This is a genomic window from Microbacterium oxydans (assembly GCF_900095745.1).
In the GTDB taxonomy this organism is placed as follows: domain Bacteria; phylum Actinomycetota; class Actinomycetes; order Actinomycetales; family Microbacteriaceae; genus Microbacterium; species Microbacterium oxydans_B.
In genome coordinates this window covers 618,413-676,083 of record NZ_FMIR01000019.1, presented here as the reverse complement: position 1 = coordinate 676,083, position 57,671 = coordinate 618,413, and the positions used below count along the sequence as shown (strand labels likewise).

Sequence of the window (57,671 nt, the reverse complement as noted above, 5' to 3'; positions counted from 1 at the left end):
GGAGGTTCCGTCCATCGACGGCACGCACCCGTCGGGCGGAGGCTCGTACGGCCTCTCGGTCTCGAGCACGAGCGCGAATCAGGATGCAGCGTGGGCGTTCATGGAGTGGTTCTACAGCACAGACGGAGGGATGGCACTGGCGCAGCAGCCGGATGCCGGTGGCATCATCCCGCCCACCGTCGACGGTCTCGAGACCGGAAGCTGGCAGGACGTCGACGTTCCCGCGAACATGAGCGTCTTCGCCCAGACCGCCAAGGATGCGACCCTGCTGGTCGCCCTCCCCGGCAGCGCCGGAAGCGTGATGACCGACGCCACCAAGCGCGCGGTCCAAGAGGTGGTGCTCAACGGCGTCAGCGTCGAAGAGGCGTTCGGGAAAGCCGCGGACGAGGTCCGTGCCGCTCTCGCCGAAGCGGGCTGATCGGCCAGCGGATCGGACGGTCGTGCGCGACCGTCCGATCCGTGAATCGACGCCGAAACAGACCCCCGCCGACCCGGAGCCGGAGATCGTGACCCACACCCTGCAGGCTGCTCGAACCCCCTCGTCCCCGGCGCGCCGCGCCAGGGGGCGACGGGGGGACGCCCTCGCCGCCACCCTGTTCATCGCCCCCGGACTCTTCGCCTTCGTCCTCTTCGTGATCGTCCCCGCGATCGGCGGACTCGCGTTGAGCTTCTTCGACTGGAACCTCTTCTCCGCCCCGACCTTCGTGGGCATGAAGAACGTGACAAGGCTCTTCGGGGATCCCTACATGTGGCACTCCGCTCTCGTGTCGGTGCTGTTCGTCGTGATGGGGGTCATCCCCACGGTGCTCGGGGGCTTCGTGCTGGGAGTGATCGCCAGCGCGCAGGTGCCTGCAGCGGGCGTCATCCGCACCCTGTACTTCGCCCCCATGGTCGCCTCGAGCGCGGTGGCCGCGGTGTTGTGGTCCTCGATCTACAACCAGCGATCCGGACTGATCAATCAACTCCTCGCCACGGTGGGGATCGAGGGACCGAACTGGCTGAGCGATCCCATGCTCGCCCGCCCCGCGCTCGTGGTCGTGCTGATCTGGAGCTCCCTGCCCATCGTGACCATCCTCTACATCGCGGCGATCCAGAAGATCCCGGAAGACCTCTTCGATGCGGCAGCCCTCGACGGCGCCGGGCGGTGGCGGAAGCTGTGGAGCATCACCTGGCCCAGTGTGACGCCCACGACGATGGTCGTCGCCATCCTCATGCTCCTCACCTTCCTCAGCGGCACGCTCGAGTACGCCTTGCTGATGACGGATGGCGGACCGCTGGGGGAGACGACCTCGCTCGCCCTCTATTCGTACAAGATCGCCTTCGAGCGGAGGGACATCGGCTATGCGAGCGCGCTGGCGATGTTCCAGCTCGTGCTCATCGTCGTCGTGTTCCTCATCGGTCGCGCCGTCATGAAGGGAACGAGGTCCGCCCGATGAAGACCAAGAAGTCGGCGGTCGCCGCGCGGCTGACCCTGATGCTCGTCTGCGGGCTGGTGATGGCGGCACCGCTGCTGTTCATGATCTCCCGCTCCTTCATGACGCCGGCCGAGGTGTCCGCGTTGCCCCCCACGTTCGTCCCGGCCGGGCTGAACTGGGAGAACTACATCCAAGCGTTCGCGTACCTCAGCCCGCGGACGATCCTGAACTCGTTCATCGTCGCGATCGGGATCGTCCTGCTGCAGCTGCTGCTCGCGCTACCCGTCGCCTTCGCGCTCGCACTGATCCCCTTCCGCTGGTCGGGGACGATCCTGGCGATCCTCATCGTGCCGATGTTCATCCCGGGCAACCTGACGCTCATCCCGACGTTCGTGGTGACATATCAACTGGGGATGCTGGAGAGCTACGCCGGCATCATCGTCCCCATCGCCGGACAGATCGCCTTCGCCGTCATCCTCTTCCGGCAGTTCTTCGCCTCGCTGCCGGCGGGGATCGTCGAGGCCGCCCGGATCGACGGAGCCAGCTGGCCCCGCGTGTTCTGGTGGGTCACCCTCCCGCTGGCCAAGCCGATCATCGCGACGTACTGCTCGCTGACTTTCCTCACGGCCTGGAACATGTACATCTGGCCGCAGGTGGTCGCGACCGATCCTGACCTCGCCGTCATCAACGTCGCGCTCGCGCCGATCGCCGGAGCGTCGGCCTACACCTACGTGTCGCCGGCGGTGGGTCTCGCCGGCGCGACGCTCGGGATGCTCCCGGCGCTGATCGTCTTCCTGGCGATGCAGAAGTGGTACGTCCGCGGGATCGCCGCAGGAAGCGGCCTGGAGTGAGCGCCGCCATCGGGCAGGAAGACGCCGGCTCCGCCGGCGATGAGATCGAAGCGGGAGAAGGAGATGCAGGAATGAAGCGCGCGGCAGACAAGCAGGTGGTGGTCGGATCCGACTTCGCCGGGTTCGCACTCAAGGAGGCCGTGAAGGCGCATCTCGAGGAGCGAGGGTGGACGGTCGAGGACCTCACCCCGGTGGAGTCCGAGGCGCCGATGTACCACCGCGCCGGATTCCTGGTGGGCAGCCGCATCGCGGAGCGGGAGTACGACAAGGCGCTGGCCTTCTGCGGTAGCGGCATGGGTATCCACATCGCGGCATCGAAGGTGCCGCACGTGCACGCCGCGGTGGCCGAGACCGTTCCTTCGGCGCGACGGGCCGCGACCGCGAACAACGCCAATCTGCTCGCGATGGGAGCCTTCTACACCGGTCCTCGCCTCGCGATGGCGATGGCGGATGCCTTCCTGGAGTCCTCGCTCGGCGACGACTACGAGGAGTGGGACGGCTTCTACGAGTACCACCTGATCGGCTATGACGAGGTCGAGGATTTCGACTACCAGGCGTACAAGGCGAACGGCTTCGAGGTCCCGCATCCCCGTTCGGCGCGTCTCGGCCCCGAGCCCCGCGGCCTGGCTTACTGATCAGCGAGGTTGCCCCATGTCCTCGACGGATCCCCCCGTGCACGTTGTCGCCGTCGACCTCGGCGCGACGAGCGGTCGCGTGATGCTCGGCCGCGTCGGGCCCGAGATCCTCGAGCTGCGCGAGGTCTGCCGCATGCCCAATCGGCCGGCCGCGCCGGACGGTGTGCTGCGCTGGAACGTGCTCGGGCTGTGGGCGGGCATCCTGGATGGACTGGGCGTGGCGGGACGGGTGGCGGACATCCGCTCCGTCGGCGTCGATTCCTGGGGCGTCGACTACGGGCTCCAACGGAACGGCAGACTGCTCTCCGCCCCCGCGCACTACCGGGATCCGCGGCACGAACGCGCGGTGGATGCGGTGCACAGCCGGATGCCGCATGCGGACCAATACGCACGGACCGGTACGCAGTTCATGGCCATCAACACCGTCTACCAGCTCGCCGCCGATCAGGAGATGCTCGCGCTCGCGGATGTGGTGCTTCCGATCCCGTCCCTGTTCTCCGGCTGGCTCGGCGGCGCACCCGCAGCGGAACGGACCATCGCCTCGACGACGGGCATGCTCGCCCTCGACGGCGAGTGGGATCCCGCTACGCTCGCCGCGATCCCCGTCTCTGCGCGGCTCCTGCCGCCGGTGGTGTCGGCCGGGACGGTCGTGGGACGCGTGACGAGTCGGGTCGCGGATGCCGCAGGGCTCAGCGCCCGCCCTGATGTGGTCGCCGTCGCCGCGCACGACACCGCCTCCGCCGTGCTCGCGACTCCGCTCGAGGGGTCGGCGGCATTCATCTCCTGCGGCAGCTGGGGCCTGGTGGGCGTGGAGAGCCCGACGCCGGTCATCTCCGAGGACGCCCGGCGGGCGGGGATCACCAATGAGGCCGCGGTCGGCGGGGGATACCTCGTCTACCGCAACACGATGGGGCTGTGGCTGCTGAGCGAGGCGCAGCGGAGCTGGCGGCGGGCCGGGGCCGAGCTCTCGGTGGAGGAACTCGTGGCTCTGGCTTCGGCCGCGCCCGAGGGGCTCCCGACCGTGGATCTGGACGACCCGCTCTTCAGCGCCGGCGGCGACGTCGAGGCACTGATCGGCGAGTGGTGTGGCCTCCGCGGGATCCGCTCTCCACGAGGCCCGGCCGAGGTGACGCGATGCCTGCTGGAGTCTCTGGCCAGCGCCTTCGCCGAGGCGGCGTGGACGACCGCCCGGCTGGCATCCCGCCGGATCGAGGCGATCCATATCGTCGGCGGGGGCGCGCGCAACGACCTGCTCTGCCGGCTCCTGGCAGACCGCTCCGGACTGCCCGTCCTCGCCGGACCGGCCGAGGCCACTGCGATCGGCAATGTGCTGGTCCAGGCGATGAGCGCGGGTGCCATCGACGACTCGGTGCCGGAGATGCGCGCGCTCGTGCGGCGCACGCACCCCCCGACCCTCCATCTCCCGTGAACCGTTGCCGTACACCCGACCGAAGGAACTCCGTGAGCACCAGATACGCCCCCGACCTCGTCAGCGATGAGCTGCTCGATCTCACCCGACGTCTCGGCGCTCCCGAGCGTGATCTGGTGATCCTGGCGGAGGGGAACACCAGCGAACTCGTCGGCGACGAGATCGTCGTGAAGGCGTCGGGGGCGTCCATGCGAGACGCCGACCACTCGTCATTCGCCGCCGTCGACCTGGCGGCACTCGCCGATCTCATCGATGACCCGTCCGGCGATCAGGAGCAGCTGACCCGTGCGCTGGAGGAGGACGGCGGGGGATCGACGGTTCGGGCGTCGATCGAGACGATGGTGCACGTCGCCGTGCGGATGGTGTCGTCGGTGCGGTTCGTCGCGCACACTCATCCGACGCCGGTCCTGGCGCTGCTGGCGAGCGTCCGTTCGGAGAGCGCCTTCGCGGAGCCGGTCTACTCGGACGAGCTGATGGTCCTGGGGCGCTCGCTTCATGTGCCGTACGCCGAACCCGGTCTTCCCCTCGGGCGACTGTTCGCACGCCGTCTGCGCGAGCACCTCGATGAATGGGGCGAGGTCCCCTCGCTGGTGCTGCTCGGCAACCACGGGATCGTCGCGATCTCGCAGTCGGTCGAGGGAGCGGATGCGATCTCGGCGATGGCGGTGAAGAGCGCGAGGGTCCGGTTGGGGGCCCTGCAGGCCGGGGGGATCCGTGGCCTGGGCGAAGACGCGACGCGACACTACTTCGCACGATCCGATTTCGCCGACAGGCGAGCGGCGCTGTCGGCGACCGCGGAGGCAGCTCAGCTGCAGGAGGGAACGGCCTCATGAGCGCCGCACTGATCGATCTGCAGGTCTGCGGACGGGCGGAGCCGCTCGCGATCCCGGACCCCCGGCCGGTACTCTCCTGGCGCATCGAATCCACCCGTCGCGCGGTCACTCAGCTCGCGTACCGGATCGTCGTCACCACAGCTCGGGGTGAGGATGCCGAGCTCTGGGACTCCGGGTGGGTGGAGAGCGCCCGGAGCCACGGGATCCCGTACGAGGGACGCACTCTGCCTTCGGGGTCGAGGTTCACGTGGCGGGTCGCCGTGCGACTGAGCGACGGCACCGCCGCAGAGTCGGAGAGCGCCTTCGAGACGGGTCCGTCATCGCTGCTGTGGGATCGTGCACGATGGGTCGGCAGGCATCGTCAGGTCATGACACCGCACGACAACCACCCGGCGCCGTACGTGCGCGGCGCCTTCACCGTGCGCGACGGTGTCGTGCGCGCCAGGGCCTATGTCACGGCCGGCGGTCTGTTCGACCTCTGGTGCAACGGAACCCGCATCTCCGCCGGCGATTTCGGGCCGGGGTGGACCGACTACCGGGTCCGCGTGCCCTTCCACGGCCACGACATCACCGCCGCGCTCTCACCGGGCACGAGCGTCCTCGGAGCGATGCTCGGCGAAGGCTGGTTCAGCGGGTATGTCGGTCCGTTCGGCAAGCGAGCGGTCTGGGGCGAGTACCCGCTGCTGCGGGCCGTGGTGATCATCGAGTACGCCGACGGTTCCGTGCAGCACGAGGTCACCGGCTCCGACTGGGAGTGCACGACGGGTCCGATCCGCATGGCGGAGCTGCTGCACGGCTACCGGCAGGACAACAGGATCTCCCTGGGAGATTGGTCGGCGGCATTCGGCGGGTGGGATCCGGTGCAGGTCGAGGCGGGGCCGGCAGGAGATCTCGTCCCCGCGCGCATCCCGGTGGCCCGCATCGTCCGAGAGGTCCCCGCCGTCGCGGTGCTGCGCAGTCCGACGGGGTCGCCGATCCTGGACTTCGGGCAGAACCTGGCGGGTCGCGTGCGACTGAGACTGCGCGGGGAGCGCGGCACCATCGTCCGGCTTCGTCACGCGGAGATCCTCGACGAGGACGGCGCGCTCTATCTCGACAACCTCCGCGGCGCGGCGGCGACGGACGAGATCGTGCTCGCGGGTGGGGGAGAAGAGCTGCTCGACCCGATCTTCACCTACCACGGCTTCCGATTCGTCGAAGTGGACGGTGCGTTGCAGGAGCTCTCGATCGAGGATGCCACGGCCGTCGCCGTGTCGAGCCTCGACGGGATCTCCCTCGAGCTGCGTACCGACGACGAGATGCTCGACCGTATTCAGCGCAACCTGGAATGGGGCATGTTGAGCAACTTCATCGAGGTCCCCACGGATTGCCCCAACCGCGACGAGCGCCTGGGATGGGCCGGTGACGCGCAGATGTTCGCCCCCGTGGCGATGTACAACGGCGACGTCGAGGCCTTCCTCACGAAGTGGCTCGACGACATCGCCGATGCGCAGAAGCCCAACGGTGCTTTCGCCGACATCGCTCCCGGCGCCCTGGTCGACTTCGCCGAAGAGGGTGCGGCGGGCTACGGCGATGCCGGCGTGTTCCTGCCGTGGGATCTGTACCGGCATTACGGCGATCCTGGAGTGCTGCAGCGTCACTACGCGGGGATGACCCGCTGGCTGCGGTACATCGGCACGGTCAACCCCGACCACGTCTGGCGGCATCGCCGCAACACCGACTACGGAGACTGGCTGGCCACCGTCCCGACCGACAAGGCGCTCACCGCGACGGCGTACTGGGGGTACGCAGCTCGAGTGACCGCCGACGTCGCGCGCGTGATCGGGCTGACCGAGGAAGCCGACGCGCACGCCGCGCTCGCGGACGCCGTGGCGGAGGCATTCCGCGCAGAGTTCGTGGACGCCGACGGGCGCATCAAGGACGCCACGCAGACGGCGCTCGCTCTCGCGCTCGCGTTCGACCTGCTGCGTCCGGAGGATCGAGCTCAGGCCCGCGCCGATCTCGTGGCAGACGTCGAGGCTCGTGGTCACATCACCACCGGCTTCCTGGGCATCCGATGGATCTATCCGGTGCTCATCGACAGTGGACGCCCTGATCTCGTGCTCAGCACGCTGCTCCGCCGGGAGTCACCGTCACTCGCGAACCAGGTCGTGCGAGGAATGACGACGATCGGTGAGCACTGGACCGCGTGGGATGAGGCCGGGCACCTGATCGATCCCGCCATGAACTCGTTCAACCACTTCGCGCTGAGCTCCGGGTTCGACGGCGTGTACAGGGTCGTCGGCGGCGTCACCTCTCTCGCCCCGGGTTTCTCCGAGCTGCGGATCGCTCCGTACGTCTCCGGACCGATTCGTGGCTCCCGCTTCGCCTTCGAGGCACCGCCCGGTCGGATCGGCTGCGAGTGGAGCCGCCAGGGCGACGAACTGCGCCTCGCGGTCGATATCCCGGCCAACGTGAAAGCCGTGATCGAGATCCCCGCCGCCTCTGTGACGGTGCGGGAGGGCGAGGACGGCGTGCTCTCCGCGGAGCACACCGACGAGGCCGTGCAGGTCGTCGTCGGAAGTGGACACTACGAGTTCGAGTTCGGAGGAGTGCGATGACGGTCGAGGTCTCGGAGCTGCGGGTCGGAGGGCGTGCCGAAGCGCTCGCCGTTCAGGGTGCTCCCGTGTTCAGCTGGCAGCTCGTCTCTCCCGAGCGCGGAATCGTGCAGACCGCCTACCGGATCCGGGTGTACCGCGACGACAGGTCGGACGACCTCGTCTGGGACTCGGGAATGCGCGAGGGCGCGATGTCGCAGGACTCGTCGATGCCGGAGCAGGCGCTGGCGCCGGGTCGCGCGTACGCATGGAGCGTGGAGGTGCGGCACAACGGCGCGTCCGATGAGGCAGCCTCCGGCGATTCGCGTTTCGAGACATCCCCGGAGAGCGGTCTGTGGACCGACGCTCGGTGGATCACCCTGCGTCGGGACGACCATCAGCACGACGATCATCGTCCCGTCCCCTATCTGCGCCGCCTCATCGCGCCGCGGGGGCGCGTGGTCCGTGCCCGGATGCACGCCACAGCCGGCGGGATCTACGAGCTCTGGGCCGGCGGCGAGCGCATCACGCCCGGCTCCCTCGCTCCGGGATGGACGGACTACGACACGCGCGTGGCGTTCCACACCTACGACCTGACGCGACTCTTCGACGAGGAGGAAGCGGTCTACGTCGGTGCGGTCGTCGCGGACGGCTGGTACGCCGGTGGGGTCGGACCGTTCCACCGGAGGAATTTCTGGGGCAAGCGGCCCGTCTGGCGTGCCGTGCTCGTCCTGGACTATGAGGGCGGAGACACGGAGGTCATCGTCACGGATGAGTCCTGGGAAGCATCCTTCGGCGCGATCCAGGCCGCGGATCTCATCCAGGGCGAGGTCGTCGATGCCCGCAGGGATCTCGGCGACTGGACGAGGAGCGCAGGGCACGGGTGGAGGACCGTCGACATCGACCGCGGGCCCACGGGGAAGCTCGTGCCCTCGCCCATCGACGCCCCTCGCCCCATCGCCGAGCTGCCCGCGTTGTCGCGGCACGAGAGCACCGCGGGAAGCTTCGTCTATGACTTCGGGCAGAACTTCGCAGGGCACGTCCGTCTTCGGACGCGGGGCGCCCCGGGGACGATCGTCCGGCTGCGCCATGCGGAGGTCCTGGATGACGCAGGAGGCGTGTACCTCGCGAACCTCCGGGGAGCGCGCGCGGCCGACACCTTCATCCTGAGCGGCGCGGACGACGAGTTCGCCCCGACTTTCACCTCGCACGGTTTCCGCTATGTCGAGATCACCGGTCTGCCCACGCCGCCGGAACTCGATGCGGTGACCGGGGTCGCCGTGTCATCGGCGACCGATGACACGGGAACACTCGTGACCGACAACGCGCTGGTGAACACGATCGTGCGGAACACGCGCTGGAGCATGCGCAGCAACTTCATGGACGTGCCGACGGACTGTCCCGCCCGCGATGAGAGGGTCGGCTGGACCGGGGACGGCCAGGTCTTCGCATCGACCGCATGCTGGCTCGCCGACGTACAGAACTTCTTCTCGAAATGGATGGACGACATCCTCGATGCCGTGCCGGATTCCGGCGCCGTTCCCGACATCGCACCCGCGAAGGGCCTGCTCGGGCGGCTCACGTACACGGGGGACGGATCGTCCGGCTACGCCGAGTCGGTCCTGATCATCCCGTGGGCGGTCTATGAGTACTACGGCGACGCGACCCTCATCGCGCGTGCCTACGATGCGGGCGCCCGCTGGGTCTCCTACGTGGAGCATCGCCTGAACGATCTCGTCTGGAGAACGAACCGCAACACGGACTACGGCGACTGGCTCGCTCCGGTCGAAACGCCGAAAGACCTCACAGCGACGGCGTACTTCAACCTGGCCGTGCAGCTCATGGCCAGATCGGCCCGCGTTCTCGACCGGCACGACGATGCCCGCAGGTACGAGGAACTCAGCGTGCGCGCGGCGGCGGCCTTCCGCGCGGCCTTCGTCGCGCCCGACGGCACGATGCCCGCCGGTAGCCAGGCGGCGTACGTGCTCGCGCTCGCCTTCGACCTCCTGCTGCCCGATCAGCGCGCGATCGCCGCCGAAGCACTGGCCGCCGACGTCGAGAGCCGCGGGCATCTGACGACCGGATTCCTGTCGATCGCCCACCTGCTGCCGACGCTGAGCGCGATCGGGCGTTCCGACCTCGCCTACCGGCTGATGCTGAACGAGGACTATCCGTCGTGGGGTCACGAGATCGCTCACGGCGCCACGACCATCTGGGAGCGGTGGGACGGGTGGAGTGAGTCCGGCTACCAGGATCCGCTGATGAACTCCTTCAACCACTACGCCTTCGGCTCGGTGACCGACTGGCTGTTCCGGGTGGTGGGTGGAATCGCGCCGGCCGCGCCCGGTTTCGCGCGGGTGCGCATCGCCCCCCAGCCGGGTGAAGGGGTGACGAACGCGTCAGCCGAGTTCCGATCCGTGCGGGGCCTCATCACCGTGCAATGGCGGCTGACGACCGATGCGTTCGAATGCGACATCCGGGTACCCGCCAACGTGACCGCCGAAGTCGTCCTGCCCGCGATCGCGATCGTGGAACACGGCGTCGTGCTGGAGGACGCGCCCGGGGTCTCCGACGTGGTCGCGGCGGAGGGGGGAACGGCATTCGTACTCGGCTCAGGGCAGTACTCGTTCCGAGGGGAGGTGCGGACCCGTGTCGATGCATGACGGAGGTGAGCTGCGATGGGTCACCGGCTGGACGGCGTCTCTCAGCGGAGCCGGAGGCACTTTCGCCGGCCCCGACGCGACGATCCGGCAGACGATGCGGATGGCCTGGGGTGGCGATGCCGTCCGCATCCGCATCTCGAACCCCTACTCCTACGCGCCGCTGCGGGTCGATGCCGTCTCGATCGGACTCCCCGGATCCACCCTCCCGGACATCGCGGGAGAGCCCGTCGCGCTGCGTTTCCGCGGCGCCGCCGGTGTGCTCGTGCACCCGGGCGACGCCGTGTGGAGCGATCCCGCAGCACTGGAGGTGCCGACGCGCGGCGAGGTCGTGATCTCGATCCTCGTGAGTGCCCCGACGGAGGTCTCCGCCCATCCGTGGGGGAACCGCTTCTCCTGGACGACGATGGGTGCGGTCGGTGATCTCACGGCCGAGTCGGCGGGCGCGGCCTTCCGGCCGTGGACGACGGGGTCGGCGTGGGTGGATGCGATCGATGTGCGCACCTCGGGCGCCGGGTCCATCGTCGCGATCGGTGACTCGATCACGGACGGCGCCGGGGCGGACTTCGGCACGGACACTCGCTGGACCGATCTGTTGTCGGAGCGGACACTAGCGCTCGACGCGGCCGATCCCCGACGGCTCGGCATCGTGAACGCGGGGATCGGGGGCAACACGGTGGCCGGCTTCGGCAACAGCGAGGTCGGGCCCAACGTCGTCTCCCGGTTGGAACGCGATGCCCTGAGTCTGTCCGGGATCCGGGCCGTGATCATCGCGGCGGGTTCGAACGATCTCTACCTCGGCGGAACGGCCGACGCCCTGATCGCGGAGTGGGAACGGATTGCGGAGCGCATCCACGTCCGCGGGATGCGCGCGCTGATCGCGACCATCGTCCCTCGAGGCGGCGGCTACGGCTGGGCCGCGCCGATGGAACGCGAACGCGAGCGCGCCAATGCCTGGATCCACCGGCAATCGGTCTACGACGGCGTGATCGATTTCGTTCCTGCGCTCGATGACCCGCAGGAGCCGGGGAGCCTGCGCCCCGACCTGGACGCGGACGGCACGCATCCGAACTCGAAGGGGTACCGCGCGATGGCGGATGGCGTCGATCTCGACGTCCTGATCTGACTCCGGCGCTGGTTCTCCCTGCGCCGTCGAGCGGCTCGACCGAGTCGCTCACTCTCACAACAAAGGAGTTGCAATGAGAAACGATGATCGAGCGACGGCGACGTCGCCAGGTATTGCTCGGCGGGCCGCACTGGGAGTCGTCGTCGGCGGTGCAGCCTCTGCGCTCGCACTTGGGACCGGGGGCGCCGCAGCCCATGCAGCGACCACTCTGACATCGATCGGGTCTTTCGCGGCGCTCGCGGCGCTTCCGATCACCGCACCCATGGAGCCGGTGGTGGTGCTCGGAAGGGCGGCGATCGGAGACGGTGGCGAGGGGGTGTTCGTCTGGGACGCGGCGGCTGCGGCGAGCAGTGCCGACGGAGGGACACGGCTTGCGTCGACGGCGTCCACGACAGGTGTGTGGCGGCGTCAGATGGACGGCGACGACCGGATGAGTGCGCGGTGGTTCGGGGTGAAGGCGGATGGCACCGCCGACGACACCGCGGCATTCCAGAGCGCGGTCAACGCCGCCGTACGCGCCGGTGCGGTGCTCATGGCGCCCGCCGGCACCATCCGCATCACGAGCACCGTGACGGTGCCGGCGGTCGGGACCTCCCGACGGCTCTTCATCCAGGGGGCCGGCCAGGTCCAGACACGGTTCCGTCTCTCCGCCTCGGGTCGATTCGACTTCGACCTCGGAGTCAGCTCGGAGTGGGACAACGGGCATCTCGTCCTGCGTGACTTCGCCGTCCTCTGCGATTCCGCAGAGACGATCACCGCGGTCACCGCGCGGTTCGCACGCGTCAGCGGGGCCACGGCGCAGACGTCGATCATCGAGAACGTCGAAGTCGTCGGTGTCAGCGACACCACGGGTCCGAAGGTCGCCTTCCATCTGGTGGATGCGAGTGCCCTGCGGTTCCGCGGCTCTCGCATCCAGGGGCGTCGCAGCGGGGGCGGGAGCGATACCGTCGGCGTGCTGCTGTCCGGTGGATCGATTCCCGTGGAGATCTATCTCTCGGAGATCAACGTGTACTTCATGAACACGGCATTCCTCGTCGACGGGACGGCGGACCGTCGTCTCGAGGGCGTGCATCTGGACAAGTGCGCGGCGGTGGCCTGCGCCTACGGGGTCACGGCGAATGCGGCCCCGACCGACCAGTCGCTGTGGATCAAGGTCTCGCAGTCCCACTTCAACTGCACGAAGGGCGCGATCTCGACGAGCAACTACGGGAACATCCTCTTCACGGGCAACCTGATCTACGGCCTTCCCGCCGGCGGTGCGTCCGTGGCGTTCCTCGCCGTGAGCGTGTCCAACGGCGGCGGCTCCGGGGTGGGGCACCTCAGCATGATCGCCGACAACATCATCGAGTACGCGGGGAGCACGACCGCGGCGAAGAACGGCATCCTGATCGCCGGAGGCGCGTCGGAGGATTCGATCCTCATCTCCAACAACATCCTCGCCTTCTTCGACACGGCGATCTGGTTGGCGCCGACCGCGAACCGGGTCGCGATCGCCGCGACCAACATGTTCAAGAGCAACACGACGCCCACCTTGAATCAGGGCTCCAACAACGTCGTCGCTCCCGCGCTGGTGACCTGGTGAACGGCGAGCGCGGCGTCATGGATGCCGACGGCGACAGGACTCCGGGCCGCGGCATCGACCGACGCACCGTGCTTCGGGGCTCCCTCGTCGCCGGTGTCATCGGCGCGATCGGCTTCCCCTCCGCCGCATCGGCCACGCCAGGCGGGGGTGCCACTGCGGCCTCGACGACGGTGAGAGCGGCAGGGTTGCCGGCGGGCGCATCCCGTGCTCTGCAGATCGGTGCCTTCTGGCCGCCGCCCGCGGCGCTCCTGAACGCCACGCAGTACGACTGGCTGCGTGATGCGTATGTGACCGTGCTGCAGAACGTCGTCGGCAACGATCTGAACTCCGCCGCCCTCAACCACCAGATGCTCACCCTGGCCGGAGCCAGGGGGATGAAGGTCGTCGTCGCCGACACCAACAGCGCCGGATTGAAGACGAATCCGGCGCTCGCCGCCACCATCGCGAGCGAGTACGGCGGCGATCCCGCGCTCTTCGGCTTCTACGTCAAGGACGAGCCGCTGCACACGGAGTTCGCCGCATACGCCGCTGCGTATCGGAGGTTCCTCATGGAGGCTCCGCAGTATGAGCCGCTGCTCAACCTCCTTCCGATGACGGTCTACAACGCCGACTACGAGAACTATCTCGAGGGCTGGATCGGCGCCGTCGGCGCCTCGTACGTCAAACGGCTCGCCTACGACCGGTACCCCTGGCCCACGACGGGTGGGATACACAGCGACTGGTTCGAGAACGTCGAGATCGTGCGGCACTCGGCGCTTCGGCACAACCTGCCGACCGGTGCCTACCTCCAGTCGGTCGGCATCCCCGGCGGACTGCGCAGGCCCACCGAGATCGAGATGCGCTACAACGCCCATGCGTACCTCGCGTACGGATTCGGTGCACTGTACTGGTTCACCTGGGCGACGCCCGAGAATCGCTCCGAGCCGTTCACGAACGCCATCATCGCTCCGAATGGCACGAAGACCGACCTGTACGCCCCCGTGCAGGCGATCGGTCGATCGCTGACGAACCTGGGCACCGTCACCGCCGCAGCGACCTCGCAGGCGGTCTACCACTCCGGGGTGATGGCGACGGGCACGCTTCCGGTCCCTGCGAACTCCTTCTGGCGTCCGGTGACCTCTACAGTGAACGTCATCGTCTCGCATTTCGTCGGCGACGGCGGCCGTCGGTACGTGCTGATCGTGGATCGAACCCTGGACGCCGGGTCGAAGACTCTGCAGTTCGCTACGGAGAAGAACCTCGCCGCAGTCAACGAGGTCTCCTCGACGACCGGTCTGGAGACGCCGGCGGCGTACAACGCCGGCACGGGTGTCGTCACGGCGAGCTTCCTGGCGGGCGAGGCCCGCCTGTTCGCCCTTCCGGCGGGATTCTCCCGGGACTGGAACCTTGCGGCCGGCCGGCCGGTCTCCGCCTCGACCTCCGTCGAAGCGTGGAGCTTCTCGAAGGCAGGCGTCGTCGACGGAAACACGGCGACGTGCTGGTCCAGCGAGGGAAACGTCCTGACGGATCACGAGGAGTGGGTCTCGGTCGACCTCGGTGGTGTGCACGTGGTGAACGCGATCCGGCTCACTCCTCGCATGGACACCCCCGGCGAGGGCTTCCCCCTCGACTTCGTCGTGGAGGTCTCGAAGAACGGGACGAGCTGGACAGGCGTGGTCAACAGAGTCGCGGTGCCCCAGCCCACGGCCGCCGTCGAGTACGGTTTCGGACGTCAGCCCGCCCGCTACGTGCGGGTGCGGGGCACGAAGCTGCGGCCGCTCGCTATCGAGGCGAACCACTACCGTCTGCAGCTCTCGGAGATCGAGGTCTACCACCGGGTCGCATCGTCGCCGAGTATCGGGCTGTTCTCGGATGACTTCTCGGGCGACCTGCGGAAATGGGTCAACGCGCGCAATTGCTCGGTGTCGGGCGGCAAGCTCACCGTCACCGCGGCTGAGGACATCCGCAACGCCAACGGCGGGCTCGACTGGAAGGACTACGCGGTCGAGGCGACGCTGAGGGTCGACCGGGCGCGGATCGGGCTCGTCTTCCGATGCAGCGATGCCGCCAACTTCTACATGTGGCAGCTGGGTGCAGACGGGGCGCTGCGTCCGCACGTCAAGATCGCCGGTGCGTGGACCCTGCTGAAGACCGTCACCGGCGTGGTGCCGAGCGGTGACTTCACCGTTCGCGTCGATGCGGTCGGCTCGACGTTCACCACGCGGATCAACGGCACGGTGGTCGATGTGACGACGCACGCGGCGCACGTGCGAGGGAACATCGGATTCCGAGCCGACACCGCGGTGGAGGGAGGGTCGATCGACACCGTCAGCGTCGTGGAGCTGTGAGGCACGTGACGGAGCTCTCGGACATGCGCCCTGCGGTGCGCCACCGCCGCCGACTCTGGCGCCCACGCGCAGGATCGAGGATGATGTCGATCATCGCCTCGACACCGTGAACGAAAGGGCGCACCGCCATGATGACGAACCTCACGATCGGGACTGTTCTCGGCGATGCCGATGCAAAGGCCGACCTCGACGCGCGGCGTTTCAACCGCCACACCTTCTGGGTCGGTCAGAGCGGGAGCGGCAAGACCTATGCGCTCGGTGTGCTCCTGGAGCAGCTGCTGCTGGAGACCGAGCTGCCGATGCTCATCCTCGACCCGAACGGCGACTTCACCCGGTTGCGCGAGACGAGGGCCACGGCGAACGAGGCGGATGCGTCCCGGATCGCCGAGGCCGACATCCGGGTGTTCCGTTCGGGCGCGGGTGCGGGCGACGGCGATCGGCTGCACGTGCGCTTCGTCGATCTGGTGCCCTCATCGAAGGCGGCCGTGCTGCGGATGGATCCCATCGCCGACGCCGAGGAGTACAACGCCCTGATCCATGTCGAACAGGAGGCCGAGAGCTTCGATGCGCGCGACATGCTCCCCGATCTGCGCGCCTCGAACGACCCGGCCCGGGTGGGACTCGCGAACCGGATGGAGAACCTGCAGGTCCTGGACTGGGAGCTGTGGTCGCGCGGTGCCGTATCGGTGGTGGACACGATCGACCAGCGCCCGCGCGCGACGGTCCTCGACCTCGGCGGCTTCGAGCACCGGCCGGAGCCCAAGGTCGCCGCGCTCGCCGTGCTCGAGCACCTGTGGTCCCGGCGCGAGGAGCGGCGGCCGATACTCATCGTGATCGACGAGGCGCACAACCTCTGCTCGCCGAATCCGGAGACGGCGGTCGAGCGAGCCCTCACGGAGCAGCTGGTGCAGATCGCCGCCGAGGGGCGCAAGTTCGGGCTCTGGTTGCTGCTCTCCACCCAGCGGCCGACGAAGATCCACCCCAACGTCCTCTCGCAGTGCGACAACCTCGCGCTGATGCGGGTCAATGCACCCCGAGACCTCGCCGAACTCGCCGACGTGTTCGGCTTCGCCTCGGAGGAGGCCATCCGGCGCTCCGCGCAGTTCGTGCAGGGGCAGGCACTGTTCGCCGGGGGTTTCATCGCCGAGCCCACGTTCGTGCAGATGGGCGAGCGGCTCACCGAAGAGGCCGGCGGCGACGTGAAGGTCCCGCTGCGAGCGGACGCCTGACCGGAATCACCGCCGGCGCGGAATCCCCCCGTGCGGCGCAGGCCCTCACGTCGTCGTTCGTCAGCCGACGCCACCCACCAGCATGGGGGAGCGGAGGCTGTTCGCGGCGGCGATCACGGCCGACATGGTGGCCGCCAGCACGGAGCGGCCTCGCCCGGCCGTCCAGCGGCTTCCCTCCGAGTCGCGGTGCTCCACCAGGGTCAGCGCGTCGCTGTCATTGCCGGAGCCGACGCTCGTCTGATGCAGGCTGACCACATCGACGCGGATGCCGTGGGCGTCGAGTGCGGCGGTGAGCGCCTCGACGGGGCCGACCTCGGTGTGGTCCGTGACGTGCTCGCGTCCGTCGATGCGCAGCGTGATGCCGGTGTGGGTGCGCCCGCCGTTCTCGGCGATGTCGTAGGAGACGAGGTCGACGGCCGTGGAGGCCTGCCGGATGTAGGTGGCCCCGAACACGTCCCACAGCTCGGCGGCCGTGATCTCGGCTCCCGTCGCATCCGCGTGGCGCTGCACGTGGCGGGCGAAGTCGATCTGCAGGCGCCGGGGCAGCTCGACGCCGTACTCGGTCTCCAACAGGTAGGCGATGCCGCCCTTGCCGGATTGCGAGTTCACACGGATCACCGCGTCGTAGTCGCGTCCGATGTCGGCGGGATCGATCGGCAGGTAGGGAACCCGCCACTCGACCTCGTGCTCCGGGCGCCCGTTCGCCGCCGCACGGGCGCGGTGCTCGGCGAAGCCCTTCTTGATCGCGTCCTGATGGGTTCCGCTGAACGCCGTGTGCACGAGGTCACCCACGTACGGATGCCGGGCGTGCACCTCGATCCGGTTGCAGTACTCGACCGTGCGGCGGATCTCGTCGATGTCCGAGAAGTCGATCATCGGGTCGATGCCCTGCGCGTGCAGGTTCAGCGCGAGGGTCGCGATGTCGACGTTGCCCGTGCGCTCACCGTTTCCGAAGATGCAGCCTTCGACCCGCTGCGCTCCGGCGAGCACGGCCAGCTCTGCGCAGGCGATGCCGGTGCCGCGATCATTGTGCGGGTGCACCGAGAGGATCACCGCGTCACGGCGAGCCAGGTTCTTGTGCATGTACTCGATCTGGTCGGCGTACACGTTGGGCGTCGCCACCTCGACCGTCGCCGGCAGGTTCAGGATCACGGACCGCTCGGGCGTCGCATCCCACAGGTCGGTCATGGCGTCGCAGATGTCCAGGACGTAGTCGGGCTCGGTGAGGTTGAACACCTCGGGCGAGAACTCGAACCGCACGTTCGGCAGATCGCCGGCGAACTCGCGCACGTCGCGACCGCCTGCGAGGATGAGCTGCTTCAGATCGGCTTCGCCGTAGCCGAGGACCATGTCGCGCCAGGCCGGAGCCGTCGCGGTGTACATGTGGATCACGACCGGATTGCGGATGCCGCGGATCGAGGCGACCGTGCGCTCGATGAGGTCACGGCGAGCCGGGGTGAAGACGACGATGGTCACGTCGTCCGGCGCGATGTCGCTCTCGGCGATGAGGCGGACGAAGTCGTGATCCGTCTGCGACGCCGAGGGGTACCCGACCTCGATCTCCTTGTAGCCCATCGAGACCATCAGATCGAAGAAGCGCCGTTTCCGCTCGGGGTCCATCGGCTCGGCGAGCGCCTGGTTGCCGTCGCGCAGATCGACCGGCACCCACAGGGGAGCAGCAGTCAGACGGTGCGTGGGCCAGTCGCGCTCGATCACGGGAACTTCCACTCGCGAGAACACATCGCGGTACCGGTGCGACGGCATCTGCGAGTGCCGTTGCCGGTTCCAGGACGGTGCGTGTGCGGGTACCGGGCCGGCGGGCGTGGAGATGCGGGAGGAGGGGGTCGTGGTCATGGCGGTGCTGCTTCCTTCGTCAGAGAGGCGACCGGCGCATGTTCGACTCCACGACGGGGAGCCGGTCCGGCTATGCCCCGCCGTGGCGGCGAAGAAGAAGGTGCTCTGACATGAACATGGCTAGACTGTAGCAGAACTCCTCAGACAAGTAGACGAGGCGTCGACGCGAGAGATCGGATGGCCGATGGCACAGGTGAAGCGCGCACCGCTGGCGGATCAGGCCGCCGAGCTGCTTCTGGAACGGATCCGCGCGGGAGAGTGGACGCTGGGGGAGAAGCTGCCCGGAGAGACGACGCTCGCACCGCAGCTCGGGGTGGGACGCTCCACCGTCCGTGAGGCGATCCGTCAGCTCGCCGGCCGCGGAGTGCTGGCGTCGCGGCAGGGAGCGGGGGTCTTCGTCACCGCTCTCGATGCGCCGGAGGACTGGGACTCGGTTCTGCGCAGAGCGGGAGTCGTCGCGGTGATCGAGGCGCGGATCGCCATCGAGACCGAGGCGGCGGCGCTCGCCGCGTCACGACGGACCCCCGCCGATCTGCGCGCCGTCCGGCGCGCTCTGGCCGATCGTGCTGCGCACCGCTCGGATATCGAGAGCCACGTCGACGCCGACACGGTCTTCCACCGGTCGATCGTCGCCGCAGCACACAACCCGGTCCTGCTCGATCTGTTCGACAGCTTCACCCCGCGATTGCGGGAGGCCATGATCGAGATGCTCCGCATCCGCCGCGTGTACGGCGGCGATGAGGACCACGAGGCGCACGCCGTGCTCGCCCAGGCGATCGCCGACCGCGACGCGAAAGGCGCGGCCGACCTCAGCCGCGCCCACCTCCTCGCGCTGCGTGACGCGCTGGCCTGACGGCGTCGGTCCGGCCGCTCACCGCAGGATGACCAGCTCTCGAGTGGTCCTGGTCATGGCGACGTAGCGGTCGACGGCGCCGGTCACGTCGTCACCGAACTGCTCCGGCCGCACGAGGGCGACCAGGTCGAACTCGAGCCCCTTGGCACCCTCGGGGGTCAGCGACCGCACCCTTTCCGTCGTTGCGAAGCCGGGGTCGCCGATGACGCACGCCACGCCGCCGGGATGCGCGTCGAGCCAGGCATCCAGCACCGCCGGCAGCGATGCGGCCTCGCCGAACCGGACCGGGACCCCGCTCTCGCGGACCGACGTCGGCACGTTCGCGTCCGGGATCGCCGCGAGCACCAGGGGTGCCGCCGTCTCCATCACCTCCGCCGGTGTCCGGTAGTTCACGCCGAGGTGGGTGATCCGCACATCGCGCAGACCGATGCGCATGAGCCTCTCCTCCCAGGTCTCGGTGAAGCCGTGCCGTGCCTGCGCGCGATCGCCGACGACCGTGAAGCTGCGCGAGGGGCAGCGTGCGACGAGCATCCGCCATTCGGCATCCGTCAGCTCCTGGGCTTCGTCGACGACGATGTGTCCGAAGGGGCCGGCCAGCTCGTCGGGTGTGAGTGCCGGCGGGGCGTCGACGCCGAGCAGCACGTTCCGTGCGTCCTGCCCGCGCAGGATCGACATCACCTTCATCTCGCTGTCGTCGTCTTCGATCAGGTGGTCGACGACGTGGGAGATCTGCTCCTGCGCCGAGGCGATCACGGCCTGACGGCGGTGCTCCTCGCGCACCGCCTCCGGGTCGCCGATGCGGCGCCGCGCCGCGTCGAGGAACGGGAGGTCCGCCGTGGTCCACGGCGCCGTCTCCTCCCGGTGCAGCAGCGCGATGTCGTCCGCGGACAGGGCCGGGGCGCACTGCCGGAGCAGAGCGGGCGAGTTCCACATCCGCCCCACCACGGAGGTCGGGGACAGCAGCGGCCAGGCGCGCACGAACGTCCCGGTGAGGTCGTCGTCCTGACGCAGCCAGCGCCGGATCACGTGCGGCGGCACCTCGTCGTCGTCGACCTGATCGACCAGGAGTTCCAGGATCTCCTCCCACACCTCGTCGCGCGCTTCGTTGTGCGACGCTGCGGGGTCAGCGGCGGCGAACACCTCGACCCACTCCTGGCGGCTCAGCCAGAGGTCGGCCCAGGGGGACTCCAGGCGCATGGCATGCTGCGGCGGTCGCTCGAACGACCGCGCCGCGGCATCGAGCATCAGGTCGGGGGAGAGGGAGGCCTTCAGTGAGGCCACGCGCGCATCCGTCTCGTCGACGGCGGTCGTCCCCTCCGGGACGAGGTCCCGCAGCGTGCACAGTCGCACCGTGTCCTCGCCGAGACTCGGCAGCACATCTTCCACGTATGCGAGATAGTGCGCGTTCGGCCCGACGAGCAGCATGCCTCCGGCGCTCTGGGTCAGGCGCGGTTCCGCGTACAGCAGCTGCGCGGCCCGGTGCAGAGCGACGACGGTCTTCCCTGTCCCGGGACCGCCGTCCACGACGAGCGCACCGGGCGAGGGAGTGCGGATGATCGCATCCTGGTCGGCCTGGATCGTCGCGAGCACGTCGCGCATCCGTGATGTGCGATGCGTGCCGAGGCTGGCGATGAATGCGGACTGATCGTCGAGAGACGCTGCGCCGTCGAACCCGGCGGGCGTGAGCGCCTCGTCCCAGTAGTCACTGATGCGTCCGTCCGTCCAGCGGTATCGCCGGCGCGAGACGATGCCGCGCGGATCCTCCATGGTCGCGGCGAAGTACGGTTCGGCCGCCGGGGTCCGCCAGTCGACGAGCAGACGGGTGCCGTCGGCCGCAGCCAGACCCGTGCGACCGATGTAGATCGGTTCGCCTTCTGCCGGCGTCATCCTGCCCAGGCAGATGTCGATGCCGAACCGCTGCAGGATCCGGAGCCTTCCGCTCAGGCGTCGGATCTCCAGGTCGCGGTTCACGGCGCTGTCGCCGAATCCCGCACGCTGGCGTCGTACCTCGGCGAGGCGTCTGGTGACTTCGCTGCGCTGCTCCTCCAGGGTGTCGGCGATCCGTCCGAGGTGATCGCGGTCGGCGTCGAGAAGGGCGGTGGTCGCTTTCGCGCCCAGATTCGCAGGCAGGTGGAAGGGGTCGAAAGACATGGGTCTCCTCACGCGCGAGGGCCGGATCGCACGAGCGAGGGTCGATTCTGCCGCATGGGTGGGGTCTTGCGGCAAGCCCCCTTCTCGGAGATATCCTGGAAATGGAAGGACGCGGGGATCACGCTGACGCACTCGACCGACTGCCCTCCCTGCGGAGCACACATGACGCATCGCATCGGCTATCTCGTCGGAAGTCTCGCGCAGGACTCGATCAACCGGATCCTCGCGAAAGCGCTCGTGGGGCTCGCGCCGCCCAGCCTGGAGCTCGTCGAGATCCCGATCCGGGACCTGCCGCTCTACAACCGCGACGACGAGCTCGATCCGGTCGCCGCGGTGACGGAGTTCAAGCGCGCCATCGAGGGTTCCGAGGGGCTGCTGCTGGTGTCGCCCGAGTACAACCGCTCCATCCCCGGTGCGCTGAAGAACGCGATCGACTGGGGCTCCCGCCCCTGGGGCCACAACTCCTTCGCCCGCAAGCCCACCGGCATCATCGGAGCATCCACGGGTGCCATCGGCACGGCCGTCATGCAGTCGTCGATGCGCAGCGTCCTGAGCTTCCTCAACGCCCCGCAGCTGAACGCCCCGGAGGCGTACATCACGTTCGATCCCGAGGCCTTCGGTCCGGATGGCGAGGTGAAGGATGCCCGCACGCGCGAGTTCCTCCAGCACTACATGAACGAGTACGCCGCCTTCGTCGAGCGGGTGCTGTCGCTCACGGCACCGGGTCACGTCGGGGATCAGGGCTAGTCGTGGCGTCTGACGACAGGGGGATGACGATGTGGAATGCCGACGAGTTGGCGACGATCGCGGCGCCGGAGATGTTCGATCTCTCGGCGCAGCTCGACGATGGGACGATGCCGAAGACCGTGGGAATCTGGGCGGTCGCCGTGGACGGGCGCCTGTTCGTGCGCTCCTACACGGGGCTCGAGGGCAAGTGGTATGCCCCGGCACTCGCCAGTCTGCGCGGCCGCGTGTCGGCCGGTGGCGTCACGAAGGACGTCCGCTTCGAGCGCGTCACCGATGAGGCGACGAACACGGCGATCGATGCCGAGTACCTCGCCAAGTACACGCCGAGCCCGTACGCCCCCGAGATGGGACAGGAGCCGGTGCGCTCGAACACCCTCGAGGTGATCCCGCTCGACTGAGTTGGTTGACTGAGCGCGTCGACTGGCCGGCGGTTCGGCGGGGGTATGCCCTCCCGAACGATCCGCCCCAGACGGTACCGCCGAGAGGGCTGACCGTCCTTCCCGGACGGTTGGGGAGGCGGCGAAGTTCTCGCTGCGCTCTCGGCTGATCTCCCCAGATCTCAGCCTGTAGCCCCCGCTACCTGAGCAGAGTACCGCTTAATCGGCTTGTCCGCCATTTGGGGGACAAAGAAATTTACGAATGTTGCGATTCCGGTCGCCTGTTGTCTTCCCGGCGGCGATGCCTAGGGTGGACTCATGGACAGAATGCTCGTGCTCCCCGCTCAGGTCGCCATCACCCACGGCCACCGGGTCGAGGTGACGGAGCAGGTCGATCCGCTCACCGATGAACCCGTCGTCCTCGCTCTCGTCGACCTCGACACGGGCATCCGCTACCGCCGCACGGAGGAGCCGGGCGGTGACTTCTCGCGATGGATCGGCCGGGTGCTGGAGTGCACGGTGACCATCGGCGGGATCGGGGCGCGCACCACGCTGCTGGTCGATCCCATCGGCCCCGGAGCGACCGGAGCCAAGATCGCGCTGCGCGGCGCCGACGCGGCCGCCGATGCGGCGAAGGCCGAAGCCGACCGATGGGGTGGCGCGGATCGTCCCCCGGTGGAGGAGCCCGAGCGCTTCTGGTGATGCGGGGCGGTCGCCCTCAACGGAAGTCCCGAGACCGATGCGTGACGCCGGTGCGCAGATCCTCGAAACCGTCGGCGAGCACGTTGACCACGCCCTCGGCCGACCGCTCCAAGATGCCGCGGATGATGAGCGCCGGTGATTCCCTGGCGACACGGCGGTAACGGTTCCAGACCCCGGCCGAGCAGACGATGTTCACCAGGCCGCTCTCGTCCTCGAGGTTCACGAAGGTGATCCCGGATGCCGTCGCCGGTCGCTGGCGATGGGTCACGAGACCGGCGACCTCGATACGGCGACCGACCTCGTGGCCCTGCAGATCGGCGGCGGTGAGCACCCCGCGGGTGCGCAGTGCCTCCCGGAAGTGCGCCATCGGATGGTCGTCGGTCGACACCCCGGTCGCCCAGAGGTCCGCCGAGAGCCGCTCGTAGCTGGTCTGATCCGCGAACAGGGGCGGCTGCACGGCGACGGTGGTCCCCGGAAGGAAGCGGGAGCGGTCGTCCGCCGCGGCGCCGGCGAGCCAGATGGCCTCTCGGCGCTCCAGCCCCAGGCAGTCGAAAGCGCCGGCGGTGGCGAGCGCCTCCAACTGCGTGGCGGTGGCATCCGTCCGGCGCACCAGATCGTGCAGATCGCGGTAGCGCCCGTGTGCCTCGCGTTCGGCGACGATTTTCTCCGCCATCGGCACACCGATCCCGCGGATGCCGCTGAGCCCCAGTCGCACCGCTGATCGGCCGTCCCTCCGATGTGACGCGGACTCGTCCGGGGCCCGCCTGTCGAACCGGAGCGGGGTCGGTTGCGGATCGTCGAGGCAGTCGTCCCGCCCCGTCGGCCCGTGCGACGCGCCCTCGTCGAGAGGCTCCAGCATCTCCATTGCCCCGGAGACGTGCAGGTCAGGACGACGGACCTCGACCCCGTGCCGTCGGGCATCCGCGGTGAGGGTCGACGCCGAGTAGAAGCCCATCGGCTGCGAACGCAGCAGGCCGGCGAGGAACGCGGCGGGGTAGTGCAGCTTCAGCCAGGAGCTGGCATAGACGAGCAGGGCGAATGACAGCGAGTGCGACTCCGCGAAGCCGAAGTTCGAGAACGCCTGGATCTGGGCGTAGATGCGATCGGCCGCTTCGTCGACGAGGCCGCGCCTGGCCATGCCGGCGTACAGCTTGTCCCTGACCTTCTCGATCTTCTCCAGGCCGCGCTTCGACCCCATCGCCCGGCGGAGCAGGTCGGCCTCGTCGGCCGTGCAGTCGCCGATGGCCGTCGCCATCTGGATGAGCTGCTCCTGGAAGATCGGGATGCCCAGCGTGCGTTTGAGGATGTCCTCCAGGTCGCTGTGCGGGTAGGGGATCGTGAAGTCCACCGGCTCCTCGCCCCGGGCCAGGCGCTCCCGGTTCTCCTCGTCGACACGATCCTTCGCGATCTTGCGCCGCACGAAGGGGTGCACGGCCCCACCCTGGATGGGACCGGGACGGATGAGCGCGATCTGGATGGCGAGGTCGTAGAAGCAGCGCGGCTGCAGCCGGGGGAGCAGACCGATCTGCGCGCGGGACTCCACCTGGAAGACGCCGATCGAATCCGCGCGGCAGAGCATGTCGTACACCCCCGCCTCCTCTTTGGCAATGCTCTCCAGCGTCCACTCCTCGCCGGTGTTCTCGCGGATCAGGTCGAAACAGTGCTGGAGGGCGGCGAGCATCCCGAGGCCCAGCAGGTCGAACTTCACCAGGCCCATGAAGGCGGAGTCGTCCTTGTCCCACTGGATGACGGTGCGGTTCTCCATGCGGGCATGCTCCACCGGCACGACCTCGCCGACCGGGCGTGCGGTGAGCACCATCCCGCCGGAGTGGATGCCGAGGTGGCGGGGTGCCTTCAGCAGCTCACCCGCGTAGGCGAGCACGTTCTCCGGGATGTCATGACCCTCGACGGGTTCGAGCCCCACACCCCAGCCGTCCACCTGGCGTGACCAGGCGTCCTGCTGCCCGGGGGAATGGCCGAGCGCTCTCGCCATGTCGCGCACCGCGTTCTTCGGACGGTACTGGATGACGTTCGCCACCTGGGCGGCCCGCTCCCTCCCGTACTCCCGGTACACCCACTGGATGATCTCCTCACGGCGGTCGGAGTCGAAGTCCACGTCGATGTCCGGCTCCTCCGTCCGCGTGGTCGCGAGGAAGCGCTCGAAGGGAAGGCGGTAGAGGATCGGATCGACCGCGGTGATCCCCAGCAGGTAGCAGACCGCGCTCGCCGCGGCCGACCCCCGGCCCTGGCAGAGGATGCCGCGTCTGCGCGCCTCCGCGACGATGCCGTGCACGATCAGGAAGTATCCGGGGAAGTCCTTCTCCTCGATCACGTCCAGCTCGCGTTCGATGCGGCGGTGGCCGGCGTCGTCCAGTCGGGGGTACTTCGACGGCACGGCCTCCCAGACCAGGTGACGCAGCCAGCTCATCGGCGTGTGCCCCTCCGGTACCTGCTGTTGGGGGAGTGCCGGTCGTGCGAGACGCAGCGGGAAGGCGGATGCCGCGGCCAGCTCGAGCCCGTACGAGATCGCGCCGGGGTAGCGCCGGAAGCGGGCCGACATCTCGGCTCCGCTGCGCAGATGCGCGCCGCCGTGCGCGGGCAGCCAGCCGTCGAGCTCATCCATGCTGCGCACCGCGCGGACCGCGGCCACCGCCTCGGCGAGCGGCGCCTGTGCGGGGGTGGCGTAGTGCACGTTGTTGGTCGCGACCACCGGCAGCCGCATCCGACGGGCGTGACCGGCGAGGGCGTCGTTGCGGCGGGTGTCCAGCGGATCCCCGTGGTCGAAGAGCTCGACGGCGACGTTGTCGGCTCCGAACAGGTCGGCGAGGGAGCGCAGCGGAGTGGCCGCGTCTCCGGCCTCGAGCCCACGGCGCACCGCACCCTTGCGGCATCCGGTCAGGATCGTCCAGTGCCCGCCCGCGCGCGCGGCGAGATCGTCGAGGTCATAGACGGGACGCCCTTTCTCTCCACCGCGCAGCTGTGCGGCGGAGATCGCGCCCGAGAGCCGGTGGTAGCCCTCCATCCCGCGAGCGAGGACCAGCAGATGCTCCCCGGCGGGATCGGCGGAGCCTCGTTGCGGTGCGGGCAGGTCGAGAGACAACTCGGCTCCGAACACGGTCTGCAGCGGACTCTCCATGAGGTCGGCGACCTCGGCGAAGCGGGCCGCGCCGTAGAAGCCGTCGTGGTCGGTGAGGGCGAGGGCGGTCAGACCGAGGCGGTCGGCCTCGGCGAGGAGATCCTCGGGGGAGGAGGCGCCGTCGAGGAACGAGTACGAGGAATGGGCGTGCAGCTCGGCATAGGGGACCGCATCCTCGGGGCGAGCGCTGGCGGTGGGCGGAGTGCGCTTGCGGCGTCGGCTCACCGGTCCTGGGTCCGTCCGCTGGCCGCGCGGCTCGGCGCCGGGAGGGGTCGGGGGCGACTCCTCGCCGCTGAGGGTGCGCTCCAGGTCTTTCCAGGAGAGGGGCGGGTTGTGCCAGCCCATCAGCGATACCTCCCCTCGGCCCACCAGCGCTCGCCGGTGTGGAAGACCAGCCAGGCGCGGTCGCGGTCGTCGACGATCTGCAGTCGGTGCCCGCGCTTGCCGCCGCCGGACGCCCAGCGGCGCTCGTGGATGGGCCAGGGGCCGGCCCACGCCTGCACGGCCGCCCCGTCGATGCGGGCGGGATCGCTCGAGAGCGCCCCGCGCTCGTCGATGGTGATCGTGGTCTCGTCCGCGGACAGCACTCCGATCGGACGCGGCGGGCGGAACACCTCTGCCGGGAGCGGATCGGGCAGGCTCCCCGGCCAGGGCGATTCCGGGTCGCGCGGGGGGACCGTACGCTCGCCCCAGGGCGTGAGCACCTGCCGATCGGCGAGCCAGCGGCCGCCGGAGACCGCGGCGGTGACGACACCCTGATGTCCCAGCATGGTCTGCACGCGGGAGACCGCATGGTGCAGGCGCTCATCGGTGCCGGATCCGAAGAGCCCCGGCTGGTGATGGGCGGCGTCGTCCACGGCGGCGGGGACGATGCGCACCGCCATGATGCCGCCGAACGCCCGTGCCTCATCGACCGGCTGCTTCGCCGACTGCGCGGCCAGGGCCTCCAGCTGCCAGCGCACCCGGTCGACGAGGTCGGAGGCATCGAAGCAGGTCGGATGCAGCCAGGACCGGGAGAAGACCACGCCGTTGTCGTCGGTCAGATCGATCCGCACCTCCGTGCACACGACCGCGGCGTCGCCGAGCGCGAGCATGACCGCATCCGCCGTCTGCCGCACCGCGAAGGCGACCTGGTCCGCTCCGGCCAACGGTGAGTCGAACTCGATGTCCCGAACGAGCTCGGGGTCGGGCGGACGCGGCGTCAGCGCACGGGAGTCGGCGCCGGCGGCGAGTGCGTGCAGGCGCGCGCCGTGTTCGCCGAAGCGGTCGCGCACGTCGAGCGGGGCGAGCGCGGTGAACTCGCCGAGGGTGCGCACCCCGAGTCGCACGAGGAGGCCGGCGATCTGCTCGTCGCGCAGCACCTGCACGGGGTAGGGGGCGAGGAACTCCCGGGATCCTCCGGGCGGCACGACCGTGCAGGGGGTGGGGCCCCGCGCGGCGATCTCGGCGGTGAACGGGCCGTCCGCGACGCCGATGCGCACCTCGGGGAAACCGGCCTCCGCGAGGACGGCGGTGAGCGCCTCGGCCGCTTCCGCCTCTCCGCCGTGATAGCGGGAGATGCCCCGGGCACGGACGATCGCGAGTCCCGGCCGCAGCAGGGTGACCCCGGGTGCCTGCCTCTCGATGAGGTGCAGTACGGGGAGGAAGGCGCGCTCGTCGCGGTCGGGGTCGTGGGGGAGCACGCGCAGCGAGGAGAGATGGCCCTGTGCGACGCGGCGGCGCTGACCGGTGCGCACGCCGTGCTCCCTGGCGGAGGCGGTGCAGGCGACGATCGTGTTCGCCTGCACCAGGGCGGTGGGCGGGTGCGGAGGCGGGCTGCCGAGCGCGGCCCGCAGGGGCCAGTCGGGGAACCACAGCACGAGCACGCGGAGCGGACTGTTCATCCGGCTTCCGCCCATCGCAGGAGTTCGGGGGGAGCATCCTCGCCCCGGCCGATGATCTCGGGCGAGAGTGCGGGCAGTGCGGTGAGCTCGGTCGCGACGGTCTCGACGGCGCCGTGTCCTCCCGGCAGCCGCACCTGCACGCTCGATGGTCGAGAGGTGTGCCGGGTCTGCGCGGTCACGGTCACTGTGCAGTCGGAGAGCAGCCCCCAGCCGGTGCCGAGGCCGTGCCAGTGCGGGTCATGCAGGCGTATGGTCCCCTCGCTCTGCGGCCATCGTCCGGTGCCGGGCGTCTCGGTGACCAGGAGCGTGCATCCGCGATCGCGCAGGCGTGCGCTCAGACGGGAGACATCGGCATCCCGAGCCTGAGTGGCGGGGTTCACGACGATCAGGGGCACGACCTCGGCCAGCGCGGAGGTCGCCGCGAGCCAGCGCTCTCCCGGGTCGGGGACGAGGATCAGACGGGCGAGATCGATGCCGAATGCGGCCGCCGCTTCGACGCCGAGTGTCGGCATGCCGACGACGGCGCACCAGTGCCCCTTCTGCGATGCGGCGCTGAGCAGTGCGAGCACCAGGCTCGGCGAGGGGGAGACGGTGTAGGAGGTGCCGGTCTGCAGTCCCTCCTCGGGGAGGAGTGCGGAGAAGGCGGGGTCGAGGGGGAGCAGCGTATGCTCGCTGCGCCGCCGTTGCATCCGGCTGATCTCGCGGCGCAGTCGCAGCACTTCTCCCGCGCGGGAGTCGCTCGCCGGCGAGAGGGAGGCCAGCGCATCGAGACCGATCACCCTGCATCCTTTCTCGAAGATATATTCTAATATACCAAGTCCTGTGGATGACGATAGTTCGTACATCGGACATCAGTGGAGTTCTCCACAGGGCGTCGGCACCGGGCCTGCGGATCTCCTAACCTGCGCGTATGGACCCGCGGCTCGCCCTCATCTCGCTCGTGCACGTGATGCTGGCGGGCATCGGCGGATGGCTGATCGTCATCGATGCACGCACGCACCGCCTCCCGAATCGCATCGTGCTGCCGACGCTCGCCGCGCTGATCGTGCTCGGCGCACTCGACGTCCTGGTCACGGGGCACAGCATCGCGTTCCTCCGCGCCCTCCTCGGCCTGGTGATCCTGGGCGGCTTCTATGCGGTGCTGCGGGGGATCAGTCGTGCCGGGATGGGCGGCGGCGATGTGAAGCTCGCCGCGGTCATCGGGTTCGTGCTGGGTTGGCACGGCTGGCAGTCGCTCGCGATCGGCGCCGCCTCGGCCTTCGTGCTCGGGGCGCTCTACGCGCTCGTGCTCATCCTCCTGCGCCGAGCCGACGGGGCCACCCGCATCGCCTTCGGCCCGTGGATGATCGCGGGTGCGCTCCTCGGCGTCGTCCTCGGCTGAATCCGCCGGGTCTCGCACGGATAGTCCGATGTCGGCGCTACCCTGAAGCACATGGCACTTGCACGGCTTCACGGCGGCCCGCTGGACGGGCAGATCATCCCCCTCGGCGACGCGGACGACAAGCTGATCGTCCCCTACAGCGAGACGCAGGTGGTGTACAACCGCCGCAGCGAACCGCACAACACCGGCCCGAACGATGGGCCGACCGAGGTCGACTACTGGTTCGAAGAGTCTCTCGAGGATCTCACTCTCAACGACGATGACTGAACCGTCCCGCACGGTCGAGGTCGAGCGCAAGTACGACGTCGATGGCGAGACCCCGCTGCCGGTCTGGGAAGCGATCCCCGGGGTCGACGCCGTCACCACCGGGGAGGCCAGGGCGCTCGACGCGCAGTACTTCGACACGGCAGACGGCGAACTCGCCCGCGCGGGAGTGGCGCTGCGTCGTCGCACCGGCGGCCCGGACGAGGGCTGGCACGTGAAGGGACCGCGGCAGGGCGACGGTCGGCTCGAACTCGGGTGGCCGCTCGGTGAGGATGACGAGCTCCCCGCGGCCGTGGCCGACACCGTGTCCGCCTGGACGACCGCGCCGCTCACCCCGCTCGCCCGCATCCGGAACGATCGCACCGCCTACCTGCTCACCGGCCCCGGCGGAGTGGTGGCCGAGTTCGTCGACGACCGGGTGCAGGCGACGGATCTCCGAGGCGACGTGCAGCGCGAATGGCGGGAGTGGGAGATGGAACTCGGTCCCGCGGCCCCGGCAGACGACGAGGCGCGCGCCGCCTTCTTCGATGCGGTGGAGCGCGCGGTTTTGGCCGCAGGAGGCCGGGAATCGGCATCCGGTTCCAAGCTCGCCCGTGCCCTCGGCTTCTAGTCAGACGGCCGAGTCGAACGCAACCCCTTTCCCCGGGACGACACCGCGTGCTTGAGTGACAGCATGAGTCGACCGCCTGTGCTCCGATCGCTGCAGACGATCGTCCCCGACACCGTTCTCGTGCAGGAGCAGGTGCGCGACGTCTTCGCCCAGCAGCCCGACCTCGGGCGCTTGGCGCAGCGGATCGTCACGACGTCGTTCAATGTCTCGGGCATCGACCGCCGCCATACCGTGATCGACGAGTTGTCGCTCGAATCCGACGTGGCCGATCCCGTCTTCTTCGACCGGCGTTCCGGAGAGCTGCTGGCTCCGGGCACGAAGGCGCGCAACGACATCTACACCCGGGAGGCTGCCCGACTCTTCGTCGACGTCGCGCGGCGGGCCCTCGAGGCCGACCCCGAGATCGGCCCGGAGGATGTGACTCACGTCATCACGGTGTCCTGCACCGGGTTCCACGCTCCCGGACCGGAGTACGAGATCGTGCGCGCTCTCGGGCTCTCCGATGCGGTGCAGCGCTTCCATCTCGGGTTCATGGGCTGCTACGCGTCGATGCCGGCGCTGCGGGCGGCGAGCCAGTTCTGCATCGCCGACGAGAACGCGGTCGTCCTGGTCGTCAGCGTCGAGCTGTGCACCCTGCATCTGCGTTCCTCGGAGAACCCGGACACGATCGTCGCCTCCTCCCTGTTCGCCGACGGTGCGGCGGCCGGCATCGTCACGGCCCGTGACCTTCCGTCGGCGTCGACCGCCCTGCGGCTGGACCGGTTCCACACGGCCATCGCGCCGGAGGGCGAGAAGGACATGGCCTGGACGATCGGCGACACCGGGTTCGAGATGATCCTCTCCACCGCCGTCCCGCAGATCATCGGGGAGACCATCATCGGCGCTCTCCGGCCGCTGTATTCCGCTTATGCGGAGATGGCCGAGGCTTTCGAGGCGGGGCGGGTGGGGGAGAAGGTCGAGCACTGGGCGATCCACCCCGGGGGGCGCAGCATCCTGGACCGGGTGCAGGAGCGGATGCATCTCAGCGATGCGCAGCTGCACCCCGCCCGCGAGGTCCTGCGCGAGAACGGCAACATGTCCAGCGCCACGGTGCTCTTCGTCCTCAAGCGCATCTTGGAGGAGGAGGGCGCGGCAGCGGGCGAGCGCGTCGCCGCGATGGCCTTCGGGCCGGGGCTGACCGCCGAGAGCGCGCTGCTCACCGTCGTCGCCCCCTCGGCCTCATGAGTCCAGCCCTGGCGGTCAGGGACGTCGAGACCCGTGAGCTGATGGACGACCCGCACGCCGATGCGCGAATGCTGGCGCGGACCTACGGGCGGTTCGGCTTTGTGAACGCGCTGGTCTCGCGTCCGGGCACGCTCTATCGCCGCGACATCCGGCCGCGCGCGGAGCGGGCAGGGCGACTGCGCATCCTCGATGTCGGCGCCGGCGGGGGAGACCTCTGCCGTCTGCTCGCCGGGCGGCTGCGTCACGACGGGTTCGATGCCGAGATCACCGCCCTCGATGCCGATGAGCGGGCGATCCGGTGGGCCTCGGCGCACGACCGCGGCGCCGGCATCCGCTATCGACGGGCGCTGACCACCGAGCTGGTCGAAGCGGGCGACACCTACGACGTCGTGCTGTCCAACCACGTGTTGCACCATCTGGACGAGGACGAGCTCCAAACGGTCCTCAGCGACTCGACGCGGCTCGTCGCGCCAGGCGGATTAGTGTCCCACCACGACATCGCCCGGAGCCGGACCGCCCACGTGCTGTTCGCCGCGGCGACCTTGCCGATCTCGCGCACCCTTCTCGCCGACTCGTTCATCCGCGAAGACGGTCTCATCAGCATCCGACGCTCGTACACGGTCGCCGAGCTGACGGCGATCGCTCCGACCGGGTGGACCGTCCGCGGGGGACTGCCCTCGCGACTGGAGCTGCGGTGGGAGGAGGGCAGTGCCCGATCATGACGTGCTGATCGTGGGAGCAGGGCCCGTCGGTCTGCTCCTGGCCTGCCTGCTGCTGCAGGACGGATTGCGGGTGGTGGTCTGCGAGCGGCGCACGGATGCCGACGATCGGACCAGGGCGATCGGCATCCATCGGCCGGGGCTGGACGCGCTCGATGCGGTCGGAATCGGGACGGACGTCCGGTCGGAAGCGCTGCGGCTCGAAGGCGGAGAGGTGCGCAGTCGCCGCAGGACCCTGGCCACGCTGACCTTCGCGCCGGATCGCCCCGTCCTGATCCTCCCGCAGCCGCGGACGAGTGCGCTGCTCCGGGCCCGACTGCAGGCACTCTCCCCGGATGCCCTGATCTCCGGATGCACGGTGCAGGCGCTTCGGAGCACCGCCGCTGCGGTTCAGGTCTCGGCGCAGACCGGGGCGGGACCGCGCACGTTCACCGCGTCGATCGTCGTGGTGGCAGACGGTGTGCGCAGCCGTCTGCGCGATGAGCTCGACCTCGGCTGGCACCGTCGTCCGGGACGCGCGTCGTACTCGATGCTCGACGTCGCAGACGCCTCACCGGGTGAGCATGCCGTCCTGCACTGCGAACCCGCCGGTCTCGTCGAGTCCTTCCCGCTTCCCGGTGGAGTGCGGCGCTGGGTTGTGCGCGAAGGGTCCGACGGGGTTCTGGGTACTGCCGAAAACCTCCGTGCCGTGATCGAGGCGCGCACCGGGATCGCCATCGAACTCCCGCCCGATGCGGAGCCGGCCTCCTTCGTCGCCGCACAGCACCGGGCGACACGGCTGACCAGGGGGCGGGTGGTGCTCCTCGGAGACGCCGCGCACGAGATCAGTCCTATCGGCGGGCAGGGGATGAACCTGGGCTGGGTGGATGCCGCTCGTCTCGCGTCCGAACTCGCGCGGTCGCTGCCGCATCGGATGCCCGAGCTGGCGAGGTTCGAGTGGCACGTGCTGCGGTCCGCCTCGCGCGCACAGCGGCGCTCGGCGTTCTACATGTCGATGGGTGCTCCGGCGCCGGCGCCCGTGGTCCGCGGCCGGGAGCTGCTGATGCGCGCGCTGGGCTCGCCGCCGCTGCGGGCATGGACGGCCGGGCTCCTCACGATGCGCGGCCTCTGATGCGCGGCCTCTGACACACCGCCTCTGACGCACGGCCTCTGACGCACGAAGGCCCGGTCCGCAGTGCGCGGGACCGGGCCTTCGAGAAAGCGGATCAGAAGTTGATCATGTGGCCGGCGAGGCCGTGGAAGCCCTCCTGCAGCGCCTCCGACAGCGTCGGGTGCGTGTGCACGTTGCGGGCCAGCTCCAGAGCCGTGAGGTCCCACTTCTGGGCCAGCGTCAGCTCCGGCAGCAGCTCGGAGACATCCGGGCCGATCATGTGGGCGCCGATGAGCTCGAGGTGCTCGGCGTCGGCGATCAGCTTGACGAAGCCGACCGGCTCGCCGAGGCCGTGCGCCTTGCCGTTGGCCATGAACGGGAAGGTCGAGACCTTGATCTCGCGCCCCTCGTCCTTGGCCTGCTGCTCGGTGAGACCGAACGACGCGACCTGCGGGGAGCAGAACGTCGCACGCGGCATCATCCGGTAATCGCCGAGCGTCTGGGTCTCCGCGCCACCGATGGTCTCGGCAGCGACGACGCCCTGAGCCTCGGCCACGTGGGCGAGCTGCAGCTTGGCGGTCACGTCGCCGATGGCGTAGATGCCCTCGACGTTGGTGCGCATGTGGTCGTCGATGTCGATCGCGCCGCGCTCGGTCAGCTTCACGCCGGTGGCCTCGAGGCCGAAGCCCTCGATGTTCGGGGCGAAACCGACCGACATGAGCACCTTGCCGGCCTCGATCGACGACTGCTGGCCGTCCTTGCCGGTGTAGGTGACCGTCACCGAGGAGCCGTTGTCGACGACCGACTCGACCTTGGTCGAGGTGAGGATGTCGACGCCGTAGTTCTTGTACTGCTTCGTGATCTCCTTCGACACGTCGGCGTCCTCGTTGGGGAGCGCGCGGTCGAGGAACTCGATGATCGTGACCTTCACACCGTAGTTCGTGAGGACGTAGGCGAACTCCATGCCGATCGCGCCGGCACCGACGATGACGATCGACTCGGGCAGCTCACGGGTCATGATCTGCTCTTCGTACGTCACGACGTTCTCGCTGAGCGTCACTCCGGGGAGGAGGCGGACCTTGGAGCCGGTGGCGATGATGACGTTGTCGAAGGTGACCTCTTCGACCTGACCATCGGCCTTGGCGACCGAGATCGCCTTCGGGCCGGTGAACGTGCCGCGACCGTTGTACTCGGTCACCTTGTTCTTCTTCATCAGGAAGTGGATGCCCTTGACGCGACCCTCGGCGACCTCACGGCTGCGATCGAACGCCTTGCCGAAGTCGATCGTGAACTCGCCGGAGATTCCGAAGAACTCGGCCTTGTGGTTCAGGGTGTGCGCGAGCTCCGCGTTCTTCAGGAGCGCCTTGGAGGGGATGCAGCCGACGTTGAGGCAGACACCACCCCAGTACTTCTCCTCGATGATGGCGGTGGACAGACCGAGCTGCGCGCTGCGAACCGCAGCGACGTATCCGCCAGGACCTGCACCAAGGATGACGACGTCGTAATGTGGCATGCCTTAAGCCTATCGCTCCGTGGGGGCGTCGGAACCGGTCGCGGAACCGCCGCGGCGACGGCTCAGGACGATCCATGTGACCACGCCGGCGACCACCAGGACGGCGACGATCGCGAGCACCCAGATCCACGGGGATCCGGCGTCGCCGTCACCGGAATCGGCCGGCGGCGTCGTGGTCGCCTCGGGTGCTGCGGTCTGCTCCGCCGTCGGTGCCGCGGTGGTGGGCGCAGCAGTGGGTGCCTCGGTCGGTGTCGCATCGTCGCCGACGGTCACGGTGAAGGAGTACTCGCCGGATGTGGGGTGGCCGTCGCTCGAGACGACCTTCCAGATGACGTGGTACTCGCCGGCCGGGCCCGAGCCCTGCAGCGGCTGGGTGACGATCGCGCCGTCGACCGTCGCTGCGCCGTCGGTGACCGAGGAGCCGTCGGGGCCGGTGACGACGACCTCGGTCGCGCCCTCGCCGTCGATGAGCTTGGCGCTGAAGGTGAGCGTCAGCTCCGACGGCACGGTCTCGACGGACTCGTCTGCGGCCGGAGACGACGACACGAGCGCGTCGTGCGCGGAGGCCGAGAGTGGAGAGAAGAGCACGAGGAACGCAGCGAGCAGGGTGGCGGCGAGGGCGATCGGGGTCGCCGGGCGCCGCAGGACATTGGTCTTCACGGTTCCACCCTATGAATACCCGGTATGTGATGGCTGAGTATGCAACCGGCCTCCCGCGAGCGCCTCGGCATCCGTTAGTCTGGAAAGCCAAGGAGGGCACTGTGACTGACAGCGACAGCCGACCGGCCGGAGAAGCCGCGATCCACCGTTCCGGTGAGCAGAGACACGACGTGACGCAGACGTTCGGGCACGATTCCGACCTGTCTTTCGTGCCGTTCGGAGTGGAACTCACCGACGTCGAGCAGAGTGCGATCAGCGCCCTGCCCGCAGGATCGGCGTTGCTGCTGGTCCGTTCCGGCGCTCTCGCCGGTGCCCGCTACCTCCTCGACACCGACGTGACCACGGTCGGCCGGCATCCGGAGGCCGACATCTTCTTCGACGACGTGACCGTGTCCCGTCGTCATGCAGAGATCACCCGCACCGGGTCGGCGTTCGAGATCATCGATCAGCGCTCGCTCAACGGAACGTACGTCAACGGGGAGCGCGTCGACCGCAGCCCGCTCGTCGACGGTTCGGAACTGCGTGTCGGCAAGTTCCGCCTGAATTTCTTCGCCTCCCCTCGCGATCGCGCGGCGGCGAACGACTGATGGCGGCTACTCCCGCCCGCGAACGTTCCGCGTCCGCGGGCTTGCTGAGCATCGGCCAAGTCCTCGCTCGGCTCACACCGGAGTTCCCCGACCTCACCTCCAGCAAACTGCGCTTCCTCGAGGTGCAGGGCATCGTCAGCCCCTCGCGCACCGAGTCCGGCTATCGCAAGTTCTCCACGGCGGACATCGAACGACTGCGTCTCGGCCTCACTCTGCAGCGCGACCACTATCTTCCGCTGAGCGTGATCCGCGAGCAGCTCGACGACGTCGATGCCGGCGGGGAGGCGACTCCGTTCGCTCCGCCGCCCTCGATCACGCCGGCGCCGCGCAGATACCGACGCGACGAGCTGCTGGCTGCAGCCGGCGCGGGCCCGCAGCTGCTCAACGACGCGATCAGCACCGGTGTCATCATCGCCCAGGAGAGTTACCAGGAGACGACGGTCACGCTGTTGCGCGGCCTCGTCGCCCTCGACCGCCACGGCATCGAGCCGCGGCACCTGCGCTCGCTGCGCCAGGGAGCAGATCGCGAGGTCGCGCTCATCGAATCGGCGATGTCCGCGCTGCTGCGTCGGACGGATGCTCCGTCCCGGGCCAAGGCCAGCGAGCTGGCGCCGGAACTGGCCGCGAAGATCGACGAGGTGCGCTCGCTCTTCGTCAAAGACGCGCTGTCGCGAGTGCTTTCGTAACGAACTGGTTGCGACACACCTTCGCGGTCCCGCGGATGTGATTGCCGGTGCCCAGGCACTGCTCTACCGTGGAAGATAACCGTTCCAGGGAGGATTTCAGATGAATGCGGATGAGCTCGCAGGAGACCCGCGGTTCGTACCCGAACTCCTCTTCACCGATGGTCTTCCGGCCATGGACGACGAGGTCGGCTACCGTGGCGCGGTCGCCGCTCGCGCCGCCGGCATCACCTACCGTCAGCTCGACTACTGGGCGCGCACCGAGCTGGTGGAACCCACCGTTCGCGGGGCGAACGGCTCCGGGTCGCAGCGTCTCTACGGCTTCCGCGACATCCTCGTCCTGAAGCTCGTGAAGAGCCTGCTCGACACGGGCATCTCGCTGCAGCAGATCCGCACGGCCGTCGAAGAGCTCCGACGCGCAGGCATCCGCGACCTCGCCGGTACGACGCTCATGAGCGACGGTGCATCGGTCTACCTGTGCACGTCGAACGACGAGGTCATCGACCTCGTGAGCCGCGGCCAGGGCGTCTTCGGCATCGCCGTCGGCAAGGTCCTCCGCGAGGTGGAGTCGACGCTGGTCGCGTTCGACGCGACCGCTCCGGATCCGGTCGACGAGCTTTCCGCCCGTCGGACCAAGCGCTCCGCCTGATCGCGCCTTCCCCCGTCATACAGAAAACGGCCGTCCTCGATGAGGATGGCCGTTTTGCTGTGCACGTGGTGAGGGTCAGCTCTGCGGACCGCTCTCGGGGACGGCGATCCGACCGGTGCGGATGATCCTGTCGAGCAGCGAATCGAAGTCGGCCGCCAGTTCCTGGGCGGAATCACCGGGCCAGATGTGCAGCGGCTTGGCCGCACCCTGTGCCTGCTGCAGGGAGGTGCGCTCCGGCAGCTGCGGCGAGAGCACGAGGGGGCCGAACATGTCGCGCAGCTCTTTGATGCGGAACTGGTGCTCGATGGACTGCGGGCGCACGCGATTCACGACGATGCCGAGCGGCTGCAGTCGGGGGGAGAGACCACGACGGATCTCCTCGATGGCGCGGAGGGCGCGATCGGCTGCGGCGACGGAGAAGAGGCCGGGCTCGGTGACGACCATGACGCGATCGCTCGCGGCCCAGGCGGTGCGGGTCAGGGCGTTCAGCGAGGGCGCGCAGTCGACGAGCACGAGGTCGTAGTCCGCCTCGACGGAGGCGAGCGCCTCCTCGAGCTTCCAGACGTCGCGCACGCTCGGGTGCGGTCCGTCGAAGTTGATGGCGGAAGGGCTCCCGATCAGCACGTCGATGGTGCCGGGGTGGACCTTCGCCCAGCCGCTGGAGGTGATCGCCTGACGGACGACCTTCTCCTTCGGGTTCGCCAGGACGTCGGCGATGTTGAGTCGTCCGGCCACCTGGATGTCCATCCCGGTGGAGACGTCGGACTGCGGATCGAGGTCGACGACGAGAGTCCGGACTCCTCGAGCGAAAGCCGCGGAGGCCAGCCCGAGTGTCACGGTCGTCTTGCCGACGCCCCCCTTGAGAGAGCTGACGCTGAGTACGTGCACGGACACCACGTTACCTTCCCCTAGGCTGAGGGAACACTCAGCCCCGCCCCATGCGCATCGAAAACGCTGCGCATCGAGCTTTCAGAGGTGTGCATGTTCCAGAAGATCCTTGTGGCGAACCGCGGCGAGATCGCGATCCGCGCATTCCGTGCGGCAGTCGAAGTGGGGGCGCGCACCGTCGCGGTGTTCCCTCATGAGGACCGCGGCTCCGTGCATCGGCTCAAGGCCGATGAGGCTTACGAGATCGGCGAGCGCGGCCATCCGGTGCGCGCATACCTGAACGTCGACGAGATCATCCGCGTCGCTCTCGAGTCGGGGGCGGATGCGATCTACCCCGGATACGGCTTCCTCTCGGAGAATCCGGAGCTGGCCGAGAAGGCCGCAGCCAACGGCATCGTCTTCATCGGTCCGCCCTCCAACGTGTTGGAGATGGCGGGGAACAAGGTCGAGGCGAAGCGTCACGCGATCGAGGCGGGCGTGCCCGTCCTCCGTTCCACCGAGGCCTCAGACGACGTCGACGCTCTCGTCGCCCAGGCGGAGGACGTCGGATTCCCGCTCTTCGCCAAGGCGGTCGCCGGCGGCGGCGGTCGCGGCATGCGCCGTGTCGAGACCTCCGGCGATCTCGCCCCCGCGCTGGCCGAGGCGATGCGCGAGGCGGCCAGCGCCTTCGGAGACGCCCGGATGTTCCTCGAACAGGCGGTCATGCGACCGCGGCACATCGAGGTGCAGATCCTCGCCGACAAGACCGGCGAGACCGTTCACCTGTTCGAGCGCGACTGCTCGGTGCAGCGGCGTCACCAGAAGGTCGTCGAGATCGCTCCGGCTCCGAACCTCGACGACAGCGTCCGCACCGCGCTGCACGGGTACGCGGTCGCGTTCGCACGGTCCATCGGCTACGAGAACGCCGGCACGGTCGAGTTCCTGCTCGAGACGGCGGGGGAGCGCACGGGCGAGGTCGTCTTCATCGAGATGAACCCGCGCATCCAGGTGGAGCACACGGTCACCGAGGAGGTCACCGATGTCGACCTCGTGCAGAGCCAGATGCGCATCGCTTCCGGTCAGACCCTCGCCGACCTCGGCCTGCAGCAGGAGAACCTGCATCTGCGGGGCGCGGCGCTGCAGTGCCGGATCACGACGGAGGACCCGACGCAGGGCTTCCGTCCCGACACCGGAAAGATCACGACCTACCGCTCGCCCGGCGGCGCCGGCATCCGTCTCGACGGCGGAACCGTGCACCAAGGGGCACAGATCAGCCCGCACTTCGACTCCATGCTGGCGAAGCTGACCTGCCGTGGTCGCGACTTCCCCGCAGCTGTCGCCCGCGCGCGTCGCGCACTGGCGGAGTTCCGCATCCGCGGCGTCTCCACCAACATCCCCTTCCTGCAGGCACTGCTGGAGGATGACGCGTTCATCGCGGGCGATGTGAGCACCTCGTTCATCGACGAGCGGCCCGAGCTGCTGCGCGGCCGGGTGTCGAAGGACCGCGGCACGAAGTACTTGAACTGGCTGGTCGACGTCACCGTCAACAAGCCGCACGGCGCCCACCCGGGAGTGATCGATCCCTCGTCGAAGCTGCCGACGGTCGATCTGACCACGGAACCGCCGGCCGGCTCTCGTCAGCGGCTTCTCGAACTCGGGCCGGAGGGCTTCGTGCGCAGTCTTCGCGAGCAGACCGCGTTGGCGATCACCGACACCACCTTCCGCGATGCGCACCAGTCCCTCCTGGCGACGCGGGTCCGCACGAAGGACCTCGTTGCGGCCGCTCCGTACCTGGCGCGGCTGACCCCTGGACTGCTGTCCGTCGAGGCCTGGGGCGGCGCGACCTACGACGTCGCCCTGCGGTTCCTCGGCGAGGACCCGTGGGAGCGCCTCGACAAGCTGCGTGCCGCGTTGCCGAACGTGGCGATCCAGATGCTCCTGCGTGGGCGCAACACGGTCGGCTACACGCCGTACCCGACGGCGGTCACCGAGGCATTCGTCGCGGAGGCGGCCGCCAGCGGCGTCGACATCTTCCGCATCTTCGACGCGCTCAACGATGTGGAGCAGATGCGCCCGGCCATCGAGGCCGTCCGCAAGACCGGCACGGCCGTCGCCGAGGTGGCGCTCTGCTACACCGGCGACCTGCTCGACCCCGCAGAAGACCTCTACACGCTCGACTACTACCTGCGCCTCGCCGACCAGATCGTCGAGGCGGGCGCGCACATCATCGCGATCAAGGACATGGCGGGTCTGCTGCGCCCCGCGGCCGCCGCGAAGCTCGTCGCGGCGCTGCGTGAGCGGTTCGACCTCCCGGTGCACCTGCACACGCACGACACTCCAGGCGGTCAGCTGGCCACGCTCCTCGCGGCCAGCGCCGTCGGCGTCGATGCGGTGGATGCCGCGTCGGCACCCCTGTCCGGCACCACGAGCCAGCCGTCCCTGTCGTCGCTCGTCGCAGCTCTCGCGCACACCGAGCGGGACAGCGGGATCTCGCTCGACGGCGTGTCCGACCTCGAGCCTTACTGGGAAGCGGTGCGTCGGGCGTACGCTCCGTTCGAGTCCGGGCTTCCGGGACCGACGGGACGCGTCTACCACCACGAGATCCCCGGCGGTCAGCTGTCGAATCTGCGTCAGCAGGCGAAGGCGCTGGGTCTCGCGGACGACTTCGAACTCATCGAGGACATGTACGCCGCCGCCGACCGGATCCTCGGGCGCGTGCCCAAGGTGACTCCCTCCTCGAAGGTCGTGGGCGACCTGGCCCTTCACCTCGCAGCCGTGAAGGCGGATCCCGCCGACTTCGAGGCCAACCCGGAGAAGTACGACGTGCCGGATTCGGTCGTCGGCTTCATGGCGGGCGAGCTCGGCGACCTGCCCGGCGGGTGGCCGGAGCCTTTCCGGACGAAGGTTCTCGCCGGACGCTCGGTGCGGGTCGGCCTCACGGACATCACGGTGGAGGACGAGGCGGCACTCGCCGGTACCAGCGCCGAGCGACGGACACGACTGAACACCCTGCTGTTCCCCGGGCCGAGCGCGGAGTTCGCGGAGCGCCGCGAGTTGTTCGGCGATCTCTCGGTGCTCGACACCAGCGACTACCTCTACGGCTTGGTGGCGGGGCAGGAGCACATGATCGAGATCGATCGCGGTGTGCAGCTCTACGTCGGCATCGAGGCCATCGGTGAGGCGGACGACAAGGGCATGCGGACCGTGATGACGACGCTCAACGGACAGCTCCGCCCCGTGTTCGTGCGAGATCGCTCCATCGTCGTCGACGCGCACGAGGTCGAGAAGGCGGACACCTCTGTTCCCGGGCAGGTCGCGGCGCCGTTCTCCGGCGTCGTGACCCTGAAGGCCGAGGTCGGCGCGGCCGTCCGGGCCGGGGAGCCGGTCGCGTCGATCGAGGCGATGAAGATGGAAGCGGCCATCACCGCGCCCGTCGACGGCGTCATCGAGCGCCATGCGATCGCCGAGACGCAGCAGGTGGATGCCGGAGATCTTTTGGTCGTGATCCGCCCCGCGCACTAACCTTGTGCGGGCGAGGCCTGCGCACCGTGTGCGCAACCCGAGGCCCGCACAGGCTGGGAGCGACATCGTGACACCGAAGAACATCACCGACCCCGAGGAGAGCCCGCTGGGGGTGCTCGATGAGGCCGCGTCGCTCGACACGGCCGGTATCGGCATCCTCGGCGGGACCGCACAGGTCAGTGTGACGCTGCCCAAGGACGAGGACGACGACCTCACCGACGACGGGGTCGTCGAGGGAGAGGTCGTCGGCGACCTCGTGATCGACCCGCCCGTTGCCGTGCAGTCCGAGGTGGAGCCGGCGTCCACGGCGAAGCCGTTGGCATCGGGAGCGCCCGCCGCGGAGGTGACCGCTGCTCGGACCGAGCGTCCGGACGCCGCGAAGAAGCCGAAGAAGCAGAAGGCAGCGGCGAAGACCCCGACTCTGACCCCGGTCCCGGCTCCGAAGAAGGTCGAAGATCTCGGGCGTCCCGCGAGGGCGGCCGACGAGACCGCGGTAGAGGAGCCTGGGGTCGACGAGGCTGAGCTCGAGCCCGAGCCCGAGCCCGAGGCCGAGGTCGTCGAGCCGTCGGTCGTCCATGCCGCCGCGATCGACGAGACCCCGGTGGCTTCGCCTCCGCTCGTCCATCCGCGCTCCGAGAACATCATCGATGCCGTGGTCGTCGATGAGCCCGACACCACCGCGCTCGTGGATACGCCGGACGACGACGGCGAGCAGTCCCAAGAGGCGGCGACGGCGGAGCGCTTCCTCGCGAGAGCGAAGGCCGACGTCGCACCGGCGCCTGCCGCATCCGCGCCCGCGGCATCCGCGCCCGCGGCATCCGTGCCCGCGGCATCCGTGCCCGCGCGAGCATCCGTCGAGAAGGAGAACAGGTCCGTGTCCACTCCCGATGAGAAGAAGTCCGTCGCATCCCAGCCGGTCCGGCCCGCTCCGCGAGTTGACGTCACGCTCACATCCAAACGCCTGGACGACCTGGGCGACGCCTCGAGGGAATCCGCCGACCTTCTGACCGCGGACCGGCTGCTCGACCCGCACCGGCTCGCGAAGCCCGAACCGGAAGGCGCATGGAGCCACTTCCTCTATGCCGTCTCGGGGCGTCGCATCAACATCGGAGACGGACGTCGTGCACGCGAGCGCAAGGCCCTGTCGGCGAGGATCGCCGCTCCGCTCGCCGGCGGAGCGCGGTTCGTTCCCGTGCTGTCGCGCAAGGGGGGAGTCGGCAAGACGACGATCACCGCGCTGCTCGGCATGGCTCTGGCCGACGCGCGCGAGGATCGTGTGATCGCTGTCGACGCCAACCCCGATCGGGGCACGCTCGCTGAGCGCATCGTGCGTCCGCACCACAGCAAGTCCGTGCGCGACCTCGTCCGCATCCACGACGACGTCAAGGGATACCACGACATCTCGGCCATCGTCGCCAGAGACGCGACACGACTCGACGTGCTCGCCTCCGACTCCGACCCGCGTATCGCCGAGGCCTTCAGCGACAGCGACTACCGCGATGTCGCCGGTGTCGCCGCACACTATTACTCTCTGGTCCTGACGGACACGGGAACCGGCATCGTCCACTCCGTGATGTCGGCGACCCTCGATCTCGCGGATCAGATCGTCATCGTCTCGGGGCTCAGCGTCGACGAGGCCCGGCTGGCCTCCGAGACGCTCACCTGGCTCGAGACCAACGGCTATGCGGAGCAGGCGCGCGACGCGATCGTGGTTCTCAACCAGTCGACGCCGGGAACCCCGCTGGTGCGGCTGAACGAACTGCAGGCGCACTTCGCCACCCGTGCCCGCAGCGTCGTCCGCGTCCCCTACGACCCGCAGATCGCCGGCGGAGGCACGATCGTGTTCGCGAACCTGCTCCCGGAGACCCGGATCGCGGCCCGTGAGTTGGCAGCACTCCTGGTCGAGGGCCTGCGGGCGAAGGCTGCCTGATGGCGGTACGTGAGATCCGCATCTTCGGCGACCCGGTTCTGCGCAGCGTCTGCGCGCCGATAGACGAGATCGACGACGGTGTGCGGGCCCTCGTGGCCGACCTCGTCGACACCGTCGAGCTCCCCGGACGTGCAGGCGTCGCCGCGCCGCAGATCGGTGTCGCGCTCCGCGCCTTCAGCTACAACATCGACGGCGACATCGGATACGTTCTCAACCCCGTCCTCACCGAGGTTCGTGGTGAGCCCCAGCCGACGGGGGAGGGATGCCTCTCGGTTCCCGGACTCTGGCATGATGCCCAGCGCTACCCGTGGGCCCGCGTCGAGGGCATCGACCTCGACGGCGAGCCGGTGGTGCTCGAGGGTGAGGGTCTACTCGCCCAGGCGCTGCAGCACGAGACCGATCACCTCGATGGCAAGCTGTTCCTGACCCGGCTCGACCCGGAGACCCGCAAGCTCGCCATGCGAGAGGTCCGCGAGAGCGCCTGGTTCTGAACGCACGAAGAAGGGCCCCGCGCGAGCGGGGCCCTTCTTCGTGCGTCGGAGTGTCAGCCGCCGATTGCCACGTTCGTCGTGGCGACGGGCTCGTCGTAGATCGCGATGATCTCGTCGGCGAAGTCGTTCATGATGACGTTGCGCTTGATCGAGAGCTTCGGCGTCAGGTGGCCGGAAGCCTCCGTCCACTCCGAGTCGAGGATCGTGAACTTCCGGATCGACTCTGCACGCGAGACGTGGGCGTTCGCGATGTCCACCGCTCGCTGCACCTCGGCGCGGACAGCGGCGTTCTTCGACGCGTCCTCGAGCGACATCTTCGCCTCGAGACCGTTGTTCGCGAGCCAGGTCGGGAGCATCTCGGGGTCGAGGGTGATGAGCGCCGAGATGAACGGACGCTGGTCGCCCACCACGACGACCTGACCGATGATCGGGTTGGCGCGGATCGGGTCCTCGAGCGCGGCGGGAGCGACGTTCTTGCCGCCGGCCGTGACGATGATCTCCTTCTTGCGTCCGGTGATCGTGAGGAAGCCCTCGGAGTCGAAGCTGCCGATGTCGCCGGTGTGGAACCAGCCGCCCTCGCTGAAGGCCTCCGCCGTCGCCTCGGGGTTGTTCCAGTACTCCTTGAACACGTTGATGCCGCGCACTTCGATCTCGCCGTCGTCGGCGAGGCGCACGCCCACACCCGGGAGCGCAGGGCCGACGGTGCCGATCTTCGACTTGTCCGCCAGGTTCACCGTCGCGGGTGCCGTCGTCTCGGTCAGACCGTATCCCTCGAGGATGACCACGCCGAGGCTGTGGAAGAAGTGGCCGAGGCGCGAGCCCAGGGGAGCGGAGCCCGAGACGGCGTACACGACGTTGCCGCCCATCGCCTCGCGGAGCTTGCTGTAGACGAGCTTGTTGAAGAGGGCGAACTTGAGCTTCATCCCGAACGGGATCTTCTTGCCGGCCTCGAGCAGCTTCGAGTGCTCGATGGCGACGTCGGCCGCGGCGCGGAAGATCTTGCCCTTGCCTCCGGCCTCGGCCTTCTGCTCAGCCGAGTTGTAGACCTTCTCGAACACACGGGGTACCGCGAGGAGGAAGGTCGGCTTGAACGAGCCGAGCGCGGGCAGGAGCTGGCGCGTATCCGGCTGGTGACCGGTGCGCACCCCGGCGTGGATGTCGAGGATCGAGATGAAGCGCGCGAACACGTGCGCCGTGGTGATGAAGAGCAGCGTGGAAGCGCCGGGGGTCTGTACGACGGCGTCGAGCGCCTTGGCCGAGTTGCGGGACAGCTCGACGAAGTTGCTGTGCGTGAGCACGCACCCCTTCGGCCGCCCGGTCGAGCCGGAGGTATAAATGAGTGTCGCGATGTCGGAACCGACGGCGAGGGTGCGGCGTCGTTCGATCTCTGCATCGGTCACCGAGGCGCCCTGAGCGGTCAGGGTGTCGATGGCCCCGAGGTGCAGCTGCCAGACCTCGCGGAGCAGCGGCAGGTCCCCGCGCACCTCATCGACGCGGGCGAAGTGCTCGGAGGTCTCCACGATCAGAGCGATCGCGCCGGAGTCTTCGAGGATCCACTGGATCTGCGACGGTGAGCTGGTCTCGTAGATCGGCACCATCACCGCGCCGGCGTAGAAGAGCGCGAAATCCACGAGCGTCCACTCGTACGTCGTGCGTGCGAGGAAGCCGACCTTCTCGCCGGGTTGGATGCCGGCCGCGGCGAAGCCCTTCGCCAGAGCGACGACGGCCGTCTGGAAGTCGGCTGCGGAGATGTCGCGCCAGCCGTCGCCGTCGGGCACGGAGAAGAGCGCACGATCCGGAGTGGCTTCGACGCGCTTCACCAGCAGGTCGGCGACGTTCGCGTCGGGATCGGCGGGGACGATCGCGGGGACTTCAAACTGGACCACGGCAGCTCCTTCGGTACCGGTCGGGCACGGGTGTCCTTCGAGTGTAGGGCATGGAATCGAGTCGCGCCCGAGGTGAGACTCAGTCGCTCCTGCGGCGGAGAAGTCGAGAACTTCCAGGCGCGGGGCACGGCGGCGCTAGACTTCACCTCGATGTTCTACTGGCTGATGAAGTACGTCGTTATCGGCCCCGTGGTCAAGGGTGTCTTCCGCCCCTGGATCGTGGGGCGGAACAACGTGCCCGCGAACGGTGCGGCGATCCTCGCGAGCAACCACCTCTCCTTCGCCGATTCCATCTTCCTGCCGCTGGTCATCGACCGTTCGATGTCATTCCTCGCGAAGAGCGACTACTTCACCGGTCGCGGCCTCAAAGGCTGGGCGACGAAGTTCTTCATGAAGGCCACCGGCCAGATCCCGATCGACCGATCCGGCGGCAAGGCCTCTGAGGCCTCCCTGAACACGGGGCTTCAGGTCCTCGGCGGTGGCGACCTGCTGGGTATCTACCCCGAGGGCACGCGCAGCCCCGACGGCAAGCTATATCGCGGTCGAACGGGGATCGCCCGGATGGCGCTCGAGGCGAAGGTCCCTGTGGTCCCCGTGATCATGGTCGACACCGACACGGCCATGCCGATCGGCAGGCGCCTGCCGCGCATCGTCCGCGTCGGCATCGTGATCGGGGAGCCGCTCGACTTCTCCCGGTACGCGGGCATGGAGAACGACCGCTACATCCTCCGATCGGTCACCGACGAGATCATGGTGGCCCTGCAGCGGCTCGGCGAGCAGACCTACGAGGACGTCTACGCGTCGACGGTCAAAGACCGCCTCCCGACCCGCGTCACATAGCCCTCGGCGCGCGTCTGGGCGGTACGCGCGACCACTAGGCTGGAACGCATGCTCCCGCACCACATCGAAGCCCTTGATGCATGGCGCTCGCTTCCCATCAAGCAGCAGCCGCAGTGGCCCGACGCGGACCGCGTCGCCGACGTCTCCCGTCAGATCGCGGGCCTCCCGCCGCTGGTGTTCGCGGGTGAGGTCGACAACCTCCGCGACCGGCTCGCGCGCGCGGCCTCCGGGCAGGCGTTCCTCCTGCAGGGCGGAGACTGCGCCGAGACCTTCGCGGGAGCGACTGCCGAGCAGATCCGCAACCGAATCAAGACGGTGCTGCAGATGGCTGTGGTGCTGACCTACGGCGCGTCGATGCCCATCGTCAAGATGGGCCGCATGGCCGGTCAGTTCGCGAAGCCGCGCTCCAGCGACAACGAGACGCGTGGCGAGGTCACCCTGCCCGCGTACCGCGGCGACATCGTCAATGGCTACGACTTCACCGAGGGTTCCCGCACGGCCGACCCTGCTCGCCTGCTGCAGGGGTACCACACGGCGGCGTCCACGCTGAACCTGATCCGCGCGTTCACGCAGGGTGGATTCGCCGACCTTCGCGAGGTGCACTCGTGGAACAAGGGCTTCGCGCAGAACCCGGCCAACCAGCGTTACGAGCGCATGGCGGCCGAGATCGACCGTGCGATCAAGTTCATGGAGGCCGCGGGCGCCGACTTCGACGAGCTCAAGCGGGTCGAGTTCTTCACCGGCCACGAGGGTCTGCTGATGGACTACGAGCGCCCGATGACGCGCATCGACTCGCGCACCGACACCCCGTACAACACCTCCGCGCACTTCCTCTGGATCGGCGAGCGCACGCGTGAGCTCGACGGCGCGCACGTCGACTACTTCTCCAAGATCCGCAACCCCATCGGAGTGAAGCTCGGGCCGTCGACGACGCCCGAGACCGCTCTGGCCCTGATCGACAAGCTCGACCCCGAGCGCGAGCCGGGTCGACTCACCTTCATCACGCGGATGGGCGCGGGCAAGATCCGCGACGCGCTGCCGCCGCTGCTCGAGGCGGTCCGTGACTCCGGCGCACAGCCGCTGTGGGTCACCGACCCGATGCACGGCAACGGCATCACCACTCCGACCGGATACAAGACCCGCCGCTTCGACGACGTCGTCGACGAGGTGCGCGGCTTCTTCGAGGCGCACCGTGCGGTCGGCACGTTCCCCGGCGGGATCCACGTCGAGCTCACCGGCGATGACGTCACCGAGTGCCTCGGCGGGTCGGAGCAGATCGACGAGGCCGCGCTGGCGACCCGTTACGAGAGCCTGTGCGACCCGCGCCTGAACCACATGCAGTCGCTGGAGCTGGCGTTCCTCGTGGCCGAGGAGCTCGAGAAGCGCTGACGCTGCAGACGAAGAGAGGGGGCCGGAATCGCATTCCGGCCCCCTCTTCGTGTATCCGGCCTCAGCCGGAGAAGCTCATCGTGAGGGTGATGGTCGTCCCCTTGCGCTGGGCGTCGGTCGGGCTGTACGACTCGACCTTCGTGTTCTCGTTGGCGAAGAGATCCCACACCGAATCCGGGAGTCCGGTGCCGCTCGTGTACGACCACTTGAAGCCGGCGTCGTTCAGCGCGCGCGTCGCCTCGTCACGGGTCTTTCCGGACACATCGGGCACGTCGAACAGCGGGGGACCCTCGGAGATGATGAGCTGCACGGTCTCGCCCGGGCGCCAGGCGCCTTCCGTCGGCCGGTCGGCGATCCCGATGACCCGGTCCTTCCCGATGCCGTCGCTGGTCTGGTAGAGGCTGTCCGGGTTGACCTTCAGCCCCTTGCCCGTGAGCGCGTCCGTGGCCTGGGCGACGCTGAGGTCGCTGACATCGGGGACCGCGCCGCGCGACACCTGGATCGTCGCCGTGTCGGTCTCATGTACCGTGCAGCCCTCGGCGCAGCCGAATGCGTCTCCGCCGTCGCGCGGTGTTATGCGGACGTTGATGACCTTGCCGTCGTCGAGGTCACCGAAGTATTCCTCGTCGTCCGTGAGTTCGAGGTTGGCTGCCTGCAGCGCGGCGCGGACGTCGTCGGACGCCACGCCGGCGACCGGGGCGATGTCGTGGGACGCCGGCCCCGACGACACGACGACCGTGACCGTGGTCCCCTTGTCAAGGCGCGCACCTTCTTCGGGGTCGGTCTCGATCACCGCCCCGGCCTCGACATCTACGGACGACTCGTCCTTCTGAGTAGGGACGAAGCCCGCGTCGACCAGGAGGGCGGCGGCTTCATCGTAGGTCTTGCCCGCGACGCCCGGCACGGCGATGAGTGAGCCGGGGCCGGACCCGAACCACCAGCCCACACCGCCGGCGAGCACCGCCAACAGCAGCACCAGGGTGAGCAGGAACGCTCCGCGGGCGCGCCGCTTCGAGGCTCGTCGGCGAAGGAGCGTCGCGTTGTCGATCTCGGCGGGAACCGGCGCGGTCGGATCCGGGATGACCATCGTCCCCGGCATCACCTTGGTGAGGTCGCCGGAGTCGGCATGGCTGTGTTGCGGAGCGGTCGCTCTCGCCGCAGTCGGGGTGACGCCGAGTTCACGCTCGATCGCCCGCAGGCGCTCGAGCATCTGCTGGGCGTCATCCGGGCGCTCGTCGGGAGACTTTTCGGTCGCCCACAGCACGAGCTCGTCGAGCTGTTCCGGCACGGAGGGGTTGCGCACGCTCGGACGCGGCACCGATTCGGTGGCGTGCTGGAACGCGATCTGCATGGGCTGCTCGCCCTTGTACGGCTGTTCGCCGACGAGCATCTCGTAGAGCATGATGCCCAGGGCATAGATGTCGCTGCGGGCGTCGGCGGTCCCGCGGGTCACCAGCTCGGGGGCGAGGTAGGCGATCGTCCCGAGCAGCTGCTGCCCGGTCGCCGTGTTCGCCGTGGTCGCTCTGGCCAGTCCGAAGTCGCCGATCTTGATGCGGCCGTCCTCCGCGAGGAGCACGTTCTCGGGCTTGACGTCTCGATGCACGATGCCGGCGCGGTGCGCTGCCGAGAGTCCGGCGAGGATCGCATCCATGATCGTGATCGTCTGCGGGATGGTGAGTCGCTTCTGCTCGCGCAGGAGCTCGCGCAGGGTGATGCCGGGCAGATACTCCATCACGAGGTAGGCGAGCTCGCCGTCCTGCCCCTGATCGAAGACGTTGACGACGTGCGGATCCGCCAGCCTGGCGGCTGCGCGGGCCTCCTGGATGAAGCGGCTCTGGAAGGCCGAGTCGTCGCTGAGGTGCGCGTGCATGACCTTGAGCGCGATGCGCCGCTCGAGGCGGAGGTCGGTGGCGACGTAGACCGTCGCCATCCCTCCGCGTGCGATCCGAGCGCGGACTCGGTAGCGACCGTCGACAAGCCGCCCGATGAGGGGGTCGGCCTGCTGATTGGTCGTCACGTCAGAATTCTATTGAGAACTGCCTGAAAGACAGGGGAGCGGCTCACCTCTCGGCCCTGCGGATTTTATGGAAGTGGTCAGCCGTGGAGGGCGAGCCAGCTGTAGGCCTGCGTCTCCCACTGCCCGTATTTGTCCGGATAGGCGGATATCTGCACGGCCTGAGCGGCGGATGTGAACGGCATGCTCTCCCATCCGGCGACGTCGAGCAAGCCGCGCGTCACATGTCCGTTGGGGTCGTTCCGGCCGCCGTAGAAGACGCGGGTGCTCCGGTCGGCGTCCATGATCTGCGCCGGCGTTCCCCACCCGGTGCTCGGACGCTGCTGGAAGATGCCGAGCGAATCGCGGTCGCCCCAGTCGAGGTTGCGGAGTCCCGATTCCACCATGCCGGTCGCGAGTGCGAGGGCGATCGCCCGATCGGGGACGCCGAGCTCTCGACCGACGCGGATGATGAGCGACGCGTTCGCCGCCTGCTCGCTGTCGAGGGTCGCGGACCGCTGTCCGCCCGTCGTGGCTGCTGCCGCCGCGGGAGGTGCGGCAGTCGGTGCCGCACGGACGGCGAGCTTCTGCCCGGGGTAGATGATCGAAGACGGGCCCAGTCCGTTCAGGGCGAACACCGTCTGCGTCGTGGTGCCGTACTTCTGGGCGATCCCGAACACGGTGTCGCCGGCGACGACGGTGTGCGATGCCGCGGGGGCAGGCGCGGGCGCCGCCGCCGGTGCTGGTGCCGGCGCTGACGTCGGTGCGGCGGCGGGCGCAGCCGATCCGGCCACCGACAGGCTCTGACCGGGGTAGATCACCGATGCGCGCGTGAGTCCGTTCGCGGCCAGGACCGCATCGACGGTGGTTCCGTACTTCTGCGCGATGGCGTACACGGTGTCGCCCGCAACCACCTTGTGCGAGGCAGCGGGAGCAGGAGCAGGAGCAGCAGCAGGAGCAGGAGCGGGCGCCGTGGCTGCCGTCCGCAGCGTCAGAGTCTGGCCGGGGTAGATCACCGAGCGCCAGGAGAGACGATTCCAGGTGAGCACGTCGACGGTACGGAGTCCGAACCTCGAGGCGATGGACGAGACGGTGTCGCCCGGGCGCACGACATAGTTCGCCGGTGCGGCCTGGGCGGGCACCACGCGCACGGGCGTGCTGCGCTGGCGCTCGACCGGAGCGAGATCGGTGGTCGTCGCGGCGGCTTCGGCTGGCGCGGCGGTGAGAGTGGCGGCGAGAGCGCCGAGCACGGCGGCGGGCACTCCGAACTGCAGGTTTCGCGTGCGACGCGTGGCGGTCTTGGTTCTCAAGGCTTGCCCCCTTTTCGAGCACTTCACGCTGACACGGATGTAAACGGAAGTCAACAGAAGTGACGCAAGTGAAGGATGTGACTGGAGAGGCGACATGCGATGCCCGTGCAGAGATGAGATAGTGGGCAACGTGTCTGAGAACGTTGCTGGAACCCCTGCCGCCGCTGATGTCGAGTGGCTGACCATGCCCGATCTCGTCGAGGTGCTCGACGAGTCCCTCGGTCGTGTCCGCCGTCTGATCGACGACCACTATCTGGTCGGGTCGCGCCGCAGTGGGGCCTTCGCGGTGCCGGCGGTGTTCATCGTCGACGGGCATCCGCTCAGCTCGCTGCGGGGAACGATCATCGTGCTGCAGGACGCCGGCTTCTCCGACGATGAGCTCATCGATTGGCTCCTCACGGAGGAGGAGTCCCTCGGCCGATCGCCGATGGATGCGCTGCTGGCCGGGCACAAGAGCGCGGTCCGGCGACTCGCGCGTACCCTCGCCTGAGACGAATCCCGCGTCAGGCGGAGCGGACGGTGGCGGCTCGCGCCAGCTCGCGCAGCTCGCCGACGGCGGCGTTGTCGAGCCGTGCACCCGACAGGGCGCGATCTGCTTCGCGTGCATAGTCGGCGATCATCGCCTCCACCTGGTCCAGCGCACCGGAGTCGGTGATAGTGGCCTGCAGGAATGACACCTGCTGCGCCGTCAGCTCCGGGTCGCCGAGCATCTCGTCGAGAAGATTCCGCGCCGACGGGTCCAGGGCCTGTCGGGTGAGGGCGATGAGAACGGTGCGCTTTCCCTCTCGAAGATCATCCCCGGCCGGTTTGCCCGTGACGGACGCGTCTCCGAAGACCCCGAGCACGTCGTCGCGGAGCTGGAAGGCCATGCCGATCGGGTGGCCGAAGCGACGCAGTGCCGCCGTCTGATCCGACTGGGCGCCGGCGAGGGTTGCGCCCAGGATCAGCGGCTGCTCGATGCTGTACCTGGCGGACTTGAGTGACGCCACGCGCAACGCTCGCTCGGCATGGAGCCGCCCGTCGTTGACGCTCCAGGCCGACTCCTCGGCGATGTCGAGGAACTGGCCCGTGGTCACGTCGCGGCGCATCCTGGCGTATTCGGAGCGCACGTCGCGTGCGTGTGGGAGCCCCTCGAGGGCGGACTCGAGCAGGTCGTCGCTCCAGGCGACGAGGAGATCGCCGAGGAGGATGGCCGAGGCGCGTCCGAAGGCCTCGGCGTCTCCAGACCAGCCGGCAGAGCGATGCGACGTCTCGAGGGCGCGATGGGCGGCCGGGCGCCCTCGGCGCGTGTCCGAGTTGTCGATCAGATCGTCGTGGACGAGTGCGGCCGACTGGAAGATCTCCAGCGCGGTGCAGATGTCCCAGAGGGCATCCGTCTCGGTCGTGGTGCGATCGCTGAACCGGGTGACGGCGCGCCAACCGGCGTGACAAAACCGGGCACGCAATCGCTTCCCGCCTTCGAGCGTGCCGGCAGCGGCATCGAGGAAGGAGGCGGCATCCGGGCCGTACTCCGTGGATTCCTCGCGCATACGGGTGAGGAATCGGTCGAGACGTGCGGCGACCGCACCGGGAACGGGGGAGGAAGACGGCACGACTCCCAGCATACGTAAAGCAAGGGGACGTCGAACTGCTAGCCCCCGACGCCCGGGCGCGCGTAGAATGGAACGCACGATACCCGAGGGGGACGAAATGCCACTCTCCGAACAGGAGCAGCGTCTGCTCGACGAGATGGAACGCCATCTCCTTCACAACGATGCCGACGTGGTCACCGCGCCGTCCGGCGACCGTGCACTGAGCTACCGAAATCTGGTCTACGGGGCTCTTCTCCTGCTCGCCGGAGTCGGCGGCCTCGTGGCCGGCGTCATCCTCGGCGGCGTGTGGGGCATCGTGGTCGGTGTGATCGGATTCGCGGCGATGCTCGCCGGGGTCATGGTCGCCGTCACACCCGTGCGTCGAGCGACTCCAGCCGAGCCGCGAGAGCGTTCCGCCCCGAAGCGTCAGGATTCCGCCTCGTTCATGGACCGTATGAACGATCGCTGGGATCGGCGCCAGGACGGTCACTGACCCCCACAGATTTTCACGACAGAAGCCCGGATGCTGAGCATCCGGGCTTCTGTCGTTAACGCGCGCGCCGCTCTGCTCCTCCACTGAGCCTCCACCTTCCTCCACCGCGGAATTCCGCGGTTCTTCGGCGCGCGCTTCGGGCCGATGGTGCGATATCTGCGGATTGGTCGTAGGTGTGTGGAGGAAAGTGGAGTAAAGTGGGGCGCACCTCGAGTTGGCCGGACGGAGAGGGGGTGGTGGCCGATGCTGCTGGGTACGCACTCACCCAAGCTGGACGACAAGGGACGGGTCATCCTTCCTGCGAAGTTCCGCGAAGACCTCGGCGGCGGCATCGTCGTCACCCGAGGCCAGGAACGCTGCCTCTACGTGTTCAGCACGGCCGAGTTCGAGGCGATGCACGAGCGGATCCGTCAGGCCCCGCTCGCCAACAAGCAGGCGCGTGACTTCATGCGACTGTTCCTCTCCGGTGCGAGCGCGGAGATGCCCGACAGCCAGAACCGCATCACCATCCCCGCGCACCTGCGTCAGTACGCAGGTCTGCAGAAAGAGCTCATCGTCACCGGAGTCGGCGCACACGCCGAGATCTGGGATGCCGAGAGCTGGAACACCTACCTCGCCGCCGGCGAGGAGACCTACTCGGACCTCGAGCAGGAGGTGATTCCGGGACTCTTCTGACCACGGCTGTGATGCCCCGCCGCTCCCGCCCCGACACACTTCCCCGGTGCCGGGTCGAGAAGCGGAGGGGGATCAGAGCCGAAGGTCACCCCGAGAAAGATCATGAACCTCCGAGACATTCACACCCCCGTACTGCTCGACCGCTGCGTCGAGCTGCTCGCTCCCGCCCTCCAGGCGGACGGCGCGGTGCTCGTCGATGCCACGCTCGGCATGGGCGGCCACTCGGAGGCGCTTCTCGAGCGCTTCCCGAACATCCGCCTCGTCGGACTCGACCGCGACACCGACGCCCTGCGTATCGCGGGGGAGCGGCTCGCGCGCTTCAAAGACCGCGTGACGCTCGTGCATACGGTGTACGACGAGATCGGCCTGCATGCCCAGGGGGCCGCGGGCATCCTCTTCGACCTCGGCGTCTCCTCGCTGCAGCTGGATGAGGCCGAGCGAGGATTCGCGTACTCGAAGGATGCTCCGCTCGACATGCGTATGGATCAGACCAAGGGCGTCACGGCGGCCGACGTGATCGCGACGTACAACGAGGGCAACCTGCGTCGCATCTTCGAGCGGTACGGCGAGGAGAAGCTCGCCGGCCGTTATGCGCGCTTCATCATCGATGCCCGGCAGAAGCAGCCGATCACCCGCTCCGGCCAGCTGGTCGAGATCCTGATCGCCGCGACTCCGGCAGCCGCTCAGCGCGCCGGGCACCCGGCCAAGCGGGTGTTCCAGGCCCTGCGCATCGAGGTGAACACCGAGCTCAACGTGCTCGCCGATGCCATCCCGTCCGCGATGGATGCGCTCGGCGTCGGCGGACGCATCGTCGTGATGTCGTACCAGTCGCTCGAGGACCGCCTGGTCAAGCAGGCGTTCGCCGCTGCCGCAGCCTCGACTGCTCCGGCAGGGCTCCCCGTCGAGCTTCCCGAGCATGCTCCGAAGTTCCGCATCCTCACCAAGGGGGCAGAACTCGCCTCCGACGAAGAACGCGCGCGCAACCCGCGGGCGATACCGGTGCGGCTCCGCGCCGCCGAGAAGCTGCGGGAGAGCGCATGAGCCTGAACGCCGTCGTCCGCAAACCGGTCCAGCCGGTCGCACCCGCCCGCGAGCCGCAGCGGAGACTTCAGCCCGTCAGCTCGCCTGCCGTCCGCCGCAAGCCCAAGCTCGCCTACGCACTCGTCGCATTGGGGGGTGCGCTGGCGATCGGCGCGGCCCAGGTCGCGCTGTCGCTCGCGATCACGCAGGACTCGTTCACACTCGCCGGTCTCTCGTCCCAGCAGCGTGAGCTGAGTCTGCAGACGCACGCTCTCCAGGAGGAGCTCACCGGTCTGAGCTCGCCGCAGGTACTCGCCAACAGTGCTGCGGGGCTCGGCATGGTGGTGGCGGGATCGCCGTCGTACCTGCGCCTCAGCGATGGCGCGGTGTTCGGCACCGGGGCCGGAGCGGACTGGACGTCGACCGTCAACCCGGGCGGAGCGGGTGCCGTGAGCAACTCGCTGATCGTCAAGCCCTCGCCACCGGAGACGAAGACGGCGACGGATGCCGGCGCGTCGGGCGAGGTCATTCAAGATCTGCCGCCGGCGATCACCGACGGACTCCCGAGCCCCACCACACGCTGAACGCCCACGATCGACGGAGAGACGCATGACGACACGAGCCACCCGCGGACCGCGGCGACGCACCGTCGTCGCCCTCGCGGTCATCCTGTCCGTGCTGGCCGCCTTCGTGGTGCGTCTGGTCGACATCCAGGTCGTGAGCGCTGACGAGCACGTCGCTCAGTCGCTCACCAAGATCGGCGCGGGCGACAAGATCCCCGGTCAGCGCGGATCGGTCGTCGACGCCGGTGGAACGGTCCTCGCCTCGAGCGTGCTCGTGTACGACGCGCAACTCAGCCCGCTCGTCATCAACCAGTTCGAGGAGAAGGACCCGAAGGTTCCCTGGGCGGAAGCGTCCGAGAAGATCGCGGCGATCACCGGGCAGACCGGCGACGAGGTCCGCGCGCTCGTCGCCGATGCACTCGCGAAGGATTCGCAGAGTCAGTACGCACCGCTGAAGAAGTCCCTCACCACCGAGCAGTACATCGAGCTGCGCGACCTGAAGCTCGCCTACCTCCACATGGAGGGACGGGAGACCCGGGTCTACCCGAACGGCGCGGTCGCCGGCAACATCCTCGGCTTCCTCGACGGTTCGGGAACGGCGCAGGCCGGTGTCGAGCAGCTGGGCGAAGGGTGCCTGGCGCCGATCGACGGCGAGGAGTCCTATCGCCGCGGCGCGAACGGCGTCGTGATCCCGGGAAGCGAGCGCACGGTGGATGCCGTCGACGGCGGCTCGGTGCAGTTGACCATCAACAGTGATCTGCAGTGGTACCTGCAGCAGATGGTGGGCGAAGAGGCGCGCAAGCAGGGAGCGAAGGGTGGCACCGTCACCGTCGTCGAGGCGAAGACGGGGAAGATCCGAGCGGCGGCGGAGTGGCCGTCCCTGGACCCCAACGACCTCGACTCCTCGACGCCCGAGACGCGATACAGCCAGATCTTCCACCGGGACTTCGAGCCGGGATCGACGTTCAAAGCCATCACCGCCGCCGCCGTCATCGAGGGCGCGGGACTGACGCCCCTGAGCACGGTCACCGCGTCGTCGCGGGAGACGTTCCCCAACGGCGCCGTGATCAACGATGCGTTCAACCACCCGGCGTACAACTACACCCTCGCCGGTGGACTCATCGACTCCTCGAACGTGGCGCTGTCGAAGTTCGGCACCAAGGTGAGTCCCGAGGTGCGCTACGACTACCTGGAGCGGTTCGGGGTCGGCGACAAGACGATCGACTTCCCCTCCGAGGTCGGGGGAACACTGCACCCGGTCAGCGAATGGGACAGCCAGTCGCTCTACACGACGACCTTCGGCCAGTACTACACGGTCACCGCCGCACAGCTCGCCGGCGCCTATCAGGCGATCGCCAACGGCGGCGAGAAGATC

At 68.8% G+C, this 57,671-nt stretch carries 48 protein-coding genes (2 of these 48 running past the window's edge); 36 read left to right on the top strand and 12 right to left on the bottom strand.

Going from position 1 to position 57,671, the window contains the following annotated elements; all coding sequences use genetic code 11:
• From BQ2383_RS18770 to BQ2383_RS18715, 12 genes are all read left to right on the top strand, one after another.
• Positions 1-418, top strand: the final stretch of a protein-coding gene (locus tag BQ2383_RS18770) for an ABC transporter substrate-binding protein (RefSeq protein WP_091037436.1). Its footprint begins 908 nt before the window's first position; only the last 418 of its 1,326 coding nucleotides appear in the window; the start codon falls outside the window, past its left edge; its stop codon occupies positions 416-418.
• An 88-nt stretch (positions 419-506) separates the two neighbouring features.
• On the top strand, positions 507-1,436 hold the full coding sequence (locus BQ2383_RS18765; protein WP_140403387.1) for a carbohydrate ABC transporter permease: 930 nt from the start codon (positions 507-509) through the stop codon (positions 1,434-1,436).
• Positions 1,433-2,266 (top strand): carbohydrate ABC transporter permease, encoded by an 834-nt coding sequence (locus BQ2383_RS18760; RefSeq protein ID WP_091037430.1) that lies wholly within the window; start codon positions 1,433-1,435, stop codon positions 2,264-2,266. The genes BQ2383_RS18765 and BQ2383_RS18760 overlap by 4 nt, the downstream gene beginning before the upstream one ends.
• Positions 2,263-2,901 (top strand): RpiB/LacA/LacB family sugar-phosphate isomerase, encoded by a 639-nt coding sequence (locus BQ2383_RS18755; protein ID WP_244176054.1) that lies wholly within the window; start codon positions 2,263-2,265, stop codon positions 2,899-2,901. The genes BQ2383_RS18760 and BQ2383_RS18755 overlap by 4 nt, the downstream gene beginning before the upstream one ends.
• 37 nt (positions 2,902-2,938) lie before the next feature.
• On the top strand, positions 2,939-4,330 hold the full coding sequence (locus tag BQ2383_RS18750) for a rhamnulokinase (RefSeq protein WP_244176053.1): 1,392 nt from the start codon (positions 2,939-2,941) through the stop codon (positions 4,328-4,330).
• 32 nt (positions 4,331-4,362) lie between these two features.
• Positions 4,363-5,163, top strand: a complete 801-nt coding sequence (locus BQ2383_RS18745) for a class II aldolase/adducin family protein (RefSeq protein WP_091037426.1) — start codon at positions 4,363-4,365, stop codon at positions 5,161-5,163.
• Positions 5,160-7,763, top strand: coding sequence for an alpha-L-rhamnosidase (locus tag BQ2383_RS18740; RefSeq protein WP_091037423.1), 2,604 nt, complete (start codon positions 5,160-5,162; stop codon positions 7,761-7,763). Before BQ2383_RS18745 ends, BQ2383_RS18740 begins: the two co-directional genes overlap by 4 nt.
• Positions 7,760-10,402 (top strand): family 78 glycoside hydrolase catalytic domain, encoded by a 2,643-nt coding sequence (locus BQ2383_RS18735; RefSeq protein ID WP_091037420.1) that lies wholly within the window; start codon positions 7,760-7,762, stop codon positions 10,400-10,402. The genes BQ2383_RS18740 and BQ2383_RS18735 overlap by 4 nt, the downstream gene beginning before the upstream one ends.
• Complete coding sequence (locus tag BQ2383_RS18730; protein WP_244176064.1) at positions 10,395-11,525, top strand: GDSL-type esterase/lipase family protein; 1,131 nt, start codon at positions 10,395-10,397, stop codon at positions 11,523-11,525. Before BQ2383_RS18735 ends, BQ2383_RS18730 begins: the two co-directional genes overlap by 8 nt.
• A 73-nt stretch (positions 11,526-11,598) precedes the next feature.
• Positions 11,599-13,107: a glycosyl hydrolase family 28-related protein gene (locus BQ2383_RS18725; protein WP_140403386.1), complete on the top strand. Its 1,509-nt coding sequence runs from the start codon at positions 11,599-11,601 to the stop codon at positions 13,105-13,107.
• The gene (locus BQ2383_RS18720; RefSeq protein WP_091037414.1) at positions 13,104-15,434 is read left to right on the top strand and encodes a discoidin domain-containing protein; all 2,331 of its coding nucleotides are present in this window, start codon (positions 13,104-13,106) and stop codon (positions 15,432-15,434) included. Before BQ2383_RS18725 ends, BQ2383_RS18720 begins: the two co-directional genes overlap by 4 nt.
• Positions 15,435-15,562: 128 nt before the next feature.
• Entirely contained in the window at positions 15,563-16,663 is a 1,101-nt protein-coding gene (locus BQ2383_RS18715) for an ATP-binding protein (protein ID WP_244176052.1), read from the top strand.
• A gap of 60 nt (positions 16,664-16,723) precedes the next feature.
• On the opposite strand, the gene BQ2383_RS18710 is transcribed toward BQ2383_RS18715, so the two are convergent.
• The gene (locus BQ2383_RS18710) at positions 16,724-18,517 is read right to left on the bottom strand and encodes a 2-isopropylmalate synthase (protein WP_091037411.1); all 1,794 of its coding nucleotides are present in this window, start codon (positions 18,515-18,517) and stop codon (positions 16,724-16,726) included.
• A gap of 184 nt (positions 18,518-18,701) precedes the next feature.
• Here BQ2383_RS18710 and BQ2383_RS18705 point away from each other — a divergent pair, with 184 nt between their 5' ends.
• The gene (locus BQ2383_RS18705; RefSeq protein WP_091037407.1) at positions 18,702-19,370 is read left to right on the top strand and encodes a FadR/GntR family transcriptional regulator; all 669 of its coding nucleotides are present in this window, start codon (positions 18,702-18,704) and stop codon (positions 19,368-19,370) included.
• 18 nt (positions 19,371-19,388) lie between these two features.
• Here the strand turns inward: BQ2383_RS18705 and helR are convergent, their stop codons facing one another.
• Positions 19,389-21,521 (bottom strand): RNA polymerase recycling motor ATPase HelR, encoded by a 2,133-nt coding sequence (gene helR / locus BQ2383_RS18700; RefSeq protein WP_091037404.1) that lies wholly within the window; start codon positions 21,519-21,521, stop codon positions 19,389-19,391.
• 162 nt (positions 21,522-21,683) lie between these two features.
• On the opposite strand from helR, the gene BQ2383_RS18695 reads away from it, so the two are divergent.
• From BQ2383_RS18695 to BQ2383_RS18685, 3 genes are all read left to right on the top strand, one after another.
• Positions 21,684-22,268: an NADPH-dependent FMN reductase gene (locus BQ2383_RS18695; RefSeq protein WP_091037401.1), complete on the top strand. Its 585-nt coding sequence runs from the start codon at positions 21,684-21,686 to the stop codon at positions 22,266-22,268.
• Positions 22,269-22,291: 23 nt separating this feature from the next.
• Entirely contained in the window at positions 22,292-22,666 is a 375-nt protein-coding gene (locus BQ2383_RS18690) for a DUF2255 family protein (protein WP_091037397.1), read from the top strand.
• Between the two features lie 297 nt (positions 22,667-22,963).
• Entirely contained in the window at positions 22,964-23,347 is a 384-nt protein-coding gene (locus BQ2383_RS18685; protein ID WP_091037394.1) for a hypothetical protein, read from the top strand.
• 16 nt (positions 23,348-23,363) lie between these two features.
• Here BQ2383_RS18685 and BQ2383_RS18680 read toward each other — a convergent pair whose 3' ends face one another.
• From BQ2383_RS18680 to BQ2383_RS18670, 3 genes are read right to left on the bottom strand one after another with little or no spacing between them, the layout of a single operon-like run.
• A complete protein-coding gene (locus BQ2383_RS18680; protein WP_091037391.1) occupies positions 23,364-26,828 on the bottom strand; it encodes an error-prone DNA polymerase in 3,465 nt (1,154 codons plus the stop codon).
• The gene (locus BQ2383_RS18675; protein WP_091037692.1) at positions 26,828-28,366 is read right to left on the bottom strand and encodes a DNA polymerase Y family protein; all 1,539 of its coding nucleotides are present in this window, start codon (positions 28,364-28,366) and stop codon (positions 26,828-26,830) included. The genes BQ2383_RS18680 and BQ2383_RS18675 overlap by 1 nt, the downstream gene beginning before the upstream one ends.
• Complete coding sequence (locus BQ2383_RS18670; RefSeq protein ID WP_091037386.1) at positions 28,363-29,145, bottom strand: hypothetical protein; 783 nt, start codon at positions 29,143-29,145, stop codon at positions 28,363-28,365. The genes BQ2383_RS18675 and BQ2383_RS18670 overlap by 4 nt, the downstream gene beginning before the upstream one ends.
• Before the next feature lie 131 nt (positions 29,146-29,276).
• On the opposite strand from BQ2383_RS18670, the gene BQ2383_RS18665 reads away from it, so the two are divergent.
• From BQ2383_RS18665 to BQ2383_RS18640, 6 genes are all read left to right on the top strand, one after another.
• The gene (locus BQ2383_RS18665; RefSeq protein WP_091037384.1) at positions 29,277-29,747 is read left to right on the top strand and encodes a prepilin peptidase; all 471 of its coding nucleotides are present in this window, start codon (positions 29,277-29,279) and stop codon (positions 29,745-29,747) included.
• A 51-nt stretch (positions 29,748-29,798) separates the two neighbouring features.
• The gene (locus tag BQ2383_RS18660; protein ID WP_029261531.1) at positions 29,799-30,014 is read left to right on the top strand and encodes a hypothetical protein; all 216 of its coding nucleotides are present in this window, start codon (positions 29,799-29,801) and stop codon (positions 30,012-30,014) included.
• Entirely contained in the window at positions 30,007-30,621 is a 615-nt protein-coding gene (locus BQ2383_RS18655; RefSeq protein ID WP_091037382.1) for a CYTH domain-containing protein, read from the top strand. The genes BQ2383_RS18660 and BQ2383_RS18655 overlap by 8 nt, the downstream gene beginning before the upstream one ends.
• A 63-nt stretch (positions 30,622-30,684) precedes the next feature.
• A complete protein-coding gene (locus tag BQ2383_RS18650) occupies positions 30,685-31,845 on the top strand; it encodes a type III polyketide synthase (RefSeq protein ID WP_167381664.1) in 1,161 nt (386 codons plus the stop codon).
• The gene (locus tag BQ2383_RS18645) at positions 31,842-32,567 is read left to right on the top strand and encodes a methyltransferase domain-containing protein (protein WP_091037376.1); all 726 of its coding nucleotides are present in this window, start codon (positions 31,842-31,844) and stop codon (positions 32,565-32,567) included. The genes BQ2383_RS18650 and BQ2383_RS18645 overlap by 4 nt, the downstream gene beginning before the upstream one ends.
• Positions 32,554-33,675 (top strand): FAD-dependent oxidoreductase, encoded by a 1,122-nt coding sequence (locus BQ2383_RS18640; RefSeq protein ID WP_091037372.1) that lies wholly within the window; start codon positions 32,554-32,556, stop codon positions 33,673-33,675. Before BQ2383_RS18645 ends, BQ2383_RS18640 begins: the two co-directional genes overlap by 14 nt.
• Positions 33,676-33,769: 94 nt before the next feature.
• Here the strand turns inward: BQ2383_RS18640 and lpdA are convergent, their stop codons facing one another.
• Together lpdA and BQ2383_RS18630 are read right to left on the bottom strand one after the other, a co-directional pair.
• On the bottom strand, positions 33,770-35,167 hold the full coding sequence (gene lpdA / locus BQ2383_RS18635; RefSeq protein ID WP_091037369.1) for a dihydrolipoyl dehydrogenase: 1,398 nt from the start codon (positions 35,165-35,167) through the stop codon (positions 33,770-33,772).
• Positions 35,168-35,176: 9 nt separating this feature from the next.
• A complete protein-coding gene (locus tag BQ2383_RS18630) occupies positions 35,177-35,827 on the bottom strand; it encodes a copper resistance CopC family protein (protein ID WP_091037366.1) in 651 nt (216 codons plus the stop codon).
• 101 nt (positions 35,828-35,928) lie between these two features.
• Between BQ2383_RS18630 and BQ2383_RS18625 the strand changes: the two genes are divergently transcribed.
• The 3 genes from BQ2383_RS18625 to BQ2383_RS18615 all read left to right on the top strand — a co-directional run bounded on the left by BQ2383_RS18625 (position 35,929) and on the right by BQ2383_RS18615 (position 37,746).
• Positions 35,929-36,414, top strand: a complete 486-nt coding sequence (locus tag BQ2383_RS18625) for an FHA domain-containing protein (RefSeq protein WP_091037349.1) — start codon at positions 35,929-35,931, stop codon at positions 36,412-36,414.
• Positions 36,414-37,100, top strand: coding sequence for a transcriptional regulator FtsR (ftsR, locus tag BQ2383_RS18620; protein WP_091037347.1), 687 nt, complete (start codon positions 36,414-36,416; stop codon positions 37,098-37,100). Before BQ2383_RS18625 ends, ftsR begins: the two co-directional genes overlap by 1 nt.
• A gap of 100 nt (positions 37,101-37,200) precedes the next feature.
• Positions 37,201-37,746 carry a MerR family transcriptional regulator gene (locus BQ2383_RS18615; protein ID WP_091037345.1) on the top strand — a complete coding sequence of 182 codons (546 nt, stop codon included), beginning with the start codon at positions 37,201-37,203 and terminating at the stop codon, positions 37,744-37,746.
• Between the two features lie 75 nt (positions 37,747-37,821).
• Here the strand turns inward: BQ2383_RS18615 and BQ2383_RS18610 are convergent, their stop codons facing one another.
• Positions 37,822-38,634 (bottom strand): ParA family protein, encoded by an 813-nt coding sequence (locus tag BQ2383_RS18610; RefSeq protein ID WP_029261541.1) that lies wholly within the window; start codon positions 38,632-38,634, stop codon positions 37,822-37,824.
• Positions 38,635-38,727: 93 nt separating this feature from the next.
• Between BQ2383_RS18610 and BQ2383_RS18605 the strand changes: the two genes are divergently transcribed.
• From BQ2383_RS18605 to def, 3 genes are all read left to right on the top strand, one after another.
• On the top strand, positions 38,728-42,135 hold the full coding sequence (locus BQ2383_RS18605) for a pyruvate carboxylase (RefSeq protein ID WP_091037343.1): 3,408 nt from the start codon (positions 38,728-38,730) through the stop codon (positions 42,133-42,135).
• Positions 42,136-42,202: 67 nt separating this feature from the next.
• Entirely contained in the window at positions 42,203-44,065 is a 1,863-nt protein-coding gene (locus BQ2383_RS18600) for a MinD/ParA family ATP-binding protein (RefSeq protein WP_091037340.1), read from the top strand.
• The gene (gene def / locus BQ2383_RS18595; RefSeq protein ID WP_091037337.1) at positions 44,065-44,556 is read left to right on the top strand and encodes a peptide deformylase; all 492 of its coding nucleotides are present in this window, start codon (positions 44,065-44,067) and stop codon (positions 44,554-44,556) included. The genes BQ2383_RS18600 and def overlap by 1 nt, the downstream gene beginning before the upstream one ends.
• A 53-nt stretch (positions 44,557-44,609) precedes the next feature.
• Here the strand turns inward: def and BQ2383_RS18590 are convergent, their stop codons facing one another.
• Entirely contained in the window at positions 44,610-46,442 is a 1,833-nt protein-coding gene (locus BQ2383_RS18590; RefSeq protein WP_091037334.1) for an AMP-dependent synthetase/ligase, read from the bottom strand.
• Positions 46,443-46,592: 150 nt separating this feature from the next.
• Here BQ2383_RS18590 and BQ2383_RS18585 point away from each other — a divergent pair, with 150 nt between their 5' ends.
• Both BQ2383_RS18585 and BQ2383_RS18580 read left to right on the top strand, forming a co-directional pair.
• Positions 46,593-47,282, top strand: a complete 690-nt coding sequence (locus BQ2383_RS18585; protein ID WP_029261546.1) for a lysophospholipid acyltransferase family protein — start codon at positions 46,593-46,595, stop codon at positions 47,280-47,282.
• Between the two features lie 48 nt (positions 47,283-47,330).
• A complete protein-coding gene (locus BQ2383_RS18580; RefSeq protein WP_091037330.1) occupies positions 47,331-48,671 on the top strand; it encodes a class II 3-deoxy-7-phosphoheptulonate synthase in 1,341 nt (446 codons plus the stop codon).
• 61 nt (positions 48,672-48,732) lie between these two features.
• Here BQ2383_RS18580 and pknB read toward each other — a convergent pair whose 3' ends face one another.
• Together pknB and BQ2383_RS18570 are read right to left on the bottom strand one after the other, a co-directional pair.
• On the bottom strand, positions 48,733-50,688 hold the full coding sequence (pknB, locus tag BQ2383_RS18575; protein ID WP_091037329.1) for a Stk1 family PASTA domain-containing Ser/Thr kinase: 1,956 nt from the start codon (positions 50,686-50,688) through the stop codon (positions 48,733-48,735).
• Positions 50,689-50,765: 77 nt separating this feature from the next.
• Positions 50,766-51,974 (bottom strand): LysM peptidoglycan-binding domain-containing protein, encoded by a 1,209-nt coding sequence (locus BQ2383_RS18570; RefSeq protein WP_237682370.1) that lies wholly within the window; start codon positions 51,972-51,974, stop codon positions 50,766-50,768.
• A gap of 121 nt (positions 51,975-52,095) precedes the next feature.
• Between BQ2383_RS18570 and BQ2383_RS18565 the strand changes: the two genes are divergently transcribed.
• Positions 52,096-52,464: an Rv2175c family DNA-binding protein gene (locus tag BQ2383_RS18565; RefSeq protein WP_337749000.1), complete on the top strand. Its 369-nt coding sequence runs from the start codon at positions 52,096-52,098 to the stop codon at positions 52,462-52,464.
• 13 nt (positions 52,465-52,477) lie between these two features.
• Here BQ2383_RS18565 and BQ2383_RS18560 read toward each other — a convergent pair whose 3' ends face one another.
• A complete protein-coding gene (locus BQ2383_RS18560) occupies positions 52,478-53,566 on the bottom strand; it encodes a polyprenyl synthetase family protein (RefSeq protein WP_244176051.1) in 1,089 nt (362 codons plus the stop codon).
• A 97-nt stretch (positions 53,567-53,663) separates the two neighbouring features.
• Between BQ2383_RS18560 and BQ2383_RS18555 the strand changes: the two genes are divergently transcribed.
• The 5 genes from BQ2383_RS18555 to BQ2383_RS18535 form a co-directional block, all read left to right on the top strand.
• Positions 53,664-54,038 carry a DUF3040 domain-containing protein gene (locus tag BQ2383_RS18555; RefSeq protein ID WP_029261552.1) on the top strand — a complete coding sequence of 125 codons (375 nt, stop codon included), beginning with the start codon at positions 53,664-53,666 and terminating at the stop codon, positions 54,036-54,038.
• A 243-nt stretch (positions 54,039-54,281) separates the two neighbouring features.
• Complete coding sequence (mraZ, locus tag BQ2383_RS18550; RefSeq protein WP_029261553.1) at positions 54,282-54,713, top strand: division/cell wall cluster transcriptional repressor MraZ; 432 nt, start codon at positions 54,282-54,284, stop codon at positions 54,711-54,713.
• Between the two features lie 102 nt (positions 54,714-54,815).
• A complete protein-coding gene (gene rsmH / locus BQ2383_RS18545; RefSeq protein WP_029261554.1) occupies positions 54,816-55,754 on the top strand; it encodes a 16S rRNA (cytosine(1402)-N(4))-methyltransferase RsmH in 939 nt (312 codons plus the stop codon).
• Positions 55,751-56,317: a hypothetical protein gene (locus BQ2383_RS18540; protein WP_091037324.1), complete on the top strand. Its 567-nt coding sequence runs from the start codon at positions 55,751-55,753 to the stop codon at positions 56,315-56,317. The genes rsmH and BQ2383_RS18540 overlap by 4 nt, the downstream gene beginning before the upstream one ends.
• Positions 56,318-56,342: 25 nt before the next feature.
• Positions 56,343-57,671, top strand: partial view of a peptidoglycan D,D-transpeptidase FtsI family protein gene (locus tag BQ2383_RS18535; protein WP_091037320.1) — the 5' portion only. The gene runs 441 nt beyond the window's last position; only the first 1,329 of its 1,770 coding nucleotides appear in the window; the start codon lies at positions 56,343-56,345; its stop codon lies off the right edge, out of view.

What these genes read in the sequence shown, in the direction of transcription:
- BQ2383_RS18730 (WP_244176064.1), top strand. Translation starts at nt 10,395, where the DNA reads ATGCATGACGGAGGTGAGCTGCGATGGGTCACCGGCTGGACGGCGTCT.
- mraZ (WP_029261553.1), top strand. Translation starts at nt 54,282, where the DNA reads ATGCTGCTGGGTACGCACTCACCCAAGCTGGACGACAAGGGACGGGTC.
- BQ2383_RS18715 (WP_244176052.1), top strand. Translation starts at nt 15,563, where the DNA reads ATGATGACGAACCTCACGATCGGGACTGTTCTCGGCGATGCCGATGCA.
- BQ2383_RS18585 (WP_029261546.1), top strand. Translation starts at nt 46,593, where the DNA reads ATGTTCTACTGGCTGATGAAGTACGTCGTTATCGGCCCCGTGGTCAAG.
- BQ2383_RS18695 (WP_091037401.1), top strand. Translation starts at nt 21,684, where the DNA reads ATGACGCATCGCATCGGCTATCTCGTCGGAAGTCTCGCGCAGGACTCG.
- BQ2383_RS18735 (WP_091037420.1), top strand. Translation starts at nt 7,760, where the DNA reads ATGACGGTCGAGGTCTCGGAGCTGCGGGTCGGAGGGCGTGCCGAAGCG.
- ftsR (WP_091037347.1), top strand. Translation starts at nt 36,414, where the DNA reads ATGGCGGCTACTCCCGCCCGCGAACGTTCCGCGTCCGCGGGCTTGCTG.
- BQ2383_RS18555 (WP_029261552.1), top strand. Translation starts at nt 53,664, where the DNA reads ATGCCACTCTCCGAACAGGAGCAGCGTCTGCTCGACGAGATGGAACGC.
- BQ2383_RS18725 (WP_140403386.1), top strand. Translation starts at nt 11,599, where the DNA reads ATGAGAAACGATGATCGAGCGACGGCGACGTCGCCAGGTATTGCTCGG.
- BQ2383_RS18665 (WP_091037384.1), top strand. Translation starts at nt 29,277, where the DNA reads ATGGACCCGCGGCTCGCCCTCATCTCGCTCGTGCACGTGATGCTGGCG.
- BQ2383_RS18540 (WP_091037324.1), top strand. Translation starts at nt 55,751, where the DNA reads ATGAGCCTGAACGCCGTCGTCCGCAAACCGGTCCAGCCGGTCGCACCC.
- BQ2383_RS18760 (WP_091037430.1), top strand. Translation starts at nt 1,433, where the DNA reads ATGAAGACCAAGAAGTCGGCGGTCGCCGCGCGGCTGACCCTGATGCTC.
- BQ2383_RS18675 (WP_091037692.1), bottom strand. Translation starts at nt 28,366, where the DNA reads ATGAACAGTCCGCTCCGCGTGCTCGTGCTGTGGTTCCCCGACTGGCCC.
- rsmH (WP_029261554.1), top strand. Translation starts at nt 54,816, where the DNA reads ATGAACCTCCGAGACATTCACACCCCCGTACTGCTCGACCGCTGCGTC.
- BQ2383_RS18680 (WP_091037391.1), bottom strand. Translation starts at nt 26,828, where the DNA reads ATGGGCTGGCACAACCCGCCCCTCTCCTGGAAAGACCTGGAGCGCACC.
- BQ2383_RS18580 (WP_091037330.1), top strand. Translation starts at nt 47,331, where the DNA reads ATGCTCCCGCACCACATCGAAGCCCTTGATGCATGGCGCTCGCTTCCC.
- BQ2383_RS18655 (WP_091037382.1), top strand. Translation starts at nt 30,007, where the DNA reads ATGACTGAACCGTCCCGCACGGTCGAGGTCGAGCGCAAGTACGACGTC.
- BQ2383_RS18690 (WP_091037397.1), top strand. Translation starts at nt 22,292, where the DNA reads ATGACGATGTGGAATGCCGACGAGTTGGCGACGATCGCGGCGCCGGAG.
- BQ2383_RS18650 (WP_167381664.1), top strand. Translation starts at nt 30,685, where the DNA reads ATGAGTCGACCGCCTGTGCTCCGATCGCTGCAGACGATCGTCCCCGAC.
- BQ2383_RS18705 (WP_091037407.1), top strand. Translation starts at nt 18,702, where the DNA reads ATGGCACAGGTGAAGCGCGCACCGCTGGCGGATCAGGCCGCCGAGCTG.
- BQ2383_RS18685 (WP_091037394.1), top strand. Translation starts at nt 22,964, where the DNA reads ATGGACAGAATGCTCGTGCTCCCCGCTCAGGTCGCCATCACCCACGGC.
- BQ2383_RS18710 (WP_091037411.1), bottom strand. Translation starts at nt 18,517, where the DNA reads ATGACCACGACCCCCTCCTCCCGCATCTCCACGCCCGCCGGCCCGGTA.
- lpdA (WP_091037369.1), bottom strand. Translation starts at nt 35,167, where the DNA reads ATGCCACATTACGACGTCGTCATCCTTGGTGCAGGTCCTGGCGGATAC.
- BQ2383_RS18605 (WP_091037343.1), top strand. Translation starts at nt 38,728, where the DNA reads ATGTTCCAGAAGATCCTTGTGGCGAACCGCGGCGAGATCGCGATCCGC.
- BQ2383_RS18740 (WP_091037423.1), top strand. Translation starts at nt 5,160, where the DNA reads ATGAGCGCCGCACTGATCGATCTGCAGGTCTGCGGACGGGCGGAGCCG.
- def (WP_091037337.1), top strand. Translation starts at nt 44,065, where the DNA reads ATGGCGGTACGTGAGATCCGCATCTTCGGCGACCCGGTTCTGCGCAGC.
- BQ2383_RS18645 (WP_091037376.1), top strand. Translation starts at nt 31,842, where the DNA reads ATGAGTCCAGCCCTGGCGGTCAGGGACGTCGAGACCCGTGAGCTGATG.
- BQ2383_RS18660 (WP_029261531.1), top strand. Translation starts at nt 29,799, where the DNA reads ATGGCACTTGCACGGCTTCACGGCGGCCCGCTGGACGGGCAGATCATC.
- helR (WP_091037404.1), bottom strand. Translation starts at nt 21,521, where the DNA reads ATGTCTTTCGACCCCTTCCACCTGCCTGCGAATCTGGGCGCGAAAGCG.
- BQ2383_RS18615 (WP_091037345.1), top strand. Translation starts at nt 37,201, where the DNA reads ATGAATGCGGATGAGCTCGCAGGAGACCCGCGGTTCGTACCCGAACTC.